The organism is Pseudomonas huaxiensis, assembly GCF_003231275.1.
Classification (GTDB): Bacteria; Pseudomonadota; Gammaproteobacteria; order Pseudomonadales; family Pseudomonadaceae; genus Aquipseudomonas; species Aquipseudomonas huaxiensis.
This window is the reverse complement of the sequence record NZ_QKVL01000008.1, coordinates 1-57,361: the sequence shown is the minus strand read 5'-3', so window position 1 is coordinate 57,361 and position 57,361 is coordinate 1. Positions and strand designations below refer to the sequence as shown.

Here is a 57,361-nt window from a genome sequence, read left to right as displayed (position 1 = left end):
GACCTGAGCGAAAGCACGGTCTGGAGCCTGGGCATGACCCTGCAGCAGGACAACAACAACGGCTACGACTGGGGCGGTTTCAACACCCGCGCCAACGGTTCGTTCTACCCGCTGTCGCGCTCGACCTCGCTGGCCGGCAACTGGGCCCACCTGGACCGCAACAACCGGGTGCTGTTCAGCGACCTCAAGCATCACTTCGCCAATGGCTGGGACCTGACCCTGGCGCTCAACGCGGTCTGGTCCGACGCACAGTTTCTGTCCTCCTACCCGGCGCGGGTCAGCGGCGACAACTACCGCCTGGTCGTCTCCCAGGCCGACTACGAAGACCGCCAGTTGGGCATGGACCTCTACGCCACCGGGCCCTTCAACCTGTTCGGTCGCGAGCATCAACTGATGCTCGGCGCCAACACCCGCAAGGATGATTTCGACGTGGGCATTCACACTGCCCGCAACACGCCGACCGTCAACATCAACGACTTCGACCACGGTGCCATTCCCGCCCCGGAGCTCAACGCCACCCAGTCCGACTACAACTACGTGCGCCAGGAGCGCGGCCTGTACGGTGCCACCCGGTTCAGCCTGAGCGACGACCTGAGCCTGATCGTCGGCACGCGCCTGAGCTGGTCGGACTACGAGGTGAGCAGCCCGGCCACCAACGACCGCTACCGCGAGAACGGTCGCGCCGTGCCGTACGCGGGTCTGGTCTACGACCTCGACCGCCATCACAGCCTCTACGCCAGCTACACCGAGATCTACAAGACCCAGAGCTACTACGGCACCGGCAACCGTCTGCTGGAACCGGTGGAAGGGGAAAACTACGAAGTGGGGATCAAGGGCGAGTATTTCGACGGCGCGCTCAACACCTCGCTGGCGCTGTTCCAGACCGACCTGATGAACATGCCCGAGTCCATCGCCGGGGCGCGGATCTGCGGCGTGACCGGCACCAGCACCTGCTATGAAGAAGGCGGCGAAGTGCGCAACCGCGGGTTCGAGATCGAAGTGTCCGGCCAGCCGCTGGAGGGCTGGAACCTGAGTGCCGGCTACACCTACAGCGACCCGCAATACGTCGCTGGCAACAACAAGGGCAACGACTATTACACGCGGATCCCGCGTCGACTGCTCAAAGTGTCCAGCGACTACCGCCTGCCGGGTGTGCTTGACCAGTGGCGCGTGGGTGGCGACGTCTATGCCCAGAGCCGCACCTCCACCAGCGCCGCGGCCTACGACATCGAACAAAGCGGCTACGCCCTGCTCAACCTGCACGCCAACTACCAGATCAACCGCCAGTTGAGTGTGCAGTACAACCTGAACAACGCACTGGACAAAACCTACTACCAGTCGCTGCCGACCTCCAATGACTGGGGGGGATTGTTCTATGGTGATCCTCGTAACTTCGCGGTCACACTTCGCTATCAGTATTGATTTTCAGCAACCGGACGGCATCGCTCCTACAGAACGAACGCCCCCTGTAGGAGCGAGCTTGCTCGCGAGGCGGCACCACCAAAACCACGGCATGCACAGGGTGGCCTTCATCCGATCCAACAACGGCCACCCCCAACATCGCGTAACATCCAGCAACAGGTTGGCCAGCCAAACGCCAGCACGGCTTGCGCCCAACCCATTGACTCAGCTAAATCCGCGTTCCGCCCTTTCGATATGTATCGAGTACGGGCACAATGCGGATCTTTTTTTGGCCGGCCTTCCCGGAGCCTCGTAGTGATCAAGACACCGTACTACCTCATCGACAAACAAAAGCTGCTGGGCAATATGGAAAAGATTGCCTACGTGCGCGAAAAATCCGGGGCCAAGGCCCTGTTGGCACTCAAGTGCTTCGCCACCTGGTCGGTGTTCGACCTGATGCAGCAATACATGGACGGCACCACCTCGTCCTCGCTCTACGAGCTCAAGCTCGGCCGGCAGAAGTTCGCCGGCGAGACCCACGCCTACAGCGTGGCCTGGGCCGACGACGAGATCGAGGAAATGCTCGATAACTGCGACAAGATCATCTTCAACTCGATCAGCCAGTTGCAGCGTTTCGCCGACGCCTCCGAAGGCAAGGTCCGCGGTCTGCGGGTCAACCCGCAGGTGAGCAGCTCCGACTACCTGCTGGCCGACCCGGCGCGTCCATTCAGCCGCCTCGGCGAATGGGACCCGGTCAAGGTCGAAGCGGTGATCGAGCAGATCTCCGGCTTCATGTTCCACAACAACTGCGAGAACGGCGACTTCAGCCTGTTCGACAAGATGCTCGGCACCATCGAGGAACGCTTCGGCCACCTGCTGCACAAGGTCGAATGGGTCAGCCTCGGCGGCGGCATCCACTTCACCGGTGAAGGCTATGCGCTGGACGCCTTCTGCGAACGCCTCAAGTCGTTCTCGGAAACCTACGGCGTGCAGGTCTACCTCGAGCCAGGCGAAGCGGCGATCACCCAGAGCGCCTCGCTGGAAGTCACCGTGCTCGACACCCTCTACAACGGCAAGCACCTGGCCGTGGTCGACAGCTCGATCGAAGCGCACATGCTCGACCTGCTGATCTACCGCCTCAACGCCAAACTGGCGCCAAGCCAGGGCGAACACACCTTCATGGTGTGCGGCAAATCCTGCCTGGCCGGAGACATCTTCGGTGAGTACCAATTTGATCGTCCGCTGGCCATCGGCGATCGGCTGTCGTTCGTCGACGCCGCGGGTTACACCATGGTCAAGAAAAACTGGTTCAACGGCCTGAAAATGCCGTCCATCGTAGTGAAACAACTTGACGGTAGCGTTGAGCTGGTTCGTGAGTTTGGTTTCGAAGACTACCTGTCCAGCCTTTCCTGAGCTGGCAGATAAGGAGAGATAGAGAATTGAAGAAGAACGTTCTTATCATTGGTGCAGGAGGTGTCGCCAAGGTGGTGGCCCACAAGTGCGCGCAGCATAACGATGAACTTGGTCGTATTGCCATCGCGTCGCGCAACATCTCCAAATGCCAGGCCATCATCGATAGCGTCAAGGCCAAGGGCAGCCTGAAACAGCCCGCCGACATCAAGGCTTTCGCGCTGAACGCCCTGGATGTCGAAGCGACCAAGGCACTGATCCGCGAGACCGAATCGCAGATCGTGATCAACGTCGGCTCCGCGTTCCTCAACATGTCGGTGCTGCGTGCCTGCATCGATACCGGCGTGGCCTACCTGGACACCGCCATCCACGAAGAACCGGGCAAGATCTGCGAGACACCGCCGTGGTACGGCAACTACGAGTGGAAACACCTCGAAGAGTGCCAGCAGAAGAACATCACCGCCATTCTCGGCGTGGGCTTCGACCCGGGTGTGGTCAACGCCTATGCGGCACTGGCCAAACAACAGTATTTCGACCGCATTGATTCGATCGACATCCTCGACGTCAATGCCGGTTCCCATGGCAAATATTTCGCCACCAACTTCGACCCGGAAATCAACTTCCGCGAGTTCACCGGACAGGTATGGAGCTGGCAGAACAGCCAGTGGACCAGCAACACCATGTTCGAAGTGAAGCGTACCGACGACCTGCCGGTCGTAGGCTCGCAGAACCTGTACCTGACCGGCCACGATGAAGTGCACTCGCTGTCGAAGAACCTCGACGTGCCCAACGTGCGCTTCTGGATGAGCTTCGGTGAGCACTACATCAACGTCTTCACCGTGCTGCGCAACCTCGGCCTGCTCTCCGAGCAACCGGTGAAAACCGCTGAAGGCCTGGAAGTCGTGCCGCTGAAACTGGTCAAGGCCGTGCTGCCGGATCCGTCCTCGCTGGCGCCGGGCTACACCGGCAAGACCTGCATCGGCGACCTGGTCAAGGGCACCAAGGACGGTCAACCGCGCGAAGTCTTCATCTACAACGTGGCTGACCACGAAGAAGCCTACGCCGAGACCGACAGCCAGGGCATTTCCTACACCGCGGGTGTACCGCCAGTGGCTGCGGCCCTGCTGGTAGCCCGTGGTCAGTGGGACGTGCAGCGCATGGTCAACGTCGAGGAACTGCCGGCTGAGCCGTTCCTCCACGCCCTCGACGAAATGGGTCTGCCGACCCGCGTCAAGGACGAGAACGGCGACCGCCCTTGGGCGTGATCCGGTCTGACCGCTGAACACGAAGGGCGCCATTGCGGCGCCCTTTGTCGTTGTTGGGCAGGCTAGTCTGTGCGCGTTTCATTAAGGTCCATGAGTGCCCGGAAAGCATCGGTATCTACACCCCTTCCGGTCATGTGGGTGGCTTGAAGGCGCTTTTCAAAAAATCGAGCAATGGCCACCAGGCGCATGCCAGGAGTTTTTCAGCGCTCTCAAGATCGAGCGCCGCCCGCGCGGCGCATCGCCGGCAAGCCGGCTCCCACAGTGGTTCGGCTCGATTTTGAGGTTGGCGCCTCAGCCACCGCGCACTCTCCAGCCACGCACCAAGGCAGGCAACGCCAATCCCACAGGCCATGGCTCGTTGCAGCAAATGTGGGAGCCGGCTTGCCGGCGATGCGCCGCGCGAGCGGCGCTCGATCTTGAGAGCGCTGAAAAACTCTCGGCTAGCACCTGGTGGCCATGACCGGATCCTCTGACAGGCTACTCATGGCCTTCATACAATCCCGAGAGCCCGTGACAGACTCGCGCAACGCCAACGACGGGAAATGCTCTGAAAAATCGTTTCAACCCCTTACAATCGCCGTCTTTTCAGGCAGAACAACAAGGCCAGTCCATCCATGGTGCTCGACCCTCCTACCCTGCTGGTGCTCACCACCGTACTCGCCGCCTCGGCCGCGCTCTACCTCGCGATCGAATGGCGCAGCGTGCGCGAATCTTCACTGCTGTTCTGGAGCGCGGGATTCGCCACCATCACCATCGGCTGCACCCTGTCGCTGCTGCGCAGCAACGGTTTTCTGCTGATCGGCATCTGGTTCGCCAACGGCCTGCTGGTGCTTGCCCACTGGTTTTTTCTACTGGGCGTATCGCGCTTCACCGACACTCGGCTTTCCCGCGCCTGGTACCTGATCTTCGCCACCTGGCTGGCGCTGTTGGCGCTGCCGGAAAACCAGGCCTGGTCGAAGCTGATGATGCTCGCCAACTCGGCACTGGTCGGCCTGCTGGCACTGCGGGCCAGCCTGCTGCTGCGACCCCACGGCAAATCCCTGAGCGTCGGCGCGGTGCAGTTGCGTTACGTGATGCTGATCCATGGCCTGTTCTATTTCATCAAGGCTGGCCTGGCTATCGTGCCCGGCACGCTGATCGACCTCGCCTCCTTCCGTGGCGAGATCATCCAGGTGTCCCTGGTTGAAGGTGCGATGGCGATCATGCTGATCGCCCTGTCGATGACCGGCAGCGAACGCTACCGCCGCGAACAACGCATCGCCCGCCTGGCCGCCCGCGACCCGCTGACCGCCCTGTACAACCGCCGCGCCCTGGAAATGCGCGCGCCGCGCCTGCTTGGCGAGGTGTCCGCCGCCCGCCCCGGCGCCCTGCTGCTGATCGACATCGACAACTTCAAGCTGGTCAACGACCTCTACGGCCACTCCGCCGGCGACCGCCTGCTGGTGGCGCTGAGCGAAATGATCCGCTCGGCCTTGCCGCAGGACGCCCTGGCGGCGCGGCTCGGCGGCGATGAGTTCGTCATCCTGCTGGGCAATGCTTCGCGTGAGCGCATCGTCGGGTTGGGCAGCGTATTGCGCGAGCAATTCCACACCACCGCCAAAGCCTTCGTCACCCCCGAAGCGGTGACCCTGAGCATCGGCGCCAACCTGTTCCAGCAACCGCCGGAAAGCCTCGCAGCGCTGATCGACCAGAGCGATGCGGCGCTGTATGAGTCCAAGCGCGGTGGGCGGGACAGCATTCGGCTGGTGGATTGCACCGAGGGTGAGGCACAGCTTTGTTGATGTAAGCGCCCTACCAGAACGTCCCGCGTAACGTCAGCATGTGGTTGCGCGGTTCGCCGTAGTAGTTGCCCACCGCCGAAGACCCCACAGTGTTGTAGTAGCGCTTGTCGAAGGCGTTGTTGAGGTTGTACGCCACGGTCCAATGCTCATCCAGCCGATACTCGGCCAAGGCATTCCAGACCGCATAGCCCGCCTGGCTGTACTGATACGGCACCGAGACCTGCTCACCATTCACCACCACGGGCTTGCCCACGCCATCCAGCACCGGCACCCGACCGCTGACGTAGTTGGCGCTCTGCAGCGTGACACCGCCGCCCACTTTCAGATCGTCGAGCACACCCGGCAGGCGGTAGGTCGAGAACAACTTGAACAGGTGCTTCGGAGTAACGCTGTTGAACGGCGAATCATCGTCACGACGCTGGTTGTGGTTGTAGGTGTAGCCGGCCAGCACGCTCCAGTCCGGGAGGATCTCGCCGCTGAGCTCCAGATCAACACCCTTGCTGACCACTTTGCCCTGCGCCAGATAGCAGCAGCTACCGCTGAACAGCGCCGCCTCGAACGGATACGACGGGTCTTCCAGGGCTTCGTTTTCGCGCTGGGTGTAATACAGCGAGATCGAGGTGTTGACCGCACCGCCCCAGAGTTCACCCTTGATCCCGGTTTCGTAGGTCTTGCCGGTCATGGCCTCAACTACCGAGCTGCCCGGTGGCGGGCCGGCCAGTTTGTCCTGCTGCGGTTTGTAGATTTCCGAGTAGCTGGCGAACGCCGACCAGTCGTCGCTGAGGTCGTACACCACGCCGCCGTAAGGCACCACCTTGGTCGGCTCGCGCAGCGGGATATTGGATTGCGTCACCCAACTGCCGCCGTCGAGTTCGCGGTATTCCTGGTTGAATTTGTAGCGATGGGCGCGGGCGCCGACGATCAGGTGCAACGGGTCAGCCAGGTGCAGGCGCAAGGTCGAATAGAGCCCGTACTGGGTCTGGTCATTCGGACTGTAGTCGCGGATCCAGTGCTTGTCGGTCGGCGGGTTCGGCCACGGGGTCGATTCGGGATCGAACACATCGATCGCGCCAAAGGCCCCGGCCAGTTGTGAAGTGCCGCGCCACCGGCTGGTGATGCGCTGGTAGTCGGCGCCCAGGAGCAATTCCTGCTCACGGCCAAGCATGTCGAATTTGCCGGAAAGGTTCAGGTCCAGCAGTTGCTGATCACTGCGGTAGCGCGCGACGCTGCCGAAACGGGTCGGGCCTTCGCCGGTGATCGGGTTGAGTCCGCCGACGTTGAACGCGCGTTTCTGCAGACCGGCGTCCTGGGTGCGGGTGTAGGTCAGGTTGACCTTCCAGGCGTCCGAGAATTCGTGGTCGATCTTGGCGAACAACTCCTGCGAGCGACCGTCCTGATAGGCCCAGCTGTCGGTAAGGTTGGTGCTGCGCGAAAGCTTCAGGTCTTCGCCCGTGCTGTAGCGCGGCAGGCCGGCGCTGGCGCCGTTCTGGCTGATACGGTCATAACGGCCGCCGACGGTCAGGCGGGTTTGCGGAAGGATATCGGCTTCAAGGATGCCGTAGACACTGGGCAGGCTCGAACTGCGTCCGTCGATGAAGTACTGGCGGTCGTTGTATGCGGTCACCAGGCGACCGCGCAATTTGCCGTCGAACGCCAGCGGACCGGTGACATCGAGCTGGGTGCGGTAGTTGTCCCAGGAGCCGGCCGAGGCTTCGACCTTCAATTGGTAGGTGTCCAGCGGACGCTTGCGCACCAGATTGATGATCCCGCCCGGATCGCCGGTGCCGCCGAACAGGCCGGACGAACCGCGCAGCACTTCGACGTGGTCGAACTCGGCGAGGTTGTATTCCTTGCTCGAATAGAAACTGCCGGCCGTGGTGCCAAGGGACATCGGCGCGGCGCCGTCGATCTGGATGTTCTCGATCACGAAGCCGCGCGAGGTGTACTCGTAGATCCGTTCGTTGGTGTTCTTGACGGTGATGCCTGGGGTGATCTTCAGAGCATCGGTGAGGTCCACCAGTTTCTGGTCCTCGACCACCTGCTGGGTGATCACCGAGACGGTCTGCGGCGTTTGCCGAAGGCTGACCGGGGTCTTGGAGCCGGCACTGATCCGGGTCGGGGTGTAGGACCCGGAGTTCTCGGTCATCTGGCCCATGCCCTGGCCTTCGATCACAGTCGCGCCCACCTCCAACGCGCCGCCCTGGTCGCCTGTCGGGTACATCATCCAGTTGCCGTTGGGGCTGACCAGCACCATGAGGCCGCTGCCGGCCAGCAAGGCGTCGAGGCCGTCCTTGATCGCGAACGAGCCTTTCAGCGCCGGGGCGCGCTTGCCCTGCACCAGTGCCGGGTCGAACGGCAAGGTGATGCCAGCGAGTTGGGCAATGGTGTTGAGGGAATCTTCCAGCGCTCCGGCCGGCAGGTCGTAGTGGCGGGTTTGCGTCTGTTCGGCGAAGGCCATGCCGGCCATGACCGGCAAGCAGGCCGCGCTGCCGAGAATACCGCGCAGGGCAATGGCCAGGGCGCTGCGGCGCAGCGCGTGAGGATGGGACGACGGGGATGACATGTACGACAGACTCCATTCGAATGAGCAGGGTGTTTTCCCTGTCTGTCGAAGGGCGCGACAAAACCCGCAAGACGTTTCGAGAATTTTTCGTATTTCGTTCAGAGCGCGACGACACGGCTCCACAGCGGTGTGAAGCGCTGGACACGCACCGGCAGCGAATCGGCAAGGGCCACCAGGGCGCGGTCGATATCATCGAGCTGGAATACGCCGGACACCTGCAAGTCGGCGACTGCCGGATCGCAACTCAGCCAACCCCGGCGATAGCGACCCAGTTCCGCAGTCAGTTCGCCGAGGCGCATGCGCCGCGCCACCAGTTGCCCGCGGGTCCAGGCGCTGGCGTTCATGCTGCTGTGCTCGACCCGCTGGCTGCCCGCAGCGGCGATCAGATATTCCTCGCCCGCAACCACACGAATCGGTTGGCCTTCCTGGTGAATCGCGACCACGCCCTCCTCCACTCGCAACCGCGTGCCCTGCGCTTCCTCACGCACACCAAAGGCGGTGCCGATGGCCTGCAGCCGCGCATGCCGGCTTTGCACCCAGAACTCACGGCGGCCTCCAGGCGCATCGGCATCCTTGCCGGTGTCGATGAACAGCTCACCCCGGCGCAGCACGATCAGCCGCTGCTCGACGCTGAAACGCGCATCCACGGCGCTGCCGGTATTGAGTTGCAAGCGGGTGCCGTCACTGAGCTGGAAGCGCCGGCGCTCGCCCACCGCCGTGGCGTAGTCGGCGCCCAGTTCAGCCAGTGGTCCCTGGCGCAGCCCCCACCCGCCGGCGCTGACGATCACCCCGGCGGCGATCAGTTTGAGCACCTGGCGCCGCCCCTGACGGCCCGTGCCCAAACGCTGCAGGGTGTCCAGCGCCGCAGGCCCGGGCAGGCCCGGCAACGCCGCCAACTGCTGAAACGCCGCCTCACTGGTGTGCAGCGCGCACCAGGCGGTTTCGTGCAACGGATCGGCCTGGCGCCAGGCCAGGCAGTCATGGTGCAGCTGCGCATCAGCGCTGCCCGATTGCAGACGCACCAGCCAGCCGATGGCCTGGTCGAGCACGGTGTCCGGGATGTCCGGCAGTGCAGTGCTGCTCATCGTTGCGCCAGGTAGCAATGGCGGATCGCCGTGACCATGTACTTCTCCACCGAACTGACGGTGACGCCCAGGCGCTCGCCGATGTCCTTGTAGCCCAGCCCTTCGAGGCGCGACAACAGAAACGCCGTGCGCACCTTCGGCGCCAGGCCGTCGAGCAAGGCGTCGATGCGTTCGAGGGTTTCCAGCAGGATCAGCCGGGTCTCCGGCGACATCTCTTGCGCCACGGGCAAATGCGCGAGGGTCTCCAGCCAGGCCCGCTCGACCCGCTGTCGACGCACCCGGTCCACCAGCAATCCGCGCGCCACCGTGCTCAACCAGGCGCGAGGCTGGCGCAACTCCTGGACCTGCTGCGGCCGGCCGAGAATATGCACAAAGGTATCGTGGGCCAGGTCGGCGGCACTGTCGCCATGACGCAGGCGCTTGCGCAACCAGCCCAGCAGCCAGGCATGGTGATCGAGGTACATGGCCTGAATGTCGGCCTGCGCGGTGGCGGGAGAAGAAGGAGATGACACGGCGAGCCTCTGCACGACAATCAGATGCATTTGAGAATTCGTCGCATCCTAAGGGAGATTGCCGGGCCACGGCAACCTCGATGATAGCGCGGCGCCATGTAGCTATCCGCCACATGACGCCGCGCCTCCTCCTCAGAAGCGGTACTTCGCCGTCAGCAGGTAGTTGCGCGGATCACCGACAAAGTTGCCGCCGGTGGTGGTGATGATGCTGGAGTAGTAGTCGCGGTCGAACACGTTGTTGGCGTTGACGCTGACCGTGAGGTGGGTATCGACGTCGTAGCTGGCGAACAGGTCGGTCACTGCGTAGCCGCCCTGCTCGATGCCGTCGCTGGTGTAGATGTCGCTCTGCACATGCAACCCGCCACCGACGCGCCAGCGGTTGAGGTCACCGGGCAGACGGTAGCTGGTGGCCAGCTTGAACAGGTTCAAAGGCAGGTTGGTGGCGTAGCGATCGGCGCTGGAGGTGGTGCCGATCGGCGCGAACTGCGAGGCCTTCATGTGGCGGGCGTCGTTGTAGGTGTAGCCGGCAGACACCTGCCAGTCCGGCAGCACTTCACCGCTCACTTCGAACTCGACGCCGCGGCTGCGCACTTCGCCGGAGGCGGCGTAGCAACCGGAAGGCTGCTCAGGGCACAGGCCGCTGTCCAGTTGCATCGGCAGATTCTCGAGGTCGATCTGGAACAGGGCGACGCTGGCGTTCAGGCGGCCATCGAAGTATTCGCCCTTGAGGCCGATCTCGTAGTTGCTGCCGGTCTGCGGATCAAGCAGGCCGCCGCTGGCCAGCGCGTAGTTCTGCGGATTGAAGATGCGCGTCCAACTGGCATAGGCGGTGTAGGTGTCGTTGAGGTCGTAGGTGAAACCCAGGTACGGCGTGAATTCGCGGGTGGCTTTGTAGCCGTCATTGCCGGTCCAGGTGCCCGAGTGCGTGGTGACCTGATATTCGTACCAGTCCAGCCGCCCGCCCAATGCCATCTTAAGTTGCTCGGTCAGGCTGAATCGCGCGGTGACGTAGGCGCTGGACTGGTCGATCTGGCCATCGCGGGACCAGGCCCTGACGGTCTGCGGCTTGGGCACCGCCTTGCCGTCGAAGGCCAGCGGGTCGAATTCGTATTCGAAACCGAGCGGCCAGCCACCAGGGCCGTCATCGATATCCTGCTCGCGGTAACTGCCGCCAACCACCAGTTCGTGGGTGCGGCCGAACAGGCTGAACGGTCCGCTGACATAGCCATCGAGGCTGGTCTGGGTGTTTTCGTAGTGATAGGCACCCACGCCGAAGCCCATCACCCGCGACGCTTCATCCGGGCGATAGAGGTAGGTGCCAAGCATGTCCATCTCGCTCTTCACTGCGGTGGCGGCCAGCTTGGCGGTCCAGTCGTCGGCGAAGCGGTGGGTGATGTCGGCGAAGACGCTGGTGCTCTCCTTGTCCCAGTACGACCAGCTCGGGCTCATGCGGCTGGAGCGAGAAATGTCGAGAAAGCGGCCGTCCGGCTGGGTGCCGCGACCGTTCCAGTCGGCGCCGGGATTGTTGTCCTGGCTCCAACTGGCGCCGAGGCTCACCCGGGTGTCCTCGCTCAGGTCGGCTTCGAGCACGCCGTAGACCAGATTGCGCTGGGTTTTGTAGTCGTCGATGAACGAGTGTTTGTCCTGGAACGACACCACGGTGCGCCCGCGCAGGCTGCCGCTGCTGTTCAACGGACCGCTCAGGTCGAGCTCGGTGCGGTAGTTGTCCCAACTGCCGGCGCCGGCGGTGATGGAGCCCTGGAAGGTATCGGTGGGACGCTTGCGGATCAGGTTGATCGAGCCACCCGGCGAGCCTGCGCCCTCCATCAAGCCCGCCGCGCCGCGCACCACTTCGACCCGGTCGTAATCGACAGCAGGCCGGTGGACAGGCTGGCTTCCTCGTACTGCACCGGAATGCCGTCGACCATCAGGTTATTGAGCTGGAAGCCGCGGGAGTTGAAGCGCTCGCGCTCGCCGCCCCACTTGGTGAGGGTCAGGCCCGGGGTGTATTTCACCGCATCGCCGAGGGTGGTCATGGCCTGATCGTCCATGCGCTGGCGCGAGACCACGCTGACCGACTGCGGGGTTTCCCGTGCCGATAAATTCAGCTTGGTGCCGCTGCTCATGCTGCCGGTGGTGTAAGAACCGGTGTTCTCGCTGGTGGCGCCAAGGCCGCTGGCGTTGACGCTGGTGGCGCCCAGCTCCACCGCGCTGCTGCTGACGGACGCCGGAGCGGAGACCAGATAGCTGCCGTCGCCGGACTTCTGGATCTTCAGCCGGGTGCCGCGTAGCAGCCGTTGTAGCGCCTGCTCCACGCTCAGCTCACCGCTCAGGCCGGGTGCCTGAAGGCCCTCGGCGCTGTCAGTGGCGAACAGGATGCGCGCGCCGGTCTGCCCGGCCAGGGCGTTCAGCGCCTGGTCCAGGGGTTGTGGCGGCAGGTTCACGGCGTGGCGGGCATCCTGGGCGTGCAGCGCGCAAGACAGGGTAATGCCTGCGGTCAGCAGCGACAGACGGCTCAGCCGCGAGCGGCGCGAAGATGGATTGGTGCTCATTTGACTCCCCAATGACACGATCAAAAGTGACGTTCACAGGGAGTGGCGAATGAGCACCGGCACATGTTGAGGTCTGAAATGAAAAATATTCTCTTTTCCGTCAGCGAGCCTTGATCGACACGCTGCCATCGGCGGCGCGGCTGACACTGATCGGCAGGATCGACGGCAGCAGGTCCAACAGCGGTTCCACCGCATCGCTGTCGAATTCGCCGGAAACCCGCAACTGGCCGAGCCGTGGATCAGCAAGACGTATCGGCGCCAGGCGGTAGCGTTGCAGGTCGGCGATCACCTCGCGCAGCGGCGTGCCATCGAAACGCAGCTTGCCCTGCTGCCAGGCGATGGCCCGGCCCGGGGCGATGGCGCTGAGCCTCCCCGCTTGCGCAGCGCTCGCCAGCCATTGTTGCCCACCGTGTACGCGGCGCGGCGCAGCGCCCTTGGCGGACACTTCCACCTCGCCTTCGATCACCGCGACCGCGACGCCGCGGCTGTCGCTGCGTACGTTGAACACCGTACCGATATCGCGCACCGCAAGGCCCTGGCTGCGGACGATGAACGGCTGCGGGCCGTGGACCACGGTGAAGGTGGCCTCGCCTTCCAGCAACTCGAACTGGCGACTGCGCAGGCGGTGCTCGATGCGCAGGTGGGTGGCGCTGTTGAGTCTGATCGCGCTGCCGTCGGCCAGTTGCAGGCTATCCCGCGTGCCGACCGGAGTGCGGAGGTCATCGCTGTACAACGCCGGATCGAGCAGCCACAAACCGCCGGCCAGCAGCAGCAACGACAGGCCGCCGCCCAGCGTTTGCTTGCGTCGGCGCTGACGCGCGGTCTGCGCCTTCGCCTCGGCCAACAGGGCCTCGCGGGACGGCACGCGGTTGCGCAGCGCTTGCTCGAAAGGCGCCAGCGGATCGGCGTCTGGAATCTGCTCGGGGGTTTCCCTGGGCTTCATTTCGCCACCAGCGCCCGGCGTGCCGGTTCCCAGTCACGCACGATGGCCTGCATGGCCCGGGCGAAATGCTGGGTGACCATGTTCAGGGAAATACCCAGCTCGGCGGCGATCTCCCGTTGCGCCATGCCGTGGATGCGATGCAGCAGAAACACCTGCCGCGCCCGTGCCGGCAGCGCTTCGATGATCGCCAGCAGGGCGTGCAGTTGCTGCTCGAAATCCAGGCTGGCGGCGCCGTCCAGGTCGTGGACGTACCAGTCGGGAACGTCCGGAGTGAAGTCGATCCAGGTGTTACGGGTGCTGTCCGCCCGGCGGCGGTCGATGGCCTTGTTGAAGGACACCTTGCGCAGAAAGGCGAACGGCAGCTTCACCGGTTGCTGCGGCGGCTTCTCCAGCAATTGCACGCACACCTCATGCACCACCTCGCGGGCGAACTGGGAACCCTGGAAGCGCCGCCGGATGTAAGCCACCAGGTCGTCGTAATGCAGGGCCAGCGCGCCGATCAGTTCGGGATTGGACGAGGATTTGGTCATGGCGGGAGGCATGCGAATGAAAGTGAGTCGCATTATAGACATGGCGATTTGATTGCCAAGGACTGTTATCACGACGACGCCGACCTCATACCCAGAACAACTCCCCTACCAGCACCACCGCCAACACCACCATCACCCCGCCCGATAGCCGCCCCATCATCCGCGCCGCCGCCGGCCGGGTTTTCAGCGCGGCGCTCGCGCCCAGCCCGACCATCGAATACACCACCGCGCAACTGGCGGTGTAGACCAGGCCGAGCACGGCGATCTGCACCGGCACGCTCCAGCTCGCCTGGGCACTGGTCCAGGGCGGCACGAAGGCGAGGAAAAACAACAAACCCTTGGGGTTCAGCCCGCTCACCAGCGTGCCACGCAGAAACTGCCCGGCCCTGCTGACGCCGTCCGCATCGCTGGCGCCCGCCTGTGGTACCGGCGGGTTCTGCAACAAGCCAATCCCCAGCCAGCCCAGGTATAGGGCGCCGACCACCGTCAGGCCGGTGATGAACGCCGAACTGCTGGCGCCGAGCACGGCAAAGCCGGTGGCCACCGCCAGGGTCAGCGCCAGATAGCCCACCAGCAAACCGAAGACCGCGGCCATCACGCCCCTGCCGCGCACACCTGCGGCAATCGCGTAGGCCCAATCCGGCCCGGGAATGATCACGAAAATCATCGAAAACGCCCAGAACGCCAATACCGTTGCACTGCTCATCCGTTCGCTTCCTTATCCGTGCAATGCCAGGCCTTTGATCGCCTTGTCCACGGCCTTCTTCGGCCCACGCAGGGCCAGGCCCACGAGGTTGAGGTTGGCGGGATCCTCGGCAAAGAACACTTCACGGTTGGCGGCGTCGTGGCCGGTGGAAAACATGGCGAAGACGTAGGGCGACATCGTCAACTGCCGCTCCAGCCCCGCGCGGTGGGCTTTTTGCAGGCCGGGAAGGTCGGCCTCGAAGATCATCATCGGCTGGCCGAACAGGTTGCCGTATTGATGGCCAGCGGCATCGACATACGGCTGGCCCATGACCTCGGGCGCCGCTGCGGCGATGCCGGTGGAAAGGAACGCGACCACATTCAGGCGCTGCCAGGTGGCGAGGTCATTGCGCACGACAATGGCGACTTTGGTATCGAACATCGGAAACTCCAGATCAAAGCTGAGGCGCCATGATCGGAGTGGGAGGCAGGTTCAGTCTGTAAGGTTTGTGCACTGTTTCCGATAAGCCGCCGGCGTCATGCGGAACGCCCGGCGAAACCACACGCCCAGGTGGCTCTGGTCGGCGAAGCCCACTTCGGCCGCCACTTCCACCGGCGCCATGCCCCGCGCCAGCAACGCCCGGGCCGCGCGCAGGCGCAGGCGCACCAGATAGGCGTGGGGCGACTGGCCAAAGGCTTTCTTGAATTGCCGGGTCAGGCGGAAACGGTCGACACCCGAATAGGTCGCCAACTCTTCCAGGCTGACGTCATGGGCCATCTGCGCATGGAGAAAGTCCCGCGCCCGCTGCAATTCCAGCGGCGAATCGCGGCGCAGCGACGGCGCCTTCAGGTACAGGTGACGGGACAACTGACCCAGCAACTGGTCCAGGCCCTGGTCGCGGGCCAGCCGGCCCTCATTTTGGTGGACGGCGACGAATGCCTGCTGGATCGCACCGACCAATTCGGCGTCGTCGGTCAGCGTATTGTGGAACGCCGCCTGCAACGCCGAGGCATCGCCCAGGCCCAGGCGCTCGGTCATGCCCGACACGTAGGGCTGCGGCAGGTAGAGCATGGCGTAGGTGAAGCCTTCCTTCTCCGGCGCGTGGCCGTCGTGCACCGCACCGGGCTCGATCAGCATCGCCCGACCCGGCGTACTGACATGCAGCGAGCGGTTGCAACTGAACTGCTGCACGCCCTGCTGGGTGATGCCCACCAGCATTTCGTCGTGGTCGTGGGGATCGTAGGCGTGGCCCTGAAAATGCGCGTGCACGCTCTCGATACCGGTTTCCTGATCGCGGCGCATGCGAAGCCAGTCGCTGGCGGAGGTAGTGCTTGCATCAACGCTCATAAAGACTCGTCAGGGGTTGAATGTCGGGCCGCGAGTCTGGACGATGAACATCGACCAGACCCTGTCAGAGGAAAACAAAATGGACGCAGGAAAAATCCAGCCACCAATCTATCTGGATGACCTGGCGGTTGGCGATGTTTTTGTCAGCGCCCAGTATCCGCTGGAGGCTGAAGAGATCATCCGCTTTGCCAGCCAGTACGATCCGCAGCCCTTCCATACCGACCCGGAAGCGGCCCGTGACACCTTCTTCCAGGGCCTTGCCGCCAGCGGCTGGCATACCGCGGCGCTGACCATGAAACTGCTGGTCGCCAGCTTTCCGCTGGGCCGCGGTGTCATCGGTGCAGGCGGCGAAATCAGTTGGCCGCAAGCGACCCGGCCGGGCGATGTGCTTCAGGTCACCAGCACCATCCTCGAAATCACTCCATCGCGCTCCAAGCCAGACCGCGGGATGGTGCTGGTGCAGTCGATCACCCGTAACCAGCGGGATGAGGTGTTGCAGAAGCTGACGTCGAAGGTGCTCTGTTTCAGAAAGTGAGGGTGGCTCAGCACCTCACCGCGGCGGCCATCCGCCGCGCCGCATAGCGCTCGCGCAACCGGTCGAACCCGAGGTTGTACAGGTAGGTGTACGGCAGCAGGAACACCAGCAAGCCGACCTCCATCAGGAACGCCTCGACCAGGCCGATGGACAACCACCACGCCGCCACCGGCACCACTACCAGAATCAGCCCGCCCTCGAAACCCAGGGCGTGGAGGATGCGGATCAGCGGCGTGCGCTGGAAGCCGGCGCGGTTCTGCAGCCGGTCGAACAACACGTTGTACAGCATGTTCCACAAGGTCGCGGTGACCGAGATCGCCAAGGTCAACAGACCAGCGCTCATCAGCGGTTTGTCCATCACCAGGGCGATGGTTGGCGCACACAGCAACAAGGCGAAAAATTCGAAGCCGAGCGCATGGACGATACGGTCGGTCAGGCTCTTTTTCTGCAGCATTTCTCTACTCCCAACGTTTGAACACGGCCAGCATATGACCTACATTTATGCACCTCAACCACCAACTTCCTAACGCACGGTTGCATATATGAAACGCCTGGAGTGGGACAACCTGCATGTGCTACTGGCCGTGGTCCGCAGCGGCAACCTGAAACGCGCGGCCCAGCGCCTGCGCTTGAGTACCGCCACGCTGTCGCGGCGCCTCGATGCGCTGGAAGAACAACTCGGCGGACAACTGCTTGAGCGCACCTCGACCGGCTGCTTCGCCACCGCCTTTGGCCAGCGTATCGTCGGCTGGGCAGAACAGATGGAAGGCGCGGCCAACGAGGTACTGCGTGAGGCCGACTCGCCGGAGACCGTGGAAGGCACAGTGCGGGTCAATGCCGATGAATGGCTGTCGTTCCTGGTGACCGCACTGCTCGCGCCGATCCGCACCCGTTACCCGCTGCTGGGCATGGAAATCCTCACCACGCCGTTCCCGGTCAACCTCACCCGGCGCGAGGCCGACCTCTCGCTGCGCTATGCCCGCCCGGAAGCCAGCGACCTGATCGCCGAACCGCTGGGGGAAATCGAATTCGCCCTGTATGCGTCCAGCAGCTACGCCGCGCAAAAGCGCGAGGCACTGGCGCAGCGCAACTGGTCCGAGCTGGATTTCGTCGGCCTGGATGAATCGCGGATGGACCAGACCATGGAAGCCTGGTGGGAACGTCTGGAAGGCGCGCCGGCGCCGTGGCTGCGCTGTAATCACACCCTGGGGATCTACGATTGCGTGATTGCCGGCGGCGGTATCGGCATCGTGGAGAAACGCACCGCCCGCCTGACCGCCAGCCTGGAGCTGGTGATGGACGTGCCTGAACTGAGCCGCGAAGTCTGGCTGTGCACCCACCGTTCGATGCGCGAAAGCGCTCGGATCAAGTCAGTGCGGGACTTCCTCGTCGAGACCTGGCCGCATCAGGATGGGGTCGGGCTGTGCGGGAATCCGTTTGCGCCGCCGACTGCTTCGATCTGAGCAAGGAATGCCTGAACAAATGCCCACTGTTCCCGTACTGGACGCCTCGATGCCAACCACTCCGTCGCCAGGCAAAGCCTGCGCCGTCCTGCTCTCCCACGACCAGCCGCCGCGCCTGCTGCTGTTCCGCCATCCTCAGGCCGGGGTGCAACTGGTCAAAGGCAGCATCGAACCCGGCGAAGCGCCCGCCCGTGCCGCCCTGCGGGAATTGAAGGAAGAGTCGGGAATCATCGATGCCCGCGTGCTGGCGGACCTCGGTACATGGGATGCCGGGCACCAGGGTCAGATCTGGTCCTTTCACCTGTGCACGGCGCACGATCCGTTGCCGGAGCACTGGACCCACCAGACCGAAGACGACCACGGCCACCTGTTCAGCTTTTTCTGGGCCGCGCTGGACGAGCTGCCGTGGGACGAGTGCCATCCGCTGTTTCAGCGAGCGTTGCGGTTTCTGCTCGACGGCAGACTGAACGCCGCTGTCTTCGCGAGCAAGCTCGCTCCTACAGAGTAGTGGCTCCAATTGCAGGCGCGAGCGCGCTCGCGAAGGCATGCCTCATGACTTCACGGCCTCATCCCGCGCCACCTGTTCGAGGCCCCAGCCACCCTGCTCGTGCCAGTCCTCGCCGAAGGTCTCGGCCGGATGCATGGTGCGGTCGGAGCCGTTGCCGCAGTCCAGCTTGCTGGCAGCGCAGTAGCGGTCGCAACCCCAGCAGACCCGCTCGGGGTGTTTGGGGTTGAGGGGAAAAGGCTTGGCCATGGGAAAGCTCCCTGTTCCGGATCGGTCGAGCCCTTACCCTAGCCCGCCACTGGCGCCACGGCCTTGACCCGGATCAACCCAGCACCGGCCGCAAAAAGCTCCGCTCGTAGCTGACAATGAATTTTTTCTCCAGTGCCAAGGCCACTGCAGCCACGCATTCCGCGTCGTGCTCGGCCTGCTTGCGGTACTGCTCGTACTGCGCCAATCCCGGAAAGCTGAACAGGCAGTAGGCAATATTGTTGGCGCCCTCGGCGGGCAGGAAATACCCGTGATGCTGGCCGCCCATACGCTCCACCAGACCGATCCACAGGCGTGCGTAGGCTTCGAATGCCGGGATCTGGTAGGGATCGATAACGTAGCGGACGTGGCAGGTGATCATCGCGAACACTCCTTGCTGATGGGCGAGCGCGGCAGTCTACCCGGCTTACGCTGCGCCACGCTTGAACGAACTTGCCATTTCATCGACACCCGCCATTCCTGCACAAAACGGATAGAACCGCCCCCCGCCTCCAGCGAACACTAGCTCCGTCGGCACCGACCACTCCACTCGGTCGCCTGCCTTCGAGTGCCTAAACAACTACCCGCTAGAGGTTTGCATGAACACCCCCGCGCATCAGCTGGCCACCTGGCTGAAGCAACACCAGATCACCGAAGTCGAATGCATTGTCAGTGACCTCACCGGCATCGCCCGCGGCAAGATATCCCCCACCAACAAGTTCCTCGGCGAAGGCGGCATGCGCCTCCCGGAAAGCGTGCTGCTGCAGACGGTCACCGGCGATTTCGTCGATGACGACATCTACTACAGCTTGCTGGACGAGGCGGATATCGACATGTTCTGCCGCCCCGATGCCGACGCGGTGTTCCTGGTGCCCTGGGCCATCGAACCCACCGCGATGGTGATTCACGACACCTACGACAAGCAGGGCAACCCGGTCGAGCTGTCGCCGCGCAACGTGCTCAAGCGCGTGCTGCAGCTTTACAAGGACAAGGGCTGGACGCCGATCGTCGCGCCGGAAATGGAGTTCTACCTGACCAAACGCAGCAGCGACCCGGACTTCCCGCTGGAAGCGCCGATCGGCCGCTCCGGTCGCCCGGAAAGCGGCCGGCAGAGTTTCTCGATCGATGCCGCCAACGAATTCGATCCGCTGTTCGAAGACGTCTACGACTGGTGCGAAGCCCAGGGCCTGGACCTCGACACGCTGATCCACGAAGACGGCCCGGCGCAGATGGAGATCAACTTCCGGCACGGCGACGCGCTGTCGCTGGCCGATCAGATCACCGTGTTCAAGCGCACCATGCGCGAGGCGGCGCTCAAGCACAACGTGGCAGCGACCTTCATGGCCAAGCCGATCACCGACGAGCCGGGCAGCGCCATGCATATCCACCAAAGCGTGGTGGACGGCGAGTCGGGCCGCAATATCTTCGTCAATGAAGACGGCTCGATGAGCGAGCTGTTCCTGCACTACATCGGCGGCCTGCAGAAGTACATTCCCAAGGTGCTGCCGATGTTTGCGCCGAACGTGAACTCGTTCCGCCGCTTCCTGCCGGACACCTCGGCGCCGGTCAACGTCGAGTGGGGCGAAGAGAACCGCACCGCCGGCCTGCGTGTGCCGCCCTCCTCGCCTGAAGCCATGCGCGTGGAAAACCGCCTGCCGGGTGCAGACGCCAACCCGTACCTGGCCATCGCCGCCAGCCTGCTGTGCGGCTATCTCGGCATGGTCGAGCGGATCGAACCGAGCGCGCCGGTCCAGGGCCGTGCCTACGAGCGCCGCAGCCTGCGCTTGCCGGTCACCATCGAGGACGCACTGGCGGCCATGGAAGAGTGCGCGGTGCTGGAGCAGTACCTCGGGCGCAAATTCGTCCAGGGCTACGTCGCGGTGAAGCGCACCGAGCACGAGAACTTCAAGCGCGTGATCAGCTCCTGGGAACGGGAGTTCCTGCTGCTGAGCGTCTGACCCGAGCGCACGCCTTCGAAAAACAACAACAGGATGGACAGGAGCCGCTATGAATCTGTTGAAACGCCTTGCGCCCTTCGCCTTGCTGGCGCTGCCGCTGGCTGCCCAGGCGCAGTCGAGCGTGAGCATCTACAACTGGACCGACTACATCGCGCCCGACACGCTGACCGGATTCCAGAGCAGCACCGGGATCAAGCCGGTGTACGACGTGTTCGACTCCAACGAGACCCTGGAAGGCAAGTTGCTGGCGGGCAAGACCGGCTATGACGTGGTCGTGCCCTCCAACCACTTCCTCACCCGTCAGGTCGACGCCGGAGTGTTCCTGGAACTGGACCGCAGCAAGCTGCCCAACTGGAAGCACATGGACCCGGCGCTGCTCAAGCTGCTGGAGCAGAACGATCCCGGCAACCGGCATTCGGTGCCCTACCTGTGGGGCACCAACGGCATCGGCTACAACGTCGAGAAGGTCAAGGAAGTGCTCGGCATCGACCATATCGACTCCTGGTCCGTCCTGTATGAACCCGAGAACCTGAAGAAGCTGCAGAAATGCGGCGTGGCCTTCATGGACTCCGCCGACGAGTTGATCCCGTCCATCCTCAACTACCTGGGCCTGAACCCCAACAGCACCAACGCGGCCGACTACGCCAAGGCCGAAAAACGGTTGCTGGAGTTGCGTCCCTACGTGACCTATTTCCACTCGTCCAAGTACATCTCGGACCTGGCTAACGGCAATATCTGCGCGGCGTTCGGCTTCTCCGGCGACGTGCTGCAGGCCGCCAACCGGGCCAAGGAAGCGAAGAACGGCATCCAGATCGCGTACAGCATTCCCAAGGAAGGCAGCAACCTGTGGTTCGACCTGATCGCGATTCCCGCCGACGCGAAGAACCCCGACCAGGCCCACGCATTCATCAACTACGTGCTTGAGCCCAAGGTTATCGCCGAGGTCAGCGACTACGTCGGCTACCCCAATGCCAACGCCGATTCCAAGGCCTTCATCGACCCCGAGACACTGAACAATCCCGAGGTCTATCCACCGCAGGCCGTGCTCGACAAGCTGTACATCTCCAATGCGCCATCGCCGAAGATCATGCGGCTGATGACCCGTAGCTGGAGCAAGGTCAAGTTCAACCAATGAGCCGGGACAGCGTGATGAATCGAACCGGCGAACACACCGCGTCGTACTACGCCGCCACCGCGCGCGACCGCCACACCTACCCGACGCTGGACGGCGAAATCCGCGCCGACGTGTGCGTGATCGGCGGCGGCCTGACCGGCGTCAACACCGCGCTGGAACTGGCGCTGCGCGGTCATTCGGTGGTGCTGCTGGAAGGCCGGCGCATTGGCTGGGGCGCCAGCGGGCGCAACGGCGGCCAGTTGATCCGCGGCATCGGCCATGACGTCAGCGGCTTTGCCAGGTACGTCGGCGAAGACGGTGTACGTTACCTGCAACGCGCCGGCGAAGACTCGGTCACCCTGGTGGCCGAGCGCATCGACGAATTCGCCATCGACTGCGACCTGCGCTGGGGCTTCTGCGAGCTGGCCAACACCCCGGCGCAATTCGCTGCGATGGCCGACGAGCAGAAGGCGTTGCGTGCGTCGGGTTATGCCCATCCCATCGAACTGGTGGAACCCGGGCGAATGCACGAGGTGGTGGCCAGCGACTGCTACGCCGGGGGCCTGATCGACATGGGCTCCGGACACCTGCACCCGCTGGATCTGGTCACCGGCGAAGCTCGGGCCGCGAGCCGGCTTGGGGTACAGGTCTTCGAACAGAGCCCGGTGTTGCGCATCGAGCATGGCAGCCAGGTCACGGTGCATTGCGCCCGCGGCCGGGTAAGGGCGGACAGCCTGGTGCTCGGCTGCAATGCGCACCTGGACGAACTGGAACCGAAGCTGAGCGGCAAGGTGCTGCCGGCGGGCAGCTACGTCATCGTCACCGAGCCGTTGCCGGAAGCTTTGGCGGCGCAGTTGATCCCGCGCAACCTGGCGCTGTGCGACCAGAAGGTCGGGCTGGATTACTACCGCCTGACCGCCGACCGCCGCCTGCTGTTCGGCGGTGCCTGCCACTACTCCGGTTCCGACCCGAAAGACATCGGCGCCTACATGCGGCCGAAGATGCTCAAGGTGTTCCCGCAACTGGTTGACGTGCATATCGACTACCAGTGGGGCGGAATGATCGGCATCACCGCCAACCGCTTCCCGCAGGTTGGGCGGCTGAGCCAGCACCCGAATGTGTACTTTGCCCAGGGCTATTCCGGGCATGGGCTGAACGTCACCCACTGGACGGCGAAGTTGCTGGCGGAAGGGATTTCCGTGGGGCAAAGCACCGGGCTGGATGTGTTCAGCGCGGTGCCGCACCTGACGTTTCCGGGCGGGAAACTGTTGAGGTCGCCATTGTTGGCGTTGGGGATGCTTTGGTATCGGATGCGGGAGGTGATGGGGTAGTAGCTTTTCAACTAACCGAGAATGGCCACTAGGCGCAGGTCTGAAGTTTTCTAGCGCACTGGAAATCGAGCGCCGCCCGCGCGGCGCATCGCGAGCAAGCTCGCTCCTACATTTTTTGCAACGTGCCTATGCCTGTCAGGCCATTGTCGACCGCCTTGGTAGTTCGGCTCGATTTCGAGGCTGGCGCCTCAGCCGCCCGCACTCTCCAGCCATACACCAAGGCTGGCAACGCCAATCACACAGGCCATGGCACGTTGCAGAAAATGTAGGAGCGAGCTTGCTCGCGATGCGCCGCGCGGGCGGCGCTCGATCTTGAGAACGCTGAAAAACTGTGGACTAGCGCTTGGTCGCCATCACCTGATTTCCTGCCTGCCGCCTTACGAATTTCATACAGAGCCGATGCAGATAAGCCCCTCCTAACCCCGCTTCAACGTCGCCTTCGGATACTCCCCGAACAGCGCGTGATACGACTGCGAAAACCGCCCCAGGTGCCAGAACGACCAGCGCATCGCCACTTCGGCCACGGTCACCTGACCAGGGTCCGCCGCCAGCAAATCACGCCTGACCGCATTCAAACGGCGATTGCGCAGCCAGACCGTCGGCGGCATGTCCGCGTAGCGCATGAACGATTGCTGCAAATGCCGCACCGACACCCCCGCCGCTTCCGCGAGGTCGAGCACGCCGAAGCTGTCCTGCGGGCAATCGTTGACCACTTCCTTGACCCGCTCGACCACCCGCCGCGCCTGGTTCTCCGACCGCCGGCGCGCACCGACGTCCAGCGCCTCGTCCAGCAACAGGAAACAGCCCTCGGCAATCTGCTCGGCGAAGCCCGGTGCATCGACGTCCACATGACCTTCCAGCGCGCCAGCCAGCACGCCACTCAGCGAGTCGGCGAACGAGCGGCAGCCGGTCGAGCGCAGCGGTTGCAACACCAGTTGGCGAAACTCCGCGGCAGAACGCTTCCAGGCCGCCGGCTGCTTCAGCACCACCGCCACCTCGCGGTAGTTCTCCGGGGTGACCCAGGCATTGCGGGTCTGGCCATCGAGCAGGTACAGCGCGTCATCGCTCATGTCGAAGCTGAACACCAGGGCATCAGGCGGGGCATGGAATTCCTGTTCGACGCGCAGGTTCATGTGCTCCTCGTACAACTCGACGGCGCCCGTCTGCGCATGCACCAGCCGGCCATGAAAATGGCCCGCCGACATCTGCGTGTACTGCTCCTGCCAGCCCGGCAACGCCACACGATGCTCGCTCACTTCGTGAGCTTCCAGCACCTTGATCGCCATGCTCTTACCCCGGTCATTTGTTAATTTTATTAATCATCTACCCATTTCATGCGCAAGACGGATAGAGGCACGCCGCATAAAGCCAATAAATTAAGGATGTCGGCGACAATGACGCGTCGCACGACAAGCCTCACACAACAAAATCAGTAATACAAATAACTATTAAAGCGTCAATCTGCCGTCAAGAATAATAAACGGAGCGGAGCAGATGAAAGCGATCACAGTGCGCCTCGGCGCAGCGGTCTTGCTGACCCAGGCCTTGTCAGCACAGGCCGTGGACTTGAACCCGGATTTCACCCTCGATGTGCTGGTCGCGGCGATGAGCGACTACCGCACCGGCGGGATCTCGCAAACCCTTGGCAAACCGGCCTTGCAGTTCGATGTCAGCCTCCATCATTCGAGTGGCCTGCTGGCAGGCATCTTCACATCCAACGTCGATTTCGACAGCGATGCCCGTCGTGAATACGACTATTACGTCGGTATCGAGCATGCCTTCAACGAGACCCTGAGCGCCTCGCTCATTTACTACGAATACGACTACCCGCGGGAGAGCGCCTTCAACTACGGCGAGTGGATCGGCACGCTGTCGGCCTGGAACGCCACCCTGGGCGTGAAATACACCCGCGACGTCAAACCCTACGGCGACGACCGCGGCGTGATCTGGGCCGGCTACACCCTCGACCTGCCTTGGGAGTCGGCGCTGGACCTGCGCCTGGGTTACTCCGATGCCAAGGACCCGGTCTATGTCAGCCACGACGGCAGCACCCGCAGCGGCTATCGCGACTGGGAAGTAGGACTGAGCAAGGAACTGCTGGGCGTCGCCTGGCGCCTCGCCTACGTCGATACCGACCTCTCGAAAGCCGAATGCGAATCCACCCAGGGCATCGACGACATCTGCTCGGCGACGCTGATGGTTTCCGCCTCGAAACGCTTCTGATCCAGGGTGCTCATCATGCTTTTTCGCACAACTGCAATTGCCGCCAGCCTGGCGGTCGCAACACTGCTGGGCGGCACCGCGTACGCCGCTCAGGACATTCCCGGCCAGGACGTCAGCTCCGCCCCGGCTCGCCAATGGCAACCCTTCTGGGCCAAACGCGAAACCGGCTATATCAAGACCGCGGACGGCACCGAGCTGCGCTATTCGGCGCTGCTGCCGGCCACCCAGGGCCGTTTCCCGGTACTGGTCCGCTACAGCGGCTACGACTCCGGCAGCATCGGCGGCAGCGCCTACCTGGCCGACGATGAAACCTTCTCGGTCGATCTCGACAAGCAACTGGTGAGCCTCGGTTATGCCGTGGTCGGCGTGCAGGCCCGGGGCACCGGTTGCTCCCAGGGCACTTTCGATTTCCTCGGTCCGGCCTACGGCACCGATGGCCGTGACGCCATTGAGTTCATCGCAAAACAGACGTGGTCCGACGGCAAGGTCGGCATGTTTGGCTGGTCCTGGTCTGGCATGTCGCAACTGATGACCGCCGCCGAGCGCCCCGCCAGCCTCAAGGCGATCGCCCCCGGCATGGTCCTGGGCGATGCCCGCGGCGACAGTTGGGCACCGGGCGGCGTGCCGGCGCCGGAGTTCGTCACTGGCTGGCACTGGTACCTCGACCAGCGCTGGGCCGCGGTCAAGGCCAGCGCCACCAGCGAAAACGACAGCCGCTGCCTGAGCCAACTGGCGAAGAACGAGGCGGACATCGGCAAGCACGCCCTGACCTACCAGTTGATCCGCCATCCGCTGCGCGACGAGTGGGTCAACCAGCGCAACATCCGCGACCGCACCCACCTGATCCAGGTGCCGATCCTGTCCTTCGAAGCCTGGCAGGACGAAGCGGTCATGGCCCGCGAGGGCTACTACCACGAGACCGTGCGCCCGGAACAACTGTGGACCGTGCAGAGCAACGGCCCGCACGACCTCTACGAATCCCGGCATTTCCGCGACAAGCTGGTGGCCTTCTTCGATCACTTTGTCAAAGGCCAGGACAACGGCTTCAACCGCACCCAGCACGTCGAGATCTGGCAGGAGACCGCGAGCCCAAAACGCGACACCCCGCACGACCTCAATGAAACCGCCACCCCCGGCTGGTCGCTGCAACGCGAGCGCCTGCCGCTGGACATCACCCCGGTGCGCTTCGCTCTGGCCGGCGGCGGCAAGCTGATCGAAGGCGGCAAACCCGAGGGCGAGCCGGACGAATACAACTACCCGGTGGCCGGGCCTGACGTGAACACCTACGAGGAAGACAACGCCTGGGGCCAGCTCAAACCGGGCTGGGAACACGGCAGCCTGGCGTACACCAGCGCGCCGCTGACCCGCGACCTGCTGAGCTATGGCCCCGGCAGCGCCGACCTCTGGCTGTCGACGCCAATGGGACCGGACCTGGACGTACAGGTCACCCTCACCCAGCTGCTGCCCGACGGCCAGGAAGTCTTTATCCAGCGCGGTTGGCTACGGATGTCGGCGCGCAAGCTGGATGACGGCAAGTCCACCGCGCTGCGCCCGTGGCGGCTGGATACCCCGGATGCCGTCGAACCGATGCTGCCGGACACGCCCGTGCTGGGCCGGGTGGAAATCCCGCCGTTCTCCCATCCGTTGCGCGCAGGCTCAAGAGTGCGCCTGTGGATCGACGCGCCGGGGCGCACCGGAGGTTACGGCTTCGATACCTTCGCCCTGCCCGCCAAGCCGAAACTGCTGCATGACGCGCAGCACCCCTCGACGCTGGTGCTGGGTGAACTCAAGGGCGTCCAGATGCCTGCGGCGCAACCAGCCTGCGACAGCCTGCTGAAACAGCCCTGCCGACCCGACCCGCTGAACCCGGCAGCCAACTGACCCGTGAGGAATCGATCATGAATGCATTACTGCGCAAGCTGCTTGCCCCGGCGCTCTGCCTAGGCGTGCTCGGCGGCGTCGGCCTCGTCCAGGCCGGCGAACTGAAAGAAACCCGCCCCGAGCGGATCAAGACCGAGCTGGTCATGCAGATCAACGTCAAGCTCGGCAAGGACGAGGACATGGGCAAGGGCTCGGAGGGCCAGCGCATCAACTACCCGATCGCCGGCGGCAGCTTCGTCGGCAAGGGCATCAAGGGCGACGTGATTGCCGGCGGCGCCGACCTGTCGGTGGAACGCAACGACGGCGTGACCAGGATCGATGCTCTGTACCGCCTGCGCACCGACGACGGCCAGGTGATCATCATCCACAACTACGGCCTGTGGCGCCCGACGGAGGCGGGCGTTGCGAAACAGGCGAAGGGGCAGGCACTCGCCGAGGCGGATTACTACTGCCGAACGGTGCCGTCCTTCAAGACTCCACCGGGCAAGTACGACTGGCTGGAGGACTATACCTACGTCGGCACGATCGATGACGTCAGCGACAGTGAAGTGCTGATCGGCGTGTACCGGGTCGACGGGGTCTGAGGCAACAACGTCAATGGGGTTCCACTCGTTTGCCCTCGCACTGTCAGGTTGCGAGGGCTTTTTTTTGGTTGTTCAGGGGGCTCGGTATACGACGAAGGGCCCTGCAACCCGCCGCCTGTGGGAGCGGGCTTGTCGGGGCGCCGAACCGCAGCGATGAGCATGGGTATCTACACATCTTTCAGTCATGTGGTGGCTGGAAGGCGCCTGTCAAAAGACCGAGTAATGGCCACCAAGCGCATGCCGGAAGTTCTCTATCGCTCTCAAGACCGAGCGCCGCCCGCGCGGCGCATCGCGAGCAAGCTCGCTCCTACATTTGTTGCAACGTGCCTATGTCTGTCAGGCCATGGCACGTTGCAACCCATGTAGGAGCGAGCTTGCTCGCGATGCGCCGCGCGGGCGGCGCTCGATCTTGAAAACGCTGAAAACTGTCGGCTAGCGAATCGTCGCCGCTACTCGGCCTCCTGACTGGCGCCTCATGGCCTTCATACAGTCATAAGATGTGTAGATACCCATGCAGCGATGAGGCCCGATCAAAAGACATCGTTTTCAATGCTGGCCTCATCGCTGGCAAGCCAGCTCCCACAGGCGCCAGGCTGCGCCAGCACTCAAGCCTCAGGTAGCATCACCAACCCGCCTCATCCGTCGGCCGGGTCATGGCCTGATACATCCGGCTCCACGGCGCAGGAATGGTACCCCGCAAGGTGGCATCAGCGAGGTACAGCACCAACGGAAACACCGCCAACGGCACCGGCCACCAAGGCGATGACAGCTCCCGCAGATGCCACGCCGCCAGCCACGACAGCGCCGCACACGGCACCACATGACGCAGGATCAACAACCCCGCGCCCCGGCGATAAAGCCTATCCGGCAACACCGCGCGACTGAGGGGCATATCCAGCCGCGTCAGCCACATGGCGATCCTGCGCCAGATGACGTAAGCCCACACACTGCCCGCCGCCGCCAGCAACCCCGACGACACCACCCGGAGGACGTAAGCGGAAGGCCGGGTTTCGGCCAGAGGCAGGAATTTCAGCGCCATGAATCCACAGGCAAGCAACCACAAATAGAGACAGAACGGCACCGCCGTGCGAGGCAGCCACGCCCGCCAGTCATCCACCAGTTCAAGTCCCAAGCGTTGCAGCGTTGTCGGATTGCGCTGTTCGAAGCTTTCCGCCACCTGCTGACAATGCGCCCACTGGTCCGCGTCCATGCCATCGGCCAGTTGCCGTCGGTCGAGATCGCTTTGCCGCACGAACAGGAACGACAGCACCGCGTCCGGGTTTGGGCTCTGCACGTCACGCCGCACGCTGTCCACCTCGAACGCTGCCGCACGCAAGTCCATCAGGTGGCGCCAGCGCGGCCCCGAGCAGGGGATATGACCCTTGGCATCGCTCCAGTCCATTCGCGCGGCCAACTGATCGAAGAATGCGGGGGACCAATGGCCCTCATGTTCCAGGCAGTCCAGCAGTTGCTCCTCGAACCATTGCCGGCGATCGAACGACAGCATCCATTCGCTGGCGAGGATCTGCGGCAATACCGACAGCAGCCGATGCTCGTGGCCCTCGGCGAACCACTGACGAATTTGCCCCATCGAGATAGCCGGCTCCGGAATGGCGCGAACGTACGCGGCATAGTCCGGTTCCTCCGGCTCAGCCCGAACCGGCGCGGGTGCGGGCGCGACTGACAACGCCCCGCCTTCATCGATTGCGGCCAGAACCGGCTGCGGCTCCGGTGCCTCGTCCTGTTCTTCCTCCTCCCATTGCGCCCGCCAGCGCAGCTCGGCCAACGCGGTCTCATAGGCTTCGCGCAGTTGCTGAAAGGCCACTGCATCTTCGTCAGGACGGTGAATCTTGAGCAACCGGGCATAGGCGCGTTTGACCGCACGCTCGTCCGCCTCGGGGGTCAGGTCCAGCAATTGCCAATGACTCATGAACCCTCAGCCCTCCTGCTCGATCTGCGCCAGGTGCTCGGCAACGCTGCTGTAGGCCTTGCGCACCTGCTGTTCATCCTGGGTTTCCAGCGCCTGCTGGAAGTACTGGGCCAGTTGCGCAATGTGCTCGCGGCGATGGCCGAGGTGCTCTTGATACAGGCGCTCCAGTCGCGCCAGCAGCAAGGTGTTGGTCTGCTGGTCGCGGGGGTGCACCTTCAATTGCTGCAAGTCAGCGAGGCGTCGGGCGATTTCGTCCTTGCTCAGCACGCCAGGGTTGTTCTCGATCACCAGCGTGCGCGTTTCACCATTGATCGGCAGGTGCACCTGGGCTTCCAGCAGGCCGTTGTTGTCGTAGGTGAAGCGCACGTCGAGGTCGACTTCGCCGGCCCGGCGCTTGGGCACCGGAATGTCCAGTTCGCCAAGGAAGATGTTGTTCTGCACCAGCCGGCCTTCGCCCTGGAAGATGCGCACCCGCACGTGCTCCTGGCCATCGCTCAAGGTGGACACCACCCGCGAACGACTCACCGGCACCACGCTGTTGCGCTCGATGATCGGCAAGTAATGCCCGCTCTGATAACCCTGCGCCACCTGCACCGACGTCTCGATCCCGAGGGTGTAGGGGCAGACATCGGTCAGCACCACTTCTTCCAGCGAAGCATCGCGGGCTTTGAGCGCCGCCTGGATCGCCGCGCCCTGGGCGACCACTTCGTCCGGGTTCAACTGCATGGAAGGGATGCGCCCGAACAGCGACGCCACCAGTTTGCGCACCAGCGGCATGCGCGTGGCGCCGCCCACCAGCAGCACCTCGTCCAGTTCCGCCGCCTTGATCCGGGCGTCCCGCAGCGCTCGCTCGATGGGTGCACGCAGACGCTCGAGCAAGGGGCGAACCACCGTGGCGAGGTCGTCCTGGGTCAGGTCGAGGTGCCATTCGCGGCCATCATCACTGAGGTTGAAGCGCGCTTCGCTGGTGTGGCCAAGGGCATGGCGGACGCGCTGCGCTTCACGGCGCAAACGCTGGGCCAGTTCCGGGCGATTGACGTCCGGCAGGTCCTTCGCGCCGATCCGCGCGACGAAGTGCGCCACCAGGCTGTCGTCGAAGTCTTCGCCGCCGAGGAAGTTGTCGCCGGCACTGGCGCGCACTTCCATCACCCCTTCGAACAGCTCCAGCACCGACACGTCGAAGGTGCCGCCGCCAAGGTCGAAGACCAGGAAGGTGCTTTCGTCCCGCTGATGCAGCCCATAGGCCAGGGCGGCGGCGGTAGGTTCGTTGATGAGTTTTTCGACGGTCAGCCCCGCCAGCTCGCCGGCAATGCGCGTGGCCTTGCGCTGGGCGTCACTGAAATAGGCCGGCACGCTGATCACCGCTTCGCTGACCGTCTCGCCAAGTGCGCGCTCGGCGTCTGCCTTGAGGCTACGCAGCAGCATCGCCGACAGCTCTTCGGGGCGATAGGCGCGCTGGCCTAAGCGGGTTTCGCGGCCGCTGCCCATGTGTCGCTTGAACAGCGCGGTGGTCAGTTGCGGGTGGGTCTGCAGGCGCTCGCGGGCGATATCGCCCACCACCAGCTGGCCCTCGTCGTCGAGGCCGACGACGCTGGGCGTCAGGTAATTGCCAAGGGCGTTGGGCAGCAGGCGGGCGGATTCGCCGTCCCATACCGAGACCAGACTGTTGGTCGTACCCAGATCGATGCCAATGATCACGGTCACTGTTCCTTGTGTAATGCGGAAAACCGGCGCGGGCCAGCCCGAGCCGTGGGTTTGCTATTAGAGCGACGCGATGGGGCCACGTAAAGTGGCCCGTGGGAGATGCGACACACCCCTTGAACGAAAATTCCCGAGGAGTCTTCAGTCGCGTGCCAAACCGAGGGCAGGATTTACTTCTGGGTCAGCGCCACCACCGAGACACCCGAGGCAACGAACGTCACCCCTGCCCCGACATTCAGGCCGTTGACCAGCCGTGGCCGCTGGCGCAGCGACTGGGTCAGCGCGGTGGCGAACACCCCCATCAGCGCAAAGCCCACCGCCGTCAGCGCGGCGAACCACACGCCATAGACAAACATCTGCAGCGTCACCGAACCCAGTTGCGGATTGACGAACTGCGGGATGAACGCCAGCACGAACAGACCCGGCTTCGGGTTGAGCGCCGCAGAAAGAAAACCGGTGAGGAAGATATTGCGCAGCGGCTGCCGGGCTGCCGGCGCAAAATTGATCAGGTTGCGCGAGCGCAGCACCTTGATGCCCAGCCAGAGCAGGTAACCGGCACCGATGATCTTGACGACCCAGAAGGCTACCGCCGACGTCTGCATCAACAGGGTCAGGCCCAATGCTGCGGTGGTGGTGTGGAAGAGAATACCGGCCCCCGAGGCCACCCCCGAGACGATCGCCGCCAGCCGCCCCTGGCTGAGACCGCGACCGATCGCCAGCAGGTTGTCGGGACCGGGGGAAATCACCAGCAGCAGACAGGCGGCGGTGTAGGCCAGCCAGATATCCAATGGAAACACGATCGCTCTCCTTCCTTGGGGATGTGGGAAATTTCGCTAGATGCGGTCCGCAACCCTACCCCATCTGCGGACGCCAACGCGATGCTGTTGGCTTTTCGCCGGAGCCAATAACGGTGACCCGCAAACTAAGTCGCTGTTTTAAAACCCCTTTCGTTTGAAAAGGGCTTCACAGACGTAACAAAAGTTGATAAATTGCCGCCCATCCTGCAACGGACCACTTGGTTCTTCGCGAAATCGTCTTCGCAAACAGCAGGATTCTGCATCTGGATGTTCTTTCATCCGTCGCAACAGGGGCGTCGCCAAGCGGTAAGGCAGCAGGTTTTGATCCTGCCATGCGTTGGTTCGAATCCAGCCGCCCCTGCCATTTTCTTCTTCTGTTTCACCCTCCCTTCTGAATGATCCTGATGCCTCGGCAGACAGCGTTCGACTGTTCGTATTTTTCTACACCTCCAAATAGCGAAAGCTGCCCTTTATCGCCAAAATCATCAGGTCTGGCGTAGTCCCCATTCCCTTGTTCATCGCCAAGTGTTAAATATATCGCCCACTTTAGGCCGCCCTGTTGCGTAAAGCCGCACAACGGGGTATCGAACGAGATAACAATTTGAAAAGCCTGATGTCCCTGCGTGAGGGAAGCACTTTCCCTGTTACCTGTCAGTCACCGGAGCAAGCTGCATGATCGAGGTCACCGAAGTTTCCATTGCCCAACTGCGTGCCGCGCTCGAATCCGGGCAAACCACCGCAGTTGAACTGGTCAAGGCCTACCTTGCCCGGATCGATGCCTACGACGGCGCCGACACGCCCACCGCACTCAATGCGGTGGTGGTGCGCAACCCCGAAATCCTCAAGGAAGCCGAAGCCTCCGACGCCCGCCGCGCCCGGGGTGAAACCCTCGGCCCACTGGACGGCATTCCCTACACCGCCAAGGACAGCTATCTGGTCAAGGGCCTGACCGCCGCGTCCGGCAGCCCGGCCTTCGCCGAACTGGTGGCCTATCGCGACGCCTTCACCATCGAGCGCCTGCGGGCTGCCGGGGCGATTTGCCTGGGCAAGACCAACATGCCGCCCATGGCCAACGGCGGCATGCAGCGCGGCGTTTATGGCCGCGCCGAAAGCCCGTACAACGCCGGTTACCTCACCGCGCCCTTCGCCTCTGGTTCGTCCAATGGCGCCGGTACTGCCACCGCTGCGAGCTACTCGGCCTTCGGCCTGGCGGAAGAGACCTGGTCCAGCGGTCGCGGCCCGGCCTCGAACAACGGCCTGTGCGCCTACACCCCGTCACGCGGGGTGATTTCGGTTCGTGGCAACTGGCCGCTGACGCCGACCATGGACGTGGTGGTGCCCTATGCACGGACCATGGCCGACCTGCTCGAAGTGCTCGACGTAGTGGTCGCCGAAGACAAGGACACCCGCGGTGACCTGTGGCGCCTGCAAACCTGGGTGCCGATCCCGAGCGTCGCCTCGGTGCGTCCGATCTCCTATCAGGAACTGGCAGTGGGCGCCGGCGCCCTGGCCGGCAAACGCCTGGGCGTGCCGCGCATGTACATCAATGCCGATGAACTGGCCGGTACCTCGGAAGCGCCAGGCATTGGCGGCCCGACCGGCCAGCGCATCAATACCCGCGCCTCGGTCATCGACCTGTGGAAGCAGGCGCGCCAGGCCCTGGAAGCGGCCGGTGCCGAAGTGATCGAAGTGGATTTCCCGCTGGTATCCAACTGCGAAGGCGACCGCCCCGGCGCGCCGACCGTGTTCAACCGCGGCATCGTCTCGCCGGAATTCCTCCACCATGAACTGTGGGACCTGACCGCCTGGGCCTTCGACGATTTCCTCCAGGCCAACGGTGATCCGAAGCTCAATCGCCTGGTGGATGTGGACGGGCCGAAGATCTTCCCGCACGACCCCGGCACCCTGCCCAACCGCGAAGGCGACCTCGCCGCCGGCATGGACGAGTACGTGAAGATGGCCGAGCGCGGCATCACCCCGTGGAACGAAATCAGCACCGTGCCGGACGGTCTGCGTGGCCTGGAGAAGACCCGCAAGATCGACCTGGAAGACTGGATGGATGAGCTGAAGCTGGACGCAGTGCTGTTCCCGACCGTGGCCGATGTTGGCCCGGCGGACGCCGATGTGAATCCCGAGTCGGCGGATATCGCCTGGAGCAACGGCGTCTGGGTCGCCAACGGCAACCTCGCGATTCGCCACCTCGGTGTACCGACCGTCACCGTGCCGATGGGCGTGATGGCCGATATCGGTATGCCAGTGGGGCTGACCTTCGCCGGTCGTGCCTATGACGACTCGAACCTGCTGCGCCTGGGCGCGGCGTTCGAGGCCACCGGCAATCGGCGGATGATTCCGCCGCGTACGCCGGTGCTGTAACAGCGCAGGCAACCGCGACGGTTCGGGGGCGCCGGACCGTCGCGGTCGCTGCAAAGATTAACGTCCCTGAGCGCCTGTCCCATCCGCCCGCCGCGCGGCATCGACGCCGGCACTGGTCAGCTTGATCGGAAAGGTCACCGACGGTTCATGGTCCTGCACCGTCACCGGATTGCCGTGAATCAGGTTGCGTTCCTGCAGATGTTTGAGCATCCCGGCCACGGCCTTTTCGCCGCGGTAGTTGTCGAGAATTTCCTTGCCCAGTCCTTCCGGGTGCGCGTGCAACAAACGGGTAAGGACTTCACGCTCCAGTTCATCATTGCTCATGAATACCTCTCTGCCCTGCGGGCTCGATGGGGATGGTCGACATTTTTGTGACCACCCCGAACGGGCAGAGATTCATTCGAAAATCAGCCCGCTGCCGAAACCCTCAGTGCATCCAGCAGTTCCCTGCCCTGCGCCCAGTCGCCCAGTCCGCTCTGCCCATTGATGTGCCCGCGTGCACCCACCTCGACGAAACGGCCGCCCCACGCCTCGGCACAGCGCCGGCTGAAAGCGAGGCTGGCGTAGGGATCATCGCTGCTGGCCACCACGAACGTGGGGAATGCCAAACGCTGCATCGGCACGTCGCCAAACCCCGATGCCTGCGACGGAAACGCCGGACCTTGCGGGTCCGGTGGCGCCACCAGCATCGCACCGGAAATCCGCACATCGCGGGCCTGCGCCCAATGAATGACCTGCAGACAGCCGAGGCTATGCGCCACCAGAATCGCTTCGGGGCCGATACGGCGTAGTGTCCTGTCGAGGTTCTCGACCCACTGCTCGCGTACCGGCTGATCCCAGTCCTGCCCGTCGATCAGTGCCATGCCGGCGTCGCTGTCTGCCCAAATCCGCTGCCAGTGCCCGGGACCGGAGTTGCCGATGCCCGGAAGGAGCACTATCTGTTGTGCCATGTCGGTCTCCATGTCGATGGTGGCCGTCAACCCTAGGACCATTTCCTTCCCGGCTCAATAGCCGTAACAAGTCATTGCAAACCCCGCGACAACAAGGTGAGAATTGCAACCAATTCTCATTAGTGATGTTTTCTCATGCCCGCCGACGATATCGCCCTGCGTTCCGCCGTCCATGACCTCTACACCACCCACTGCGGCTGGTTGCGTGGCTGGTTGCGCAAGCGTCTGGACAACAGCAGCGATGCCGCCGACCTGGCCCAGGACACCTTCGTGCGGGTGATCAAGGCGCGTCAGGCCCTGGACATCCGCGAGCCGCGGCAGTACCTGAGCACCGTGGCCAAGGGCCTGGTGATCGACCTGTTCCGCCGCCGGGCACTGGAGCATAGCTACCTCGAAGCCCTCGCCGCCCTGCCCGAGCGTGAGCATCCCTCCCAGGAAGAACAGGCCATCGTCCTGGAGACCCTGGTGGAGATCGACCGCATGCTCGATGCCCTCGGCGACACGGTGAAGCAGACCTTCATCCTGTCCCAGTTCGAGGGCCTGAGTTACCCGAAGATCGCCGAGCGCCTGGGCATTTCCCTACGCACCGTGAACAACCACATGGCCAAGGCCGTCGAGCATTGCTGCCTGATGCAGATGGGGTTGCTGTGAGCGAGCCGCGGCCCGTTCTTGACCCGGCCGAACGCGATGCCCTGCGCAGCGCGGCGCAGTGGTACGCGCGGCTGTCGTCGGGCTGCGAGTCCGAGGCCGAGCGCCAGCAATGGCAGCTCTGGCATAACGCCGATCCGCTGAATCGCCAGGCATGGCAGCAGGTCGAACAGGTGCGGTGGATGGTCGAAGGCGTGCCGGGCAAGGTCGCCGCCTCGGCGCTGCGCAACGCCGGGCAGACGCGCCGGCGGGTCATGCGCCAATTGCTGGTGTTGGCCGGAGTCGGTGCACTGGGCTGGCGCACCTGGGACAGCGACTGGCGCATCGCGATGACCGCCAGCTACCACACCGGCATCGGCGAGCAACGCCGCCTGACGCTGGCCGACGGCAGTTCGCTGCTGCTCGACAGCCATTCGGCACTGGATGTGGCGTTCGACAACGACCGGCGTCTGCTGCGCCTGCTCAGCGGCCGGCTGCTGGTGGAAACCGCGGCGGACTCACTGGGTCGGCCCTTTCTGGTGGAGACCGCGCAAGGCCAGGTCCGCGCCCTCGGTACGCGCTTCACCGTGCAAAGCGACGACGCCTGGTGCGAGGTCGCGGTGCTGGAAAAAGCCGTGGAAGTGCGCCCGGCACTGAGCCCGCAGGTGCTGCGCCTGGAGGCCGGCCAGCAGGTACGCTTCGACCGCGCCAGCCTTGGCGCGACCAGAATCAGCGATGCCGCAGTCGCCTCCTGGCGCAACGGCAGCCTGATTGCCATCGAGCAGCCGCTGGGCGATCTGCTCGCCGAGCTGTCGCGCTATCGCCATGGCTGGCTGCGTTGTGATCCGGCCATCGCCCGGTTGAAGATTTCCGGCGCCTTCCCGCTGGACGACACCAACCGCGCGTTGGCGGCGCTGGAAAGCGGCTTCGGCCTGCGGGTGGTGCGGCGCACCGATTACTGGGTCACGGTGCTGCCTGCCGGCGCGTGATCGTCCTGCGCGGAAAATAATTTCAGGGGCGTTGCACGATTTGCCTTTCCCACTCGGCCAATCCCTCGACAAGTGCCGTTTGCACGGCCTCATTTGGGGGAGGAACACCATGAAGTACCCGCATGCACGCTTGCTGAAACCTGTGGCCGTGGCCATTCGCCTCGGGCTTTGCGCCATTGCTGTCGGCAGCCTGCCAGGCGTCGCCAGCGCCGCCGAAGTCAGCGCCGGGCAGCATTACCGGATTGCCGCCGGCAGCCTGACCTCGGTGCTCGCCGCCTTCGCCTCGGCATCCGGCACCGCCATCTCGTTCGATGCTGCCTTGACCGAGGGCCGCCAGTCCGCCGGCCTCGACGGTCGCTACAGCGTCAACCAAGGCTTCGCCATTCTGCTGCAGGGCAGCGGTCTGCAAGCACTGCCGCAAAGCAACGGCAGCTACGCATTGCGGCCACTGCCCAAAGCGGACGGTTCGCTGGAACTGGGCGCCACCACCATCAACAGCGCAGCCCTCGGCGCGATTTCCGAAGGCACCGGCGCCTACACCGTCGGCCAGAGTGCCTCAGCCACGCGCATGGACCTGTCGCTGCGCAAGACGCCGCAATCGGTCAGCGTGGTAACCCGCCAGCAGATGGACGACCAGGGACTGGTCAACCTCGCCTCGGTGCTGCAACAAACCCCCGGCGTCACCGTCAACCGCGAGAACTCCGAGGGCTACACCTACTATTCCCGCGGCTTCGAAATCCAGGCCTTCCAGTACGACGGCATTCCCAGCCTGAGCACCGACGGCGGCAACGTGCGCGACAACTACAGTATCGGCAACTCGCTGATCTACGACCGCGTCGAAGTACTCAAGGGCGCCACCGGCCTGGTCAACGGCATCGGTTATCCGTCCGGGGTGATCAATCTGGTGCGCAAGCGCCCGACCCGTGAATTCCAGGGCCATGTCGGCGCGGGCGCCGGTTCCTGGGACCGCTACAGCACCGAGCTGGATATCTCCGGACCACTGGTGGACAGCGGCGCCTTGCGCGGGCGGCTGGTCGCCGGCAGCGAACAGCACGACAGCTTCATCGACTACCAGAAAGGCGAGCAGCAGGTTTTCTACGGCATCCTCGAAGCCGACCTGAACGACGCCACCACCCTCAGTGCCGGTTTCGATTACCAGAAGAACAACAACGACGCGACCAGCAACGCCCACCTACCGGTGTTCTACAGCGATGGCCGGCGGGTCGATCTGTCGCGCTCAAGCAACCCGGCGGACAAGTGGGCCTACCGCAACCAGGACACTTCGCGCGGCTTCGTCGGCATCGAGCACCGCCTGGACAACGACTGGATGCTCAAGGCCACCGCCACCTACCGCAAGTACAAATCGCGGGAAATTCTCGCCGGGCTGTCGGCCGCGCACATCGACCCGGCTACAAACACCATCGACCACGGTTTCTATTACGGCGGCGCCTCGAAGTTCGATACCGACACCGAGGAAAAGTCCTTCGACGTGTACGCCAAGGGGCCGTTCCAGCTCTTCGGCCGCAGCCACGAACTGGTGGTCGGCTACAACTACTCGAAGACCGATGCCGAGTCGCGCCGCACCGACGGCACCACCGACGAGACCGTCAACCCGTTCACCTGGAACAACAACGCCACCTACCCGACCGACTGGGCGTGGTGGTCGACGCAGAAAATCGATGCCACGCAAAAGGTCAGCTACGCGGCCGTGGTACTCAAGCCCACTGATGCCTTCAACGTGATCATCGGCGCCCGGGTCAACGACTATGACTGGACCCTGAGCAGCCTCAACGCGCTGGGCCGGACCCGCAGCTACCCGACCAGCAACAGCGGCGAGGTCATCCCTTACGCCGGCATCACCTACGACCTCAACGAGCAGTACACCGTCTACGCCAGCTACACCGACATCTTCAAGCCGCAGCCGTACAACAAGGATGCCAACGACAAGCCGATCGACCCGCTGACCGGCCAAAGCTATGAAGTGGGGATCAAGGGCGAGTACTTCGACGGCCGCCTGAACGCCAGCGTGGCGTTGTTCCAGCTCAAGCAGGACAACCTCGCCGAAAGCACCGGCCGGACCAACAGCGCAGGCAACGCCGAGATGCGCCCGGTGTCGGGTGCGACCACCAATGGCGTGGAACTGGAGATCGCCGGCGAGCTGCTGCCGGGCTGGAACGTCAATGCCGGCTACGTCTATCAGGCATCCTATGACGCCGACCATGTGCGGGTTGCCGCCACCCAGCCGCAGCACCTGCTCAAGGCCGCCACCACCTATCGCCTGTCCGGCGTGCTGAACAAGGCCACCGTCGGCGGCAATGTGCAATGGCAGAGCGCGAGCTTCTTTATCGATGACAGCTTCGACGAGCAGGTCGGGCCGCAGAAACTCAATCGCGGCAGCTACGCGCTGGTTGGCTTGCTGGCCAGCTACGATTTCACTGACCAGCTCAAGGGCACGGTGAACCTCAACAACTTGTTCGACCGGGTGTATTACAGCGGTATCGGCAACTACAACACCGCCTATTACGGCGACCCGCGCAACGTGATGTTCAATGTGAAATACAGCTTCTGAAGCAAGGTGCGGGGGCCGCCGACGCGGCCCCTCTCATCCCGCGCGTCACACCCGCCCGCAGTTTTTCTCCCGCGCAGCCTTGATCATTTCATCCAGTTGCCCGATCAGCTCATCGGCATCGATCTCGACAAAATCCTCTTCCGCCACTGCCAGGATCCGTTGGGCGAATTCGTCGCTGTATTCCTGCACGCCGTCGTCCGTGCCCAGGTCATAGCCGATCATGAAACACGCGGCCTCCAGCGCCCGCAGCGGCGTGACCGGCCCGGTCACCCGATTGAAACGGCTGTCGGCCGCCGCCGGATGCGCCAGCACCGCACTGAGCAGCCAGCTTGCCCGCAGGTTCCACAGCGCATGGTGATGCCCGGCGCGCAGACGCTTGAACTGCAGTTGCGGGTTGCCCGGATTGCGCTGCTTCGGCGCGGCGCTGTTGGCGCCCTCCTTGGCCGCCGCCCAAGGGAAGCACAATTCGGCCGGGACCCAGGCCAGGTGTTTGGCCTTGCAATACTTGACCACCAGCCAGCCCAGCGCCGCTGCCACGCGGCTGTCGTAGATCAGGAAGTCTTCACAGAGCAGCGAGTAGACCTTGGTCATGCCGGAGTTGAAGCGCAGGCCCTTGTCGCGCAGTACCGATACTTGCGGATCGCCGGCGTCGAGCGCCGCCTTGACCGTGCGCAGGGTCTGCGCCAGGCCGTGTTCGTTGGTCTTGAGCCAGTCGGCGTTACGGGCGCTGACACCGCCCCAGGCCATCACGTCCAGCGAGGCCAGCAGGCTGCGCGCATCATCGCCGCTGGCCGCCAGCAGGTCACGGCGCAGGGCATCGAGGGCGATGGCGTTGCTGCGAGGGCAGTCGCCGGCGTCGTAGCCCAGGCGCTCGTTGCCGGGATGGTTCCAGCGATAACCTTCGAAGGCGTCGAACAGGTCGCTGCACTGCCAGATGGATGCCTTGCGGCGGTCGACGTATTGGTGGCGGAACAGCGAAACCGATTCAAGCTCGGTGGCCAACCAGTCGATAAAACCGGCAACGTGAGTAGCAGCGAGGTAGGACTGACGCTTCATGTGATGCTCCTGTGGGCTGGCGCAGGCACTATCGCCTGTCAGCCCGGGTATGAAAACAGCCAGCCTTCCCACTTTTTGTCCAGGTCCGCCAGATTCGATGAAAAATTTTGAAATTCGCCGCGAGCGGCTTCTCCAGGCGCTAGGCCGCCAGCAGCAAGCGCAACCCGCCTCGACCCTGCTCAAACTGATGCACGGCGCTGACAGCGAATGGTCCGGCTCACTGAAAACCATCAATCGCGACCTCGAATGGCTTGAAGGAAAAGGTGTGGTGCAGCCCGAGGAACAGGGCAACGGCCTGCCGATCCTGTGGCGGATCAGCAAATACCAGCATGAGCTGAAACTGCTGCCGATCGAGGCCATGACGTTGTCGGCGATCTTCGATCATGCCGAGCGCTTCGGGCTCAAGACCCACACCGAACAACTGACCGAGCTGCGCAACTTCGCCATCCACGTGATGAACCATCAGACCCGGCGCGGGATTGACCTGGGCCGGCGCATCACCTCTGGTACCCGCTTCATGGTGCTGCGGCCCGGGCGCTATGACGCCGCGTTGCTGACTCGTCTGCAACAGGCGATTTTCCGCGACGAGCCACTGGCCGTGACCTACCGCCCACGGGACGCGGATGACGCGCTGTGTGTCTATCAGCTCAAGCCGCTGGCCCTCTCCCTCCAGGATTCCAACACCTACCTGTCGGCGCTGGTGGCGGAAGAGCAGTGGCTTGATGGTTATCAACCCGACCCGCAAAAGCCGCGCGGCAAATACGGCAGCAACGGGCCGGGCGAGCTGTGTGCGTTGATGCTGCACCGCATCGTTGCAATCGACACGGGTCGGGTGAACATCGCCGATCCCGAGGGCTACGACGTGCATTCGCTGGAGGCCCAGCGGCATTTGATGACCTTGCATGGCGACGGCGAAATCCGCCTGGAACTGCGCCTTGGCGCCAACCTGTACAACCGGCTGTGGGAGAACCCGCTGACCGATGATCAAGTGTTGCAACCCGATGGCGCCGAGCACTGGAAGCTGACCTGCAACCTTCTCGACAGCCAGGGCTTGCGCCTGTTTTTGTTGAGCAACGCGGCGGATATCGAAGTGCTGGGGCCGGTGGGGTTACGCGAGCATGTGCGCGACAACCTGCGCAAGGCTGTGGCGCTTTATTCGGCGTGAGGTGGACCCTTCCGCGCAGCTCATGCCTCTGTAGGAGCGAGCTTGCTCGCGATGAGGCCAGACCAGACAACCGGGCTGCACCTGCCGGCCTCATCGCCGGCAAGACCGGCTCCCACAGGATTTTGTGTCTAGCTCAGGACCCTGTGGGAGCTGGCTTGCCAGCGATGAGGTCAGCTCACCACTTGTACGTCAGATCCGCCGTAACCGTCCGCTCCGCCCCCAGCAGGCAGCCGACCGTGGCAAAGCAACCGGCGACGTAATACTTGTCGGTCAGGTTCTTCACATTCACCTGCGCCTTCAGGCCATCGAGGCTGCGATCAGCCTTGCCGAAGTCGTAGCTGACCATCGCATCGACCACGGTGTAATCCGGCACCTGAAAGGTGTTTTGTGCATCGCCGTAGGTCGAGCCGGTGTAACGCACGCCGACACCGAAACCGAGCCCCGCCAGCGGGCCGGATTGCAAGGTGTAGTCGGACCACAGCGAGGCCAGGTGCTCAGGTGTGCGGGCCGGGGTCTTGCCTTTGTTGCTGACGCCGGCAACGTTGGGGTTGTCCTTGCTCACCTCGACCTTGTTCAGGGTCCAGGATGCAATCACGTTCAGCCCTTCGACCGGCTTGAGCACGCCTTCCAGTTCGATACCCCGTGAAGAGACTTCACCCTCCTGGACACTGAAACTCGGCGCCGCCACATCGGTGGTCAGCACGTTCTGCCGGCGCAGGTCGAAAGCCGACAGGGTGACGTAGCTGTCGTAGCCGGTCGGCTGGTACTTCACGCCCACTTCATATTGCTTGGCGGTTTCCGGCTGGAAGGCCGAGCCGCTGCGGTCGGTGCCGGAGGTCGGCACGAAGGATTCGGTGTAGCTGATATACGGGAACACCCCGGAGTCGAACAGGTAACCGAGGCCGACGCGGCCGGTGAAGTCTTCCGCGTCCACAGTCTGTAACCCGCCAGTGGTGCGATTGGTGGCGACGGTATAGGTGCGGCTGTCGGTGTCCTGGCTGGCCCAGTCGTAGCGCCCACCCAAGGACGCGACCCAGTTGCCCAGCTTGATCTGGTCCTGCAGGTAGACGCCCAGTTGCCGGCTCTTGACCGAGGTGTCCATCAGACTGGTGTAGCGGCTGGTATCGACCACCACGTTGCGGTCAGGCGCATAGATGTTGATCGCCGGAGCGTCGCCGGTCTGATTCGGGTTGGAGCGCTTGCTGTGCTGATAATCGACACCGCTGAGCAAGGTGTGGCTGAACGGCCCGGTCTCGAAGGCGCCGAGCAACTGGTTGTCGATGGCGAAGTTGTCGTTCTGGTAATCGCGCAGCTGGTAATAGCGGTTGATGGTGGTGGTGTTGATCACCCCGCTGTTGCGGAACAACTGGTTTTCATAACCGGTGTAGTGGGTGAAGCGGGCGTTCTGGCGGAAGGTCCAGTGCTCGCTGAGGGCGTGGCTGAGCTCGTAGCCAAGGCTGGTCTGCTCGGACTTTTCGGCATCGAAGCCGGGCTCGTTCAGCGAACGGTGGCGCGGCACCCGGCCATTGGGGTTGGAGCCGTCGAACAGCGAGTACGGCATGTTGCTGGTGAACAGATTCTTGTTGCGCTGGTACGAGGCGAGCAGGGTCAGCGAGGTGTCTTCATTCGGCGCCCAGGTCAGGCTCGGGGCGATGTAGACGCGGTCGTCCTTGATGCCGTCGATGCCGTTGTTGGCATCACGACCGAGGGCAACCACGCGGTACGCCAGGGTCTTCTGCTCATCGAGCACGCCGGCCACATCGGTGTAGAGCTGCGCGCGGTCATGACTGCCGACGGAAACACCCACTTCACGCTGCTCGGTAAAGGTCGGGCGCTTGGACACAAAGTTCACCGTACCGCCCGGCGAGCCCTGGCCGTAGAGCACCGAGGCCGGGCCCTTGAGCACTTCGATGCGCTCCATGCCGTAGGGCTCGGGCGCGTAGTAGCCGATCTGGTTGTTGCGCAGGCCGTCGGTGTAGGCGTTGGTATTAATCTGCTGGAAGCCGCGAACCATGATGGTGTTGTCGGTGGGATTGTTGCCGGCGACATTGGCGTGCACGCCCGCGGTGTAGCCCAGGCTTTCGCTGACGGTTTGCGCGCCCTGCACGGCCATGCGGTCGCGAGTAACCACCGAGATCGACTGGGTGGTTTCCAGCAGCGGCGTGTCGGTCTTGGTGGCGCTGCTGGCACGGGTCGCCAGATAGCCATCCACCGGCCCCTTGGGATTCTGCGAGGCCAGAACGCCATTGATGCTGGTGGCGTCCAGTTGCAGCGCCGCGCCCTGCTCCGGCTGCGGCACCAGCACATAGCCCGCAGTGGTCAGCGCAAAACCATAGCCGCTGCCCGTCAGCAGGTGACGCAAACCGTCCTCGGCGGTGAAGCTGCCGTGCAGACCAGCGCTGCGCAAGCCGGACACCAGACGGCCATCGACCGCCAGGTCGATCCCGGCCTGGGCGGCGAACTGGCTGAGCACATCGCCCAGCGCACCGGCGCCGATGCTGTACTGCGCGACCGTTTGTTCGGCGTGAACCTGGCCGGCGATGCCCAGCGGCAGTGCGCAGGCCAACTGGATGACCAGGAACAGCGGTTTGATCCGGGTGCGGATGCGTGGTTGCGGCATGGTGAAGCGTCTCCCTGTGTTGAATTTCATTCTCATGAACCTCAACGCACCACCCGGAAAAAGACGAACCACCGCCGCAAAAAATCGTTCACACGGCCTACTCGCGCCGCAACTGCACCCGCGTCAACCACGGCGTCACACGGCTGACCTCGATTGGCAGGCTGGCTTCCAGCAACTGCAACGCCCGCTGCGGATTGTCCAGCGGCAGCGAGGCGAACACCTGGATCGACGCCAGCGCCTCGCGGTCGAAACTGAGCACCCCGACATACTGCCGTTCCAGTTGCTCCAGCACCTGCGACAACGGCAGGCCGCGTGCCAGAAGGCGATGTTGCTGCCAGGCCTGATCGGTGGCCTGCGGGTCGATGACCTGCAGAGTATCGAGGCCATCGCGATGAATCCGCACCTGCTGCCCCGCCGCGACCACCGCCTCGCCCTGCCCTTCACGGGCACGGGCGACGACTTTCGATTCAAGCATGCTCAGGTCGGTGGCCTCGGCCTGCTTGCTGACCACGAACCGCGTGCCCAACGCGCGGATGCTGCCCTCGCGGGTCAGCACCTGGAATGGTCGCTGCGCATCGGCGGCGACTTCCACGCGGATCTCGCCACGCAGCAACTCCACCTCGCGGCCGGACGCCGTGAAATGCAGATTCACCGCACTGCCGCCCGCCAGAATCAGGCGGCTGCCGTCTTCCAGGCGTGTCTCCTGCCATTGGCCGGTTGCGGTATCCAGATCGGCGAACAACAACGCGCCGGGATAGTGCTGCCAGGTCAGCCAGCCCGGCACCAGCAACATCAGACTCAAACCCAGCGCCGCGCCGAGGCGCTTGTTGCGCCGCCGACGCTCGGTAAAACGTACTTCGCCGTCGATCAAGCGGTGCAGGCGCTGATCGCTGGCGGGCTCCTGGCGTATTCCGCGCAGGCTCGCCAACAGACGCTCCATGCCTTCAGCGGCCTCGGCATGGGCGGGACTGAGGTGCTTCCACTGCTGGTAATCACGCTCGGCCTGCTCGCGCTCGACGGGATCGTCGGCGCTGAGCAGCACCAGCCATTCGGCGGCCTGCAGGGCCAGGTCGTTGTCGTCGCTCACGGCTGCTGGCGCACCTTCTGGCAATGCAGCAGCACCTGCACCAGATGCTTTTGCACCATGCGCACGCTAATCCCGAGTTGTTCAGCGACCCGCGCCTGCGGCTGGCCTTCGAGGTAATGCAGCAGAAACGCCTGCCGCGGCTTGGCGCCGAGGCCTTCGAGCAATGCACAGATCTGCTCCAGCGCATCGAGGGTTTCCCAGATCCGCTCGGCGCTCGGCGCACCGTGATGCTCCAGAGCGAGCAGCGCCAACTCTTCCAGATAGGCTTTTTCCAGCCGTTGGCGACGGGCGCGGTCGATCAGCAGGTTGCGCGCGGTGGTCGCGATGTAGCCCCGCGACTGGCTGGCCAGCAGCAAGGCATCGCGAGACGAGAGAATCCTGAGGAAGGTGTCCTGTGCCACGTCCGCCGCGTTATGCGCGCAGCCGAGCTTTTTGCGCAGCCAGCCGAACACCCAGGCGTGGTGTTCGCTGTAGACGTCGTGCATCAGCTTGTTGGTGTCAGCCACGGCAAGGGGCTCTTGGACGAATGGGATTGAGAATTTATCTCATTCGCTGCGAAAGGGCCATGGCTGTTTGGAATCATGCCGGAGAGGCAGCCCACCCCGCAGGGGGTGGGCTAGTGATCAGAAGGAATACTTTGCCGTCAGGGTGAAGTTGCGCGGCTCGCCGTATACGTCATACGGGCTCCACGAGTTGTTCATCGCCAGGCCCTGGTAATACTTCTTGTCGAAGACGTTATTGAAGTTGAGCTGAGTGTCGATGTCCTTGCTGACCTTGTACCCGGCCATCAACCCGACCAGCACGTAGGCGTTCTGCTCGATGTGGTAATTGCCGTAGGTGGAGGAAACGCCCTTGTTGAAGATGCGGCTCTGGGCATACAGGTCGCCGCCCACGCGCCACTGGTTCAGCTCGCCCGGCAGGTGCCAGGTGGTGTTGAGCTTGAACAGATGGCGCGGGATGTCGGTGTCGAACAGGCGCCCTTCCTTGGCCTTGTCGGCATCCTTGCGGTACTTGGCCTGGGCGAAGGTGTAGCCGGCACCCACCTGCCAGTCCGGGGTCAGCGCGCCGATCACTTCGAACTCCACGCCCTGGCTGCGCACCTTGCCGGAAGCTTCCGAGCAATAGCTGCCGGCGGGCTGGCCGGTACAGCGGCTGATGTCCTCGACATCGGCGGCGCGGTTGAGCTGGTCGGTCTGGAACAGGGTCGCGCTGGCGGTCAGGGTGCGGTCGAAGTACTCGCCCTTGATACCCAGTTCGTAGTTCTTGCCGGTAATGGGCTTGAGGGTGCCGCCGCTGGTGTTCTTCTCCCGTTGCGGTTTGAAGATGTCGGTGTAGCTGGCGTAGACCGAGTGGTTGTCGTCGAGGTCGTATATCACTCCGGCGTACTTGGTGACGTTGCGCACGATGCGCACTCGTGGGTCGGCGTCCGGGGTGTAGTAGGCGTCGGTGGTGCTGTACAGCGCGACGGAGTCGTACCAGTCCAGGCGCGCGCCGAGGATCAGCTTCAGCGGATCGGCGAGGTTCCAGCGGGTGGTCAGGTAGGCGCCTTCCTGGGTGGTCTTCTCCGCCTGAGTGTAGAGGTCCGGGACCACCGGCCGGTCGAGGCTGTGGGCGTCCCAGTTGTCGATGCCGCCCACCACGTGGATGAGGCTGCCGCCGCGCACGCTGTCGCGCACCTCGCGCTTGCTCGCGCCGACCACCAGCTCATGCTCGCGTCCCAGCAGACTGAAAGGACCGCTGGCGTAGGCGTCGTAGGAGGACTGATCGTAGTCGTGGCGCTGGTTGAAAATGCGCTGCTGGTAGCTGGCGTAATGCTCCAGCACCGCGCCCATCAGCTCGTAGTCCGACCAGCTTTTCGACGCTGCCAGATGCAGGCGCCAGTCGTTGGCCAGGCGGTGGTCCACCTCGACGAACAGGGTTTGGGTGTCGGTGTCCTGATGACCCCAGCTATAGCCGAGGTTGGTGGAGCGCGGCACGTTCAGGTGGCTGCCGTCGCGGTTGACCGGCAGGCCGCCCCAGTTGCTGTTGAGGTTGTCGTTCTGGTTGGTGAGGCCCAGGGTCAGGGTGGTGTCTTCGCTCAGGTCGGCCTCGCCGATGGCATAGAGCACGCTGCGCTCCTTGCCGGTGTAGTCCTGGAAGCCCTGCTTGTCCTGATACGCGCCGACCAGGCGCCCGCGCAGGCTGCCGTTGTCGTTCAGCGGACCGGACAGGTCCAGCTCGCCGCGGTAATTGTCCCAACTGCCGACGCTGCCCTTGACGCTGCCCTGGAACTCGCGGGTCGGGCGCTTGCGCACCATGTTGATCGCCGCCGACGGCTCGCCCGCGCCCTGCATCATGCCGGTGGCGCCGCGGACCACTTCGACGCGGTCGTAGGGCGCCATGTCGGCGTTACTCACCCAGTCGGCGTTGTAGGTGGTGCTCAGGCCATCGAACATCAGGTTGGTGATGGGAAAGCCGCGGGAGAAGAACTCGTTGTTGGTCGGCCGCGACGCGCTGTTGCGCAGGCCTGGGGTGGCCTGTACCACTTGATCGAGGGTGCGCAGCTCTTGGTCGTCCATGCGCTGGCGGGTGATGACGGTCACCGACTGCGGCGTCTCGCGCAGCGACAGCGGCAGCTTGGTCGCGGTCTGCATTGCACCGGTGGTGTAGGAACCGGAATGCTCGCTGGTGCTGCCCAGGCCCTGGCCGTTGATGCTGGTAGCGCCCAATTGCACGCTGCCGCTTTCGGCAGCCGGCACCAGCACAAAGCTGCCATCAGCGCCGACCACCGCCACCAGGCCGCTGCCGGCCAGCAACACGGCGAAGCCCTGCTCGACACCGTAGTTGCCACTCAGGCCATTGCTCTGCTTGCCCTGCGTCAGCCCGGTGTCGAACGACAGCGCCACACCCGCTTCGGTGGCGAAGCGGTTGAGCACGCTCCCCAGCGACCCCGCGCCGATGCTGTAGCTGTGGATGGCGGTGCTGCTGGCGGCAGCGGCCTGGACGTGCGCGGTGCTGGCCAGCGCCAGGCACAGCGAGGCGCTGAGCAGTGCCCGTTTGAACGGCAAGCCGCGGTTGGCGGTGAAGCGGTCGTACTGCATGGTGTCTCCTGATGCCCAAGTGTTTTTTTCAAGTTCTGTAGTGCAGTCGCGCACCTGGACGGAAACCGACAATGCCCCGCGAAATTTTTTCAATCACGGCTTCGCCTCCTCGAAGCGATTGCCGGAGGCGGCAAGTTTACATATATTGCGACTCATTCCCATTCATGCATTCCCCGTCACCATGGCCTATCCCCTCAACCCCGTCGCAGAGCTGTACTCCCGCCATCAGCCGTGGCTGGTCAGTTGGTTGCGCCAAAACACCGGCTGCTCGCAGCAGGCCGCTGACCTGGCCCAGGACACCTTCATCCGCGTCCTCCTGGCCGAACAGCGCAGCCCTGTGGCGGCCAGCCTCAAAGAGCCGCGGAGCTTTCTGCTGACCATCGCGCGGCGGGTGATGATCGACAGCTTCCGTCGCCAGTCGGTGGAGCGCGCCTACCTGGAAGTCCTCGCCGAACAGCCGGAGCACTACGATCTGTCTCCCGAGGAACGGCTGGGGATGCTGCAGACCTTGCAGGCCCTCGACCGCATGCTTAGCAGCCTCGGCGTGAAGGCCAAGACGGCATTCCTGCTGTCGCAATTGCAGGGCCTGACCTACCCGCAGATCGCCGCGCAATTGAATGTCTCGGTCAGTTCGGTGACCAAGTACATCGCCCGCGCCACCGAACATTGCCTGCTGTTCGCCCTGGAATCCGCCGAGTGACCAGCCCCCGCGAACGCCAGGCCCTGCGCGACGCCTCACAGTGGTTCGCGCGGATGGGCGCCAGCCCCGACAACCCGGATATCCAGGCGCAATGGCTGGCCTGGCACCACGAACACCCCAGTCATCAATGGGCCTGGGAGCGCCTGAACCTGTTGCAATCGCAGATGGGCACCGTGCCGCGGCCGCTGGCTTATCGGGTGCTGGACAAGGTCACGCGACAAGCCCCCGGCGTGGACCGGCGCACCCTGCTCAAAGGCCTCCTTATGGGTGTTGGACTGGGAGCGGTGGGCTGGGGTGGCTACCGCGAGTCCGGCATTTGGCTGGCTGACCGGCGCACCGCAACTGGCGAGCGGCGCAGCGAAATCCTCGCCGACGGCACCCGCCTGACCCTCGACACCGCCTCCGCCGTGGACCTGCGCTTCGACACGGGCACCCGCCTGCTGATCCTCCGGGCCGGAGCAATCCACCTCGCCACCGGCAGCGATCCGCGCCCGTTGATCGTGCGCAGCGCCGAAGGCGACATGCGCGCTCTCGGCACCCGCTTCAGCGTCCGCCAGGAAGACCGCCAGACCCGCCTCGACGTATTCGAACACGCCGTCGCCGTGCGACCGCGCCAGACGACCGGCGCAGAGCAAGTGATTCAGGCGGGCCACTCGGCGCACTTCAGCGACACCCGCCTGACCACCTCCGATACCTCCTCCCGCGAGGCGGAGAACTGGACCCGTGGCCGCCTGGTAGTGGACGGCTGGCGCCTCGACCGCCTGCTCGCCGAACTGCAGCGCTACCGCAGCGGCTACCTCGGCTGCGCGGCAGAAATCGGCCACCTGAAGGTGTCCGGCAGTTACCCGCTGGACGATATCGGCATGGCCCTCGGCGTCATCGCCCGCGCCCTGCCGGTGCGTGTCGAGCGCTATACCCGTTACTGGACCCGCCTTGTCGCGGCCAACTAACGACGCCCTTCACCCTGAAAGCGCAAAGCCCCGCCCCAGAGCCATCCCGCAATGATGGCAAACTGCAACTTTCACTCGCCTCAGGTCCTTGGCGCCGGTATCTTGTCGCCGAACCGGAAACGGTCTTACCAATACGAGGATACGAAGTGAGCTTTATCATCTTTCTGCTGACGGTCGCTGCCGGCTACGCGGCATTCAAGCGCAAATCGGCGCTGGCCTTCGCCGGCGCGGGTGCTTTGGCGGCCTTCTGGTTCATCTATGAGTCCGAAATCGATCTGATGTACAACATCGAAATCGTCACCTCCTACCGCTGGCCTTGGCTGGCCATCGGCGCCGCGATCGGCTACGTCGGTTTTTCGATCTGGCAGCGGGGCAAATCCGGGCGCACCGTGTTCGGCGACAGCGCCAATGCCCTGGACGACATGCAACTGCTGGTCGGCCGCGTGCTGGACACCAGAACCAACCACACCGTGTTCAGCAACACCACCGTCCAGCAGAACGCCTTCGGCAACCTGGAAAGCCACACCAGCCATGACGTACAGGTCAGCCACAACACCTGGCTGTACGACATCAACCGTGACACCGACGTGACCTACTCCGGCAACGGCAACCTGCAGGCGCGCCCTGGCCACATCTTCGGCACCATGAGCTGGAAAGGCCGCAGCTTCCTCGACATCAACTACTCCACCAGCAAGAAATTCGTCGACACCGGCACCAAATACCACCCCGTGGCCTCGCTGGTCTGGGGCGGCATCCTGGTGGTCTTCGGCTGGGCGATGTTCCCGCTGTTCGCGCTGATGTCGCCGCTGGTCTGGGCGGGCTGGATCAACTGGAACGGCAATGGCGGCATCTACACCAAGAACGTCGTGCCGGGCTCGCACAAGATCGAAGCCCTGCTGACCTACGGCGGCGGCCTGATCTACCTGGCGGCCTTCGCGTTCATGATGACGCAACGCCGCAGTGACGACATCGTCACCGCGCTCATCGTCGGCTACGCAGCACTCACCGCCCTGCACTACTTCGTAGTAAAGAAAATTGCCCAGTCTCAGGAAGAGCTGATTGCGCGTGGTGAAGCCGAGCTGGACAAGCTCTATGCCAGCGGCATGGCGCGGCAGAATGCGCGGGCGGCGGCGGAGGCACAGGCTGCTCAGGCGGCGGTTGTAGCTGCGTCGTAAAACTGCTTGGTGTGTAAGGCATAGCGGCACCCTTTGGGGTAATGCCAGTCAGTTAGCGTTTTGGCGCCTATTTTGGGGCTGCTTTGCAGCCATTCGCGAGCAAGCTCGCTCCCACAGGATCCTGGCCAAGGTGCAGGTTATGTGGGAGCGAGCTTGTCGGAGCGCCGAACCGTCGCGAAGGGCCGCAAAGCGGCCCCAATTGGTTTAACTGACTGGCATTATCCTTCGGGGTGCCGTTTTGCTTAACTAAGAAAATCTCGGCTAAGGACGACCAACGATGAGCGAATCCCCCTTTCTCAAGTACAAGGACGTCCTCGTCCATGACCATCGGGCGTCCGCTAGATGTTTACGCGCGATCGTACTGTCGATGCAGGAGTGTTCTGGCTACACCGTCAACGCGGATGACCTGGCGCAACTCAGCCCCGAACATTTCGAGGCCGCGCAGGCCCTGTTGAAGGTTTACAAGGAAGGCTTGAGTGCAGACCGGGAGGCCATGGGTGTACTTCGAGAAGTAGCGAAGTACTGGCCGGACTACCGAAACGTCCCTTATGGCCTGTACCCGTTCCCCGACCCGGAGACGGTGTTCGTGGACGATCAGGCCGACCTCATCGAGCACTTGCAGCCGTTTTTCGGCATTGATCTGAGTGTGGTGAACCCCGAGTGGTCAGGCTATCTGACGATGTTGGGGCCGCTGGAGCCCACCGAGCATGAGTACGTTGGCCAGGCGACCGAAGACACCCCGTGGCACTCCCCGCTTTTGCACACCAACTGGATTGGTTTCAAGGTCGAGGAAGGACGCTACCGACTGATGGGCGATCCGCGTTACTTCTTCCTGCATCCGGATAATGAGCACCTTGCTGATCCGTATGTCGAAGCGCGGGAAAGTTTGCTGGCGCATTACGCTGACCAGAAAGCGGCTTATGAGGCGGCGCGAAAGAAGTATCACGAATCAGGGGTGCTGCTTTGCCCATCGGACCTGGCGGAGAACGTGCCGCTGCACCGGGTCGAGCGGGTGGCGTTCGTCGAGCAGATTGGCGGTGTGGCGGACTTCATGAAGTTTCCGGTGTCCAGCCTGACGCTGGCTTATGCGGAATGTGAGAAGAGCGGGATTACGGCGGGGTATCCGTGTAGTCCTGCGGGTAATCCGTTCCACCATGTGGCTAGCGTGCCTGCGTATCACTACCAGAGTTGGGGGGCGGATTTGGTGATGATGTTTTATGAGCCGGTGGAGGGGTTGGTGTTGTTTGGGTTTTGGTGGTCGAGTCGTGAGAGTAAAGAGAGCTTGGGGTGAGGTTTCAATAGTTCGCGAATGCTCGCGAGTTGCGGTGTTCGAAGGGGCTTGCAGAAGGACGCGGGGCTTAGTAATGGGTTTGGTGTTTTGCAGGTGGTTGCTGTAACGGAGGTGGAGGCGTTAGAGCTGGCTCGGTCTTTTTTGACTGCTATCGACCCATGGCGGTCTCTCGCCGAGGGCAGCAATCGGCCATTAGCTGCCGCTCGTTTTTGGCAGCTACCCACTCCTTGCTGCCCAGCGTGAGCGACTACGGCCATAAGAGGAAGACTTCGATGCCTGCTCCTTTTGAGCCTTGAGGCAGCTGTTGTCGCCCAAGTAGTGGCAATTGGCCTTGCTGCTATGTTACCTATAAGGGCTTTGGCACTAGAATTCCCAAGCACGAAAGGAGCAATTGATGTCTCTTTGTACCGCTCAAGCTAGAGATTTGAATAACGCTGTAAGTGCATATTCTTTCCCGACGGCCCATTTTGACTTCGCCACACAAACTCCTGTCATTGGGCTTTCCATGTGCCAGCTTGAAGCTCGAATCCGGAAACAATTGCTCAGTCCTTCATCTAAAGACGTTAAAGACGGCCTGTCGAATATTCTTTACTGGGGCTTTGCGCAAATGGGAGGGCTTGCCCTTATTCGCGCAGAGAGCTTCAGGGCTGCGGTAACAAATAACCAACTTGAAAAAGCCTCAGAGCTGTTCACAAATCACGCTCGTCCGACACTCTACGAAATCGCTAAACTGGGACTGCCTCAATTTTCTAAGGTCTCGTTTGTAAGCAAGGTCCGTATGTATCTAGATCCGGTGAATTCCGCGACACTGGATAGGCAGATCATGAAAATCCACCAAATCCACAACGACACTGTGTTAGCGGCGATTAAAGAAGACAAAACAAGCATTCCCACCAACAAAGGGAATTCGAATGCTTATGAGAGGTGGTGCGAACATCTCGCTTATATCGCTCAAACTTACCTGCCGACGGCTCGTGTCGTTGACATTGAACGCGGGCTTTTTCAAATGATCCAAGTTGGGCGCGTAAAAGAGGCCGCAAACATTCTGAAAACTGCCTGAATCACACAGCTCGTTTAGAAGAGAAAAGGGGACAGATTTATTTTCAAGTCTCGCGCTACCGAAAAATAAATCCGTCCCCTTTTCTCCTTCCACTTTTCTCCAAAAAATAAATCTGTCCCCTTTTCTCGTTGTCCCCTTTTCTCGTTCGACCCGCTGAGGAAGGCTAACAGCCAAAAGGGACCAGTCGAAGGCGTCCTGAAAATTAAGGATAATTCAGTGTTCCAGTTTAATTGCCCTTTTGGTAGGTAGAGTATGCAGTTCACTCGCGGCTATGGCCGCCCTTAAGCACGGTAAGATCGGTACGGCACGATGCCGTTTGATGCTGCACGATCCTCACAAGCTGGGGCTTTTCTTTACCTCTAGGAAAGCATAGCTGGCCTATGGCAAAATGCCTTCATGACCACATAGCATGGAGCAGGATCAGGTGTCAGACAATAATTTCCCAACGCCTAGTGAGTTTTTCTTATCTGTGGCTATGTATGAGGCTTACAAGTGGAGCGATACTAGCTTTGATAAGGTGTTAGCTCTAATTAAATTTACAGGATCAATTGATACTTATTGTGTGGAGTGCAAGGATAGGACTTTGTTTGTCGTTGAATACCCCCCTATGTCACCCATTCGCGAAGATTTGTGCACAAAATTTAAAAATCCTTTTATGTGCGTAATTGAAGCTAGATGCTCTCGGGTAAAGCAGCACATTGCATGTTACGCTTTCAGAATTCATGAAGAGGATGGCGTGACAAAGATAGGTCAGTATCCATCCGCTGCTGACGCTGCAAAACAAGACCTAAAGATTTATCGTAAAGTTTTGAATGAGGAGCATCTGAAAGGTTACACCAAAGCTTTAGGTCTTTTCTCTCATGGCGTAGGTGCTGGCTCTATAGTTTATCTTCGCAAGATTTTCGAGCATTTGGTAGAAGAAGCTTATCAAGAGGCCACAAAAGACGATGATTGGATGTCTACTCATGGGGGAACGTATCCTACACTTAAAATGGCAAATAAGGTAACAGCTCTAGAAGACTTCCTGCCATCTGATTTGGTGCAGCACCCGAGACTATACGGATTTCTTTCTCAAGGGCTACACGGTTGCTCAGAAGCAGAATGCCTAAAGTTGTTTCCGATGTTGAGGCTGGCCATTGAATACATACTGAGCCAGAAGGTGGAAAGACTTAATGCAAAGCAGAGGCGTGAAGAGCTAGAGAAGTTACTTAACAGCGCTCAGGCGTAAATGGATGCACTATTACTAACGGGGCGATCAATTTCTGGTTTTTGAAAGAAGCTTTAATGTTAACCAACTGAAAGCCGCACCCCATATGGTGTCCTGTGCAACCTGAATCAGCCCATGGACGTCTTCGCTGAGCATTGAATAGCCAGCGAATACTAATAATAGCGAAGGTTTTATGTCTCTCTCAGAACTCGAATTCGGTAAGCAAACAGGACGCGATGACGGTGTAGCACTATTAGTAGGTCCAAATGGGGCGGGCAAAAGCTTTTATTTGCTAGACCTAGCGAAGAAAAACCGAAGCTCAAGACAAATCACAGTGGTTTCAAATACACCATATGGTCGACTCAACAGACTTAGAAACGTCAATAAATTTCCAGGAACTCAGACCGGAACTGCACCGGCAGCAATCATCAAAAAGGCTATCGCAAAGGCGCTTAACACAGAAAACTCAGAATTTTACCAGCTTAGCTCGATCTTAGATTATTGCCATTATCAACCGCGCTTCGGATTTAGGCTCAGGGGAGCTGACTCGGGGTCAGTTACAAGATTTGAAAGTCTTATTCCTGATTATCAGCGACTTTTCAAGAAAGCTGACGAACTTGAGGACTATATGAGTGCAAGGCGCTTCATCGAGCGATGGGATCACGACGACATTTTATGGATTGATCAATCGAGAACGATCCATGAATTTACAATAAGTCGTGAGTTTTCTGGAGTCATACGCGCCGAAAAATTCCTCAAACAAACCGGGATTATCGACGGCATCGAAGTTTACTTAGCCAAAAAAAACGGGGCAGAATTTGAGTTGAGTGGTGCGAGTTCAGGGGAGCTATCACTCATATGCTCTATGATCTTCTTGGCCAACACAGTAGAAGAAAATTCGCTGGTATTAATTGACGAGCCTGAGAACAGTCTTCACCCAAGCTGGCAAAGAGAATATGTAGGCAAAATCTTTTCAGCCTTGGGTTATCGTAGTGCGACTGTCGTTATAGCCACTCATTCCCCAATGCTAGTTACAGGTGCAATTACGGAACGACCGGATCTAGTATCTGTCTTTGAGATCACGTCAGATAACTCCCGTAACCTTCAGGCAAACAAGATAAACATGGGTTCAAGTGCAATTGAGGCCATTCTGTGGAAAGTTTTCGAAGTAATTACACCTGAAAACCACTTCGTTAGCGAAAAAATAGTGGAAGCGATAAATCAATACGAACGCGATCAGATGACGAAAGTAGAGGTTGTCAATTTGATCAGGGAAATGCAAAGCCACAGCTTTGACGATACCCAAACCAGTTTTTTCTCCGCACTGCTCGCGCTCGTTGACAAGGTCGAATTACGAAAAAGAAGCCAGTCTGTTCGAAAGGATAGAATATAGATGGTTGACGCATACTTGCCAGCGCTTTCCAGCCTAGTGTTCTCTGCCTATGAAACAGATGCAATCCAGGCTGCGCTAGCGTTGCCGAAACCTTGGGATGAAAAAAACGATCACATCAAGAGTGCAAAAAACAAAATTCGATCACATCACCTTGCTCGCCATGGCGAAACGTGCTGCTACTGTAGAGTTATTCTACAAGGGGGTGGCAGATTCATGATCGATCGCGAACATATACTACCCAAGGGCAATACTAAATATAAGCCTTTTTGCTTTGAGCCATGGAATCTCTCAATCTCCTGTAAGAGATGCAACATGGAGATAAAGGGAGAAGACGACCACTTCGTTATTGACAAGCTGGACACGCAAAAGCTCAAAACAGGCGAAAATTACTTATTTATTCATCCCAATTTTGATGAGTGGGAGCGACATCTCATCAGGGAGTCACATCAAATTAGTCGCTTCCTATTCGTTAAATACGCGATAGTTGAAAATAGCGCAAAAGGACAATACACCTTTGACTACTTCAAGTTAGAAGAGCTTGAGGTAGAAAGCTTGGATGCAGCCCAAGGTTTGACGTCTAGAGCTTCCCCCGCCAGTCAGGCAGTCCTAGAGGCACGCGCAATTATCGCAGCTTTCGGCCAATAGTCATTAGCCCTGCGCACCTCGGCAGCCAGTTGTTAAGACTGCTCTTGGTCGGTTTCTGTCGGTACTGGCCGGCCGCTTTGGG

Annotated in this window: 50 protein-coding genes and 1 tRNA gene (1 of these 51 cut by a window edge); 27 read left to right on the top strand and 24 right to left on the bottom strand. The window is 62.3% G+C overall.

Annotated features, from left to right (window positions below; all coding sequences use genetic code 11):
- From DM374_RS11955 to DM374_RS11940, 4 genes are all read left to right on the top strand, one after another.
- Window positions 1-1,422, top strand: partial view of a TonB-dependent siderophore receptor gene (locus DM374_RS11955; RefSeq protein WP_110969986.1) — the 3' portion only. Its footprint begins 948 nt before the window's first position; the window shows 1,422 of its 2,370 coding nt (coding positions 949-2,370); the start codon falls outside the window, past its left edge; its stop codon occupies window positions 1,420-1,422.
- 294 nt (window positions 1,423-1,716) lie between these two features.
- Complete coding sequence (locus DM374_RS11950) at window positions 1,717-2,814, top strand: carboxynorspermidine decarboxylase (RefSeq protein WP_095159682.1); 1,098 nt, start codon at window positions 1,717-1,719, stop codon at window positions 2,812-2,814.
- A 26-nt stretch (window positions 2,815-2,840) separates the two neighbouring features.
- Window positions 2,841-4,076 carry a saccharopine dehydrogenase family protein gene (locus tag DM374_RS11945; RefSeq protein ID WP_095159681.1) on the top strand — a complete coding sequence of 412 codons (1,236 nt, stop codon included), beginning with the start codon at window positions 2,841-2,843 and terminating at the stop codon, window positions 4,074-4,076.
- Between the two features lie 614 nt (window positions 4,077-4,690).
- Entirely contained in the window at window positions 4,691-5,857 is a 1,167-nt protein-coding gene (locus tag DM374_RS11940) for a GGDEF domain-containing protein (RefSeq protein WP_110969985.1), read from the top strand.
- Window positions 5,858-5,867: 10 nt separating this feature from the next.
- Here the strand turns inward: DM374_RS11940 and DM374_RS11935 are convergent, their stop codons facing one another.
- The 10 genes from DM374_RS11935 to DM374_RS11890 form a co-directional block, all read right to left on the bottom strand.
- Entirely contained in the window at window positions 5,868-8,420 is a 2,553-nt protein-coding gene (locus tag DM374_RS11935) for a TonB-dependent siderophore receptor (protein ID WP_225422483.1), read from the bottom strand.
- Between the two features lie 98 nt (window positions 8,421-8,518).
- Entirely contained in the window at window positions 8,519-9,505 is a 987-nt protein-coding gene (locus DM374_RS11930) for a FecR domain-containing protein (protein ID WP_110969984.1), read from the bottom strand.
- Window positions 9,502-9,969 (bottom strand): sigma-70 family RNA polymerase sigma factor, encoded by a 468-nt coding sequence (locus DM374_RS11925; protein ID WP_225422485.1) that lies wholly within the window; start codon window positions 9,967-9,969, stop codon window positions 9,502-9,504. The genes DM374_RS11930 and DM374_RS11925 overlap by 4 nt, the downstream gene beginning before the upstream one ends.
- Before the next feature lie 180 nt (window positions 9,970-10,149).
- Window positions 10,150-11,844, bottom strand: coding sequence for a TonB-dependent siderophore receptor (locus DM374_RS11920; RefSeq protein ID WP_263854278.1), 1,695 nt, complete (start codon window positions 11,842-11,844; stop codon window positions 10,150-10,152).
- A complete protein-coding gene (locus DM374_RS11915; RefSeq protein ID WP_110969981.1) occupies window positions 11,844-12,569 on the bottom strand; it encodes an STN domain-containing protein in 726 nt (241 codons plus the stop codon). Before DM374_RS11915 ends, DM374_RS11920 begins: the two co-directional genes overlap by 1 nt.
- A 100-nt stretch (window positions 12,570-12,669) precedes the next feature.
- Window positions 12,670-13,512 carry a FecR family protein gene (locus DM374_RS11910; RefSeq protein ID WP_110969980.1) on the bottom strand — a complete coding sequence of 281 codons (843 nt, stop codon included), beginning with the start codon at window positions 13,510-13,512 and terminating at the stop codon, window positions 12,670-12,672.
- Window positions 13,509-14,042 (bottom strand): RNA polymerase sigma factor, encoded by a 534-nt coding sequence (locus tag DM374_RS11905; RefSeq protein ID WP_110969979.1) that lies wholly within the window; start codon window positions 14,040-14,042, stop codon window positions 13,509-13,511. Before DM374_RS11905 ends, DM374_RS11910 begins: the two co-directional genes overlap by 4 nt.
- Window positions 14,043-14,127: 85 nt before the next feature.
- On the bottom strand, window positions 14,128-14,748 hold the full coding sequence (locus DM374_RS11900) for a LysE family translocator (protein WP_110969978.1): 621 nt from the start codon (window positions 14,746-14,748) through the stop codon (window positions 14,128-14,130).
- A 12-nt stretch (window positions 14,749-14,760) separates the two neighbouring features.
- On the bottom strand, window positions 14,761-15,168 hold the full coding sequence (locus DM374_RS11895) for a DUF2000 family protein (protein ID WP_110969977.1): 408 nt from the start codon (window positions 15,166-15,168) through the stop codon (window positions 14,761-14,763).
- A gap of 51 nt (window positions 15,169-15,219) precedes the next feature.
- Entirely contained in the window at window positions 15,220-16,074 is an 855-nt protein-coding gene (locus tag DM374_RS11890; RefSeq protein ID WP_110969976.1) for an AraC family transcriptional regulator, read from the bottom strand.
- Window positions 16,075-16,153: 79 nt separating this feature from the next.
- Here DM374_RS11890 and DM374_RS11885 point away from each other — a divergent pair, with 79 nt between their 5' ends.
- Window positions 16,154-16,609: a MaoC family dehydratase gene (locus tag DM374_RS11885; RefSeq protein WP_110970112.1), complete on the top strand. Its 456-nt coding sequence runs from the start codon at window positions 16,154-16,156 to the stop codon at window positions 16,607-16,609.
- Window positions 16,610-16,616: 7 nt separating this feature from the next.
- Here the strand turns inward: DM374_RS11885 and DM374_RS11880 are convergent, their stop codons facing one another.
- Window positions 16,617-17,063, bottom strand: coding sequence for a multidrug/biocide efflux PACE transporter (locus DM374_RS11880; RefSeq protein WP_110969975.1), 447 nt, complete (start codon window positions 17,061-17,063; stop codon window positions 16,617-16,619).
- 88 nt (window positions 17,064-17,151) lie between these two features.
- Between DM374_RS11880 and DM374_RS11875 the strand changes: the two genes are divergently transcribed.
- Complete coding sequence (locus DM374_RS11875; protein WP_110969974.1) at window positions 17,152-18,072, top strand: LysR family transcriptional regulator; 921 nt, start codon at window positions 17,152-17,154, stop codon at window positions 18,070-18,072.
- A gap of 19 nt (window positions 18,073-18,091) precedes the next feature.
- The gene (locus tag DM374_RS11870; protein ID WP_225422482.1) at window positions 18,092-18,580 is read left to right on the top strand and encodes an NUDIX hydrolase; all 489 of its coding nucleotides are present in this window, start codon (window positions 18,092-18,094) and stop codon (window positions 18,578-18,580) included.
- A gap of 42 nt (window positions 18,581-18,622) precedes the next feature.
- Here DM374_RS11870 and DM374_RS11865 read toward each other — a convergent pair whose 3' ends face one another.
- A complete protein-coding gene (locus tag DM374_RS11865; protein WP_110969973.1) occupies window positions 18,623-18,826 on the bottom strand; it encodes a DUF3079 domain-containing protein in 204 nt (67 codons plus the stop codon).
- Window positions 18,827-18,899: 73 nt separating this feature from the next.
- Entirely contained in the window at window positions 18,900-19,205 is a 306-nt protein-coding gene (locus DM374_RS11860; RefSeq protein ID WP_110969972.1) for an NIPSNAP family protein, read from the bottom strand.
- A 217-nt stretch (window positions 19,206-19,422) separates the two neighbouring features.
- Between DM374_RS11860 and DM374_RS11855 the strand changes: the two genes are divergently transcribed.
- Genes DM374_RS11855 through DM374_RS11845 form a run of 3 tightly spaced genes read left to right on the top strand, consistent with a single transcriptional unit; the run spans window position 19,423 to window position 23,226 of the window.
- On the top strand, window positions 19,423-20,781 hold the full coding sequence (locus DM374_RS11855; RefSeq protein ID WP_110969971.1) for a glutamine synthetase family protein: 1,359 nt from the start codon (window positions 19,423-19,425) through the stop codon (window positions 20,779-20,781).
- A gap of 49 nt (window positions 20,782-20,830) precedes the next feature.
- Entirely contained in the window at window positions 20,831-21,916 is a 1,086-nt protein-coding gene (locus DM374_RS11850) for a polyamine ABC transporter substrate-binding protein (protein ID WP_110969970.1), read from the top strand.
- Between the two features lie 14 nt (window positions 21,917-21,930).
- Window positions 21,931-23,226: an NAD(P)/FAD-dependent oxidoreductase gene (locus DM374_RS11845; protein ID WP_110970110.1), complete on the top strand. Its 1,296-nt coding sequence runs from the start codon at window positions 21,931-21,933 to the stop codon at window positions 23,224-23,226.
- Between the two features lie 416 nt (window positions 23,227-23,642).
- Here the strand turns inward: DM374_RS11845 and DM374_RS11840 are convergent, their stop codons facing one another.
- Complete coding sequence (locus DM374_RS11840; protein WP_095158767.1) at window positions 23,643-24,512, bottom strand: helix-turn-helix domain-containing protein; 870 nt, start codon at window positions 24,510-24,512, stop codon at window positions 23,643-23,645.
- A 208-nt stretch (window positions 24,513-24,720) separates the two neighbouring features.
- On the opposite strand from DM374_RS11840, the gene DM374_RS11835 reads away from it, so the two are divergent.
- Genes DM374_RS11835 through DM374_RS11825 form a run of 3 tightly spaced genes read left to right on the top strand, consistent with a single transcriptional unit; the run spans window position 24,721 to window position 27,914 of the window.
- Complete coding sequence (locus tag DM374_RS11835) at window positions 24,721-25,449, top strand: TorF family putative porin (protein ID WP_110969969.1); 729 nt, start codon at window positions 24,721-24,723, stop codon at window positions 25,447-25,449.
- A gap of 15 nt (window positions 25,450-25,464) precedes the next feature.
- Window positions 25,465-27,330, top strand: a complete 1,866-nt coding sequence (locus tag DM374_RS11830; protein ID WP_110969968.1) for a CocE/NonD family hydrolase — start codon at window positions 25,465-25,467, stop codon at window positions 27,328-27,330.
- 17 nt (window positions 27,331-27,347) lie between these two features.
- Window positions 27,348-27,914, top strand: coding sequence for a DUF3237 domain-containing protein (locus tag DM374_RS11825; protein ID WP_110969967.1), 567 nt, complete (start codon window positions 27,348-27,350; stop codon window positions 27,912-27,914).
- 622 nt (window positions 27,915-28,536) lie between these two features.
- On the opposite strand, the gene DM374_RS11820 is transcribed toward DM374_RS11825, so the two are convergent.
- The 3 genes from DM374_RS11820 to DM374_RS11810 form a co-directional block, all read right to left on the bottom strand.
- A complete protein-coding gene (locus DM374_RS11820; protein WP_110969966.1) occupies window positions 28,537-29,844 on the bottom strand; it encodes a J domain-containing protein in 1,308 nt (435 codons plus the stop codon).
- A 6-nt stretch (window positions 29,845-29,850) separates the two neighbouring features.
- Window positions 29,851-31,542: a molecular chaperone HscC gene (locus DM374_RS11815; RefSeq protein ID WP_110969965.1), complete on the bottom strand. Its 1,692-nt coding sequence runs from the start codon at window positions 31,540-31,542 to the stop codon at window positions 29,851-29,853.
- A 173-nt stretch (window positions 31,543-31,715) separates the two neighbouring features.
- Complete coding sequence (locus tag DM374_RS11810; RefSeq protein WP_095158762.1) at window positions 31,716-32,342, bottom strand: LysE family translocator; 627 nt, start codon at window positions 32,340-32,342, stop codon at window positions 31,716-31,718.
- Window positions 32,343-32,631: 289 nt separating this feature from the next.
- Here DM374_RS11810 and DM374_RS11805 point away from each other — a divergent pair.
- A tRNA-Gln gene (locus DM374_RS11805) sits at window positions 32,632-32,706 on the top strand.
- 308 nt (window positions 32,707-33,014) lie between these two features.
- Window positions 33,015-34,715, top strand: a complete 1,701-nt coding sequence (locus DM374_RS11800; RefSeq protein WP_110969964.1) for an amidase — start codon at window positions 33,015-33,017, stop codon at window positions 34,713-34,715.
- Between the two features lie 57 nt (window positions 34,716-34,772).
- On the opposite strand, the gene DM374_RS11795 is transcribed toward DM374_RS11800, so the two are convergent.
- Together DM374_RS11795 and DM374_RS11790 are read right to left on the bottom strand one after the other, a co-directional pair.
- On the bottom strand, window positions 34,773-35,039 hold the full coding sequence (locus tag DM374_RS11795) for a hypothetical protein (RefSeq protein ID WP_110969963.1): 267 nt from the start codon (window positions 35,037-35,039) through the stop codon (window positions 34,773-34,775).
- A gap of 83 nt (window positions 35,040-35,122) precedes the next feature.
- Window positions 35,123-35,665 carry an RBBP9/YdeN family alpha/beta hydrolase gene (locus tag DM374_RS11790; RefSeq protein ID WP_110970109.1) on the bottom strand — a complete coding sequence of 181 codons (543 nt, stop codon included), beginning with the start codon at window positions 35,663-35,665 and terminating at the stop codon, window positions 35,123-35,125.
- Between the two features lie 135 nt (window positions 35,666-35,800).
- Between DM374_RS11790 and DM374_RS11785 the strand changes: the two genes are divergently transcribed.
- The 3 genes from DM374_RS11785 (at window position 35,801) to DM374_RS11775 (ending at window position 39,850) form a co-directional block, all read left to right on the top strand.
- Window positions 35,801-36,316, top strand: a complete 516-nt coding sequence (locus DM374_RS11785) for a sigma-70 family RNA polymerase sigma factor (RefSeq protein ID WP_110969962.1) — start codon at window positions 35,801-35,803, stop codon at window positions 36,314-36,316.
- Entirely contained in the window at window positions 36,313-37,281 is a 969-nt protein-coding gene (locus tag DM374_RS11780) for a FecR domain-containing protein (protein ID WP_225422481.1), read from the top strand. Before DM374_RS11785 ends, DM374_RS11780 begins: the two co-directional genes overlap by 4 nt.
- A 109-nt stretch (window positions 37,282-37,390) precedes the next feature.
- Window positions 37,391-39,850 carry a TonB-dependent siderophore receptor gene (locus DM374_RS11775; RefSeq protein ID WP_110969960.1) on the top strand — a complete coding sequence of 820 codons (2,460 nt, stop codon included), beginning with the start codon at window positions 37,391-37,393 and terminating at the stop codon, window positions 39,848-39,850.
- A 45-nt stretch (window positions 39,851-39,895) separates the two neighbouring features.
- On the opposite strand, the gene DM374_RS11770 is transcribed toward DM374_RS11775, so the two are convergent.
- Entirely contained in the window at window positions 39,896-40,906 is a 1,011-nt protein-coding gene (locus DM374_RS11770) for a hypothetical protein (RefSeq protein ID WP_225422480.1), read from the bottom strand.
- A gap of 97 nt (window positions 40,907-41,003) precedes the next feature.
- On the opposite strand from DM374_RS11770, the gene DM374_RS11765 reads away from it, so the two are divergent.
- The gene (locus DM374_RS11765; RefSeq protein ID WP_110969959.1) at window positions 41,004-42,071 is read left to right on the top strand and encodes a helix-turn-helix transcriptional regulator; all 1,068 of its coding nucleotides are present in this window, start codon (window positions 41,004-41,006) and stop codon (window positions 42,069-42,071) included.
- 175 nt (window positions 42,072-42,246) lie between these two features.
- Here DM374_RS11765 and DM374_RS11760 read toward each other — a convergent pair whose 3' ends face one another.
- The 4 genes from DM374_RS11760 to DM374_RS11745 all read right to left on the bottom strand — a co-directional run bounded on the left by DM374_RS11760 (window position 42,247) and on the right by DM374_RS11745 (window position 48,858).
- Entirely contained in the window at window positions 42,247-44,691 is a 2,445-nt protein-coding gene (locus tag DM374_RS11760) for a TonB-dependent siderophore receptor (protein ID WP_110969958.1), read from the bottom strand.
- 97 nt (window positions 44,692-44,788) lie between these two features.
- Window positions 44,789-45,778 (bottom strand): FecR family protein, encoded by a 990-nt coding sequence (locus DM374_RS11755; RefSeq protein WP_177431546.1) that lies wholly within the window; start codon window positions 45,776-45,778, stop codon window positions 44,789-44,791.
- Complete coding sequence (locus DM374_RS11750; RefSeq protein ID WP_110970108.1) at window positions 45,775-46,263, bottom strand: sigma-70 family RNA polymerase sigma factor; 489 nt, start codon at window positions 46,261-46,263, stop codon at window positions 45,775-45,777. Before DM374_RS11750 ends, DM374_RS11755 begins: the two co-directional genes overlap by 4 nt.
- A gap of 138 nt (window positions 46,264-46,401) precedes the next feature.
- On the bottom strand, window positions 46,402-48,858 hold the full coding sequence (locus DM374_RS11745; RefSeq protein ID WP_110969956.1) for a TonB-dependent siderophore receptor: 2,457 nt from the start codon (window positions 48,856-48,858) through the stop codon (window positions 46,402-46,404).
- A gap of 181 nt (window positions 48,859-49,039) precedes the next feature.
- Here DM374_RS11745 and DM374_RS11740 point away from each other — a divergent pair, with 181 nt between their 5' ends.
- The 8 genes from DM374_RS11740 (at window position 49,040) to DM374_RS11705 (ending at window position 57,279) form a co-directional block, all read left to right on the top strand.
- Complete coding sequence (locus DM374_RS11740) at window positions 49,040-49,558, top strand: sigma-70 family RNA polymerase sigma factor (RefSeq protein ID WP_110969955.1); 519 nt, start codon at window positions 49,040-49,042, stop codon at window positions 49,556-49,558.
- On the top strand, window positions 49,555-50,508 hold the full coding sequence (locus tag DM374_RS11735) for a FecR domain-containing protein (RefSeq protein WP_110969954.1): 954 nt from the start codon (window positions 49,555-49,557) through the stop codon (window positions 50,506-50,508). The genes DM374_RS11740 and DM374_RS11735 overlap by 4 nt, the downstream gene beginning before the upstream one ends.
- Window positions 50,509-50,654: 146 nt before the next feature.
- Entirely contained in the window at window positions 50,655-51,683 is a 1,029-nt protein-coding gene (locus DM374_RS11730) for a hypothetical protein (protein ID WP_110969953.1), read from the top strand.
- Between the two features lie 277 nt (window positions 51,684-51,960).
- Entirely contained in the window at window positions 51,961-52,974 is a 1,014-nt protein-coding gene (locus DM374_RS11725) for a hypothetical protein (protein WP_225422479.1), read from the top strand.
- A 394-nt stretch (window positions 52,975-53,368) separates the two neighbouring features.
- Window positions 53,369-54,034, top strand: coding sequence for a hypothetical protein (locus tag DM374_RS11720; protein ID WP_110969952.1), 666 nt, complete (start codon window positions 53,369-53,371; stop codon window positions 54,032-54,034).
- Window positions 54,035-54,443: 409 nt separating this feature from the next.
- Window positions 54,444-55,262 carry a hypothetical protein gene (locus DM374_RS11715; RefSeq protein WP_110969951.1) on the top strand — a complete coding sequence of 273 codons (819 nt, stop codon included), beginning with the start codon at window positions 54,444-54,446 and terminating at the stop codon, window positions 55,260-55,262.
- Window positions 55,263-55,434: 172 nt separating this feature from the next.
- Entirely contained in the window at window positions 55,435-56,634 is a 1,200-nt protein-coding gene (locus DM374_RS11710; RefSeq protein ID WP_110969950.1) for an ATP-binding protein, read from the top strand.
- On the top strand, window positions 56,635-57,279 hold the full coding sequence (locus tag DM374_RS11705) for an HNH endonuclease (RefSeq protein ID WP_225422478.1): 645 nt from the start codon (window positions 56,635-56,637) through the stop codon (window positions 57,277-57,279).
- Window positions 57,280-57,361: the final 82 nt, after the last annotated feature.

What these genes read in the sequence shown, in the direction of transcription:
- DM374_RS11875 (WP_110969974.1), top strand. Translation starts at nt 17,152, where the DNA reads ATGAAACGCCTGGAGTGGGACAACCTGCATGTGCTACTGGCCGTGGTC.
- DM374_RS11745 (WP_110969956.1), bottom strand. Translation starts at nt 48,858, where the DNA reads ATGCAGTACGACCGCTTCACCGCCAACCGCGGCTTGCCGTTCAAACGG.
- DM374_RS11795 (WP_110969963.1), bottom strand. Translation starts at nt 35,039, where the DNA reads ATGAGCAATGATGAACTGGAGCGTGAAGTCCTTACCCGTTTGTTGCAC.
- DM374_RS11715 (WP_110969951.1), top strand. Translation starts at nt 54,444, where the DNA reads ATGGAGCAGGATCAGGTGTCAGACAATAATTTCCCAACGCCTAGTGAG.
- DM374_RS11760 (WP_110969958.1), bottom strand. Translation starts at nt 44,691, where the DNA reads ATGCCGCAACCACGCATCCGCACCCGGATCAAACCGCTGTTCCTGGTC.
- DM374_RS11935 (WP_225422483.1), bottom strand. Translation starts at nt 8,420, where the DNA reads ATGTCATCCCCGTCGTCCCATCCTCACGCGCTGCGCCGCAGCGCCCTG.
- DM374_RS11785 (WP_110969962.1), top strand. Translation starts at nt 35,801, where the DNA reads ATGCCCGCCGACGATATCGCCCTGCGTTCCGCCGTCCATGACCTCTAC.
- DM374_RS11825 (WP_110969967.1), top strand. Translation starts at nt 27,348, where the DNA reads ATGAATGCATTACTGCGCAAGCTGCTTGCCCCGGCGCTCTGCCTAGGC.
- DM374_RS11850 (WP_110969970.1), top strand. Translation starts at nt 20,831, where the DNA reads ATGAATCTGTTGAAACGCCTTGCGCCCTTCGCCTTGCTGGCGCTGCCG.
- DM374_RS11830 (WP_110969968.1), top strand. Translation starts at nt 25,465, where the DNA reads ATGCTTTTTCGCACAACTGCAATTGCCGCCAGCCTGGCGGTCGCAACA.
- DM374_RS11750 (WP_110970108.1), bottom strand. Translation starts at nt 46,263, where the DNA reads ATGCACGACGTCTACAGCGAACACCACGCCTGGGTGTTCGGCTGGCTG.
- DM374_RS11855 (WP_110969971.1), top strand. Translation starts at nt 19,423, where the DNA reads ATGAACACCCCCGCGCATCAGCTGGCCACCTGGCTGAAGCAACACCAG.
- DM374_RS11880 (WP_110969975.1), bottom strand. Translation starts at nt 17,063, where the DNA reads ATGCTGCAGAAAAAGAGCCTGACCGACCGTATCGTCCATGCGCTCGGC.
- DM374_RS11800 (WP_110969964.1), top strand. Translation starts at nt 33,015, where the DNA reads ATGATCGAGGTCACCGAAGTTTCCATTGCCCAACTGCGTGCCGCGCTC.
- DM374_RS11710 (WP_110969950.1), top strand. Translation starts at nt 55,435, where the DNA reads ATGTCTCTCTCAGAACTCGAATTCGGTAAGCAAACAGGACGCGATGAC.
- DM374_RS11840 (WP_095158767.1), bottom strand. Translation starts at nt 24,512, where the DNA reads ATGGCGATCAAGGTGCTGGAAGCTCACGAAGTGAGCGAGCATCGTGTG.
- DM374_RS11740 (WP_110969955.1), top strand. Translation starts at nt 49,040, where the DNA reads ATGGCCTATCCCCTCAACCCCGTCGCAGAGCTGTACTCCCGCCATCAG.
- DM374_RS11725 (WP_225422479.1), top strand. Translation starts at nt 51,961, where the DNA reads ATGAGCGAATCCCCCTTTCTCAAGTACAAGGACGTCCTCGTCCATGAC.
- DM374_RS11820 (WP_110969966.1), bottom strand. Translation starts at nt 29,844, where the DNA reads ATGAGTCATTGGCAATTGCTGGACCTGACCCCCGAGGCGGACGAGCGT.
- DM374_RS11705 (WP_225422478.1), top strand. Translation starts at nt 56,635, where the DNA reads ATGGTTGACGCATACTTGCCAGCGCTTTCCAGCCTAGTGTTCTCTGCC.
- DM374_RS11770 (WP_225422480.1), bottom strand. Translation starts at nt 40,906, where the DNA reads ATGAAGCGTCAGTCCTACCTCGCTGCTACTCACGTTGCCGGTTTTATC.
- DM374_RS11860 (WP_110969972.1), bottom strand. Translation starts at nt 19,205, where the DNA reads ATGATCACCTGCCACGTCCGCTACGTTATCGATCCCTACCAGATCCCG.
- DM374_RS11765 (WP_110969959.1), top strand. Translation starts at nt 41,004, where the DNA reads ATGAAAAATTTTGAAATTCGCCGCGAGCGGCTTCTCCAGGCGCTAGGC.
- DM374_RS11870 (WP_225422482.1), top strand. Translation starts at nt 18,092, where the DNA reads ATGCCCACTGTTCCCGTACTGGACGCCTCGATGCCAACCACTCCGTCG.
- DM374_RS11885 (WP_110970112.1), top strand. Translation starts at nt 16,154, where the DNA reads ATGGACGCAGGAAAAATCCAGCCACCAATCTATCTGGATGACCTGGCG.
- DM374_RS11915 (WP_110969981.1), bottom strand. Translation starts at nt 12,569, where the DNA reads ATGAGCACCAATCCATCTTCGCGCCGCTCGCGGCTGAGCCGTCTGTCG.
- DM374_RS11835 (WP_110969969.1), top strand. Translation starts at nt 24,721, where the DNA reads ATGAAAGCGATCACAGTGCGCCTCGGCGCAGCGGTCTTGCTGACCCAG.
- DM374_RS11720 (WP_110969952.1), top strand. Translation starts at nt 53,369, where the DNA reads ATGTCTCTTTGTACCGCTCAAGCTAGAGATTTGAATAACGCTGTAAGT.
- DM374_RS11775 (WP_110969960.1), top strand. Translation starts at nt 37,391, where the DNA reads ATGAAGTACCCGCATGCACGCTTGCTGAAACCTGTGGCCGTGGCCATT.
- DM374_RS11930 (WP_110969984.1), bottom strand. Translation starts at nt 9,505, where the DNA reads ATGAGCAGCACTGCACTGCCGGACATCCCGGACACCGTGCTCGACCAG.
- DM374_RS11790 (WP_110970109.1), bottom strand. Translation starts at nt 35,665, where the DNA reads ATGGCACAACAGATAGTGCTCCTTCCGGGCATCGGCAACTCCGGTCCC.
- DM374_RS11920 (WP_263854278.1), bottom strand. Translation starts at nt 11,844, where the DNA reads ATGGAGGGCGCAGGCTCGCCGGGTGGCTCGATCAACCTGATCCGCAAG.
- DM374_RS11940 (WP_110969985.1), top strand. Translation starts at nt 4,691, where the DNA reads ATGGTGCTCGACCCTCCTACCCTGCTGGTGCTCACCACCGTACTCGCC.
- DM374_RS11900 (WP_110969978.1), bottom strand. Translation starts at nt 14,748, where the DNA reads ATGAGCAGTGCAACGGTATTGGCGTTCTGGGCGTTTTCGATGATTTTC.
- DM374_RS11890 (WP_110969976.1), bottom strand. Translation starts at nt 16,074, where the DNA reads ATGAGCGTTGATGCAAGCACTACCTCCGCCAGCGACTGGCTTCGCATG.
- DM374_RS11845 (WP_110970110.1), top strand. Translation starts at nt 21,931, where the DNA reads ATGAATCGAACCGGCGAACACACCGCGTCGTACTACGCCGCCACCGCG.
- DM374_RS11910 (WP_110969980.1), bottom strand. Translation starts at nt 13,512, where the DNA reads ATGAAGCCCAGGGAAACCCCCGAGCAGATTCCAGACGCCGATCCGCTG.
- DM374_RS11895 (WP_110969977.1), bottom strand. Translation starts at nt 15,168, where the DNA reads ATGTTCGATACCAAAGTCGCCATTGTCGTGCGCAATGACCTCGCCACC.
- DM374_RS11905 (WP_110969979.1), bottom strand. Translation starts at nt 14,042, where the DNA reads ATGACCAAATCCTCGTCCAATCCCGAACTGATCGGCGCGCTGGCCCTG.
- DM374_RS11925 (WP_225422485.1), bottom strand. Translation starts at nt 9,969, where the DNA reads ATGTACCTCGATCACCATGCCTGGCTGCTGGGCTGGTTGCGCAAGCGC.
- DM374_RS11865 (WP_110969973.1), bottom strand. Translation starts at nt 18,826, where the DNA reads ATGGCCAAGCCTTTTCCCCTCAACCCCAAACACCCCGAGCGGGTCTGC.